The organism is Borborobacter xinjiangensis (genome assembly GCF_047739745.1).
Taxonomy (GTDB): domain Bacteria; phylum Pseudomonadota; class Alphaproteobacteria; order Rhizobiales; family Rhizobiaceae; genus Pseudaminobacter.
The window spans coordinates 1-48,308 of record NZ_JBLLVA010000030.1 but is presented as its reverse complement, the minus strand read 5'-3'; the positions used below and the strand labels follow the sequence as shown (position 1 = coordinate 48,308).

General features: G+C 58.8%; 48 protein-coding genes. 24 read left to right on the top strand and 24 right to left on the bottom strand.

Translation table 11 applies throughout. From position 1 onward, the window contains the following. Positions 1-97 (top strand): DUF736 family protein (locus ACLKMW_RS22395; RefSeq protein ID WP_415726751.1); only part of this gene is annotated, 97 nt, incomplete at its 5' end. A 302-nt stretch (positions 98-399) separates the two neighbouring features. After that, positions 400-564, top strand: coding sequence for a hypothetical protein (locus tag ACLKMW_RS22390; RefSeq protein WP_415726747.1), 165 nt, complete (start codon positions 400-402; stop codon positions 562-564). Positions 565-609: 45 nt separating this feature from the next. Here the strand turns inward: ACLKMW_RS22390 and ACLKMW_RS22385 are convergent, their stop codons facing one another. From ACLKMW_RS22385 to ACLKMW_RS22365, 5 genes are all read right to left on the bottom strand, one after another. Next, on the bottom strand, positions 610-894 hold the full coding sequence (locus ACLKMW_RS22385) for a WGR domain-containing protein (protein ID WP_415726750.1): 285 nt from the start codon (positions 892-894) through the stop codon (positions 610-612). A gap of 349 nt (positions 895-1,243) precedes the next feature. Then, on the bottom strand, positions 1,244-1,819 hold the full coding sequence (locus ACLKMW_RS22380) for a DUF1173 family protein (protein ID WP_415726746.1): 576 nt from the start codon (positions 1,817-1,819) through the stop codon (positions 1,244-1,246). Next, a complete protein-coding gene (traG, locus tag ACLKMW_RS22375) occupies positions 1,776-3,695 on the bottom strand; it encodes a Ti-type conjugative transfer system protein TraG (protein WP_415726745.1) in 1,920 nt (639 codons plus the stop codon). Before traG ends, ACLKMW_RS22380 begins: the two co-directional genes overlap by 44 nt. A gap of 23 nt (positions 3,696-3,718) precedes the next feature. After that, positions 3,719-3,982, bottom strand: coding sequence for a conjugal transfer protein TraD (locus ACLKMW_RS22370; RefSeq protein WP_415726744.1), 264 nt, complete (start codon positions 3,980-3,982; stop codon positions 3,719-3,721). Positions 3,983-4,031: 49 nt separating this feature from the next. Beyond that, complete coding sequence (locus ACLKMW_RS22365; RefSeq protein WP_415726743.1) at positions 4,032-4,256, bottom strand: TraC family protein; 225 nt, start codon at positions 4,254-4,256, stop codon at positions 4,032-4,034. A 223-nt stretch (positions 4,257-4,479) separates the two neighbouring features. Here ACLKMW_RS22365 and traA point away from each other — a divergent pair, with 223 nt between their 5' ends. Genes traA through ACLKMW_RS22350 form a run of 3 tightly spaced genes read left to right on the top strand, consistent with a single transcriptional unit; the run spans position 4,480 to position 11,197 of the window. Beyond that, entirely contained in the window at positions 4,480-9,144 is a 4,665-nt protein-coding gene (traA, locus tag ACLKMW_RS22360; RefSeq protein ID WP_415726742.1) for a Ti-type conjugative transfer relaxase TraA, read from the top strand. 16 nt (positions 9,145-9,160) lie between these two features. After that, positions 9,161-9,430: a hypothetical protein gene (locus tag ACLKMW_RS22355; protein WP_415726741.1), complete on the top strand. Its 270-nt coding sequence runs from the start codon at positions 9,161-9,163 to the stop codon at positions 9,428-9,430. Positions 9,431-9,433: 3 nt separating this feature from the next. Further along, positions 9,434-11,197: a zeta toxin family protein gene (locus ACLKMW_RS22350; RefSeq protein WP_415726740.1), complete on the top strand. Its 1,764-nt coding sequence runs from the start codon at positions 9,434-9,436 to the stop codon at positions 11,195-11,197. 281 nt (positions 11,198-11,478) lie between these two features. Here ACLKMW_RS22350 and ACLKMW_RS22345 read toward each other — a convergent pair whose 3' ends face one another. From ACLKMW_RS22345 to ACLKMW_RS22325, 5 genes are all read right to left on the bottom strand, one after another. Next, positions 11,479-13,908 carry an AAA family ATPase gene (locus ACLKMW_RS22345; RefSeq protein ID WP_415726739.1) on the bottom strand — a complete coding sequence of 810 codons (2,430 nt, stop codon included), beginning with the start codon at positions 13,906-13,908 and terminating at the stop codon, positions 11,479-11,481. Then, positions 13,905-14,345 carry a hypothetical protein gene (locus ACLKMW_RS22340; protein ID WP_415726738.1) on the bottom strand — a complete coding sequence of 147 codons (441 nt, stop codon included), beginning with the start codon at positions 14,343-14,345 and terminating at the stop codon, positions 13,905-13,907. The genes ACLKMW_RS22345 and ACLKMW_RS22340 overlap by 4 nt, the downstream gene beginning before the upstream one ends. Positions 14,346-14,391: 46 nt before the next feature. Continuing rightward, positions 14,392-16,203 (bottom strand): SIR2 family protein, encoded by a 1,812-nt coding sequence (locus ACLKMW_RS22335; RefSeq protein WP_415726737.1) that lies wholly within the window; start codon positions 16,201-16,203, stop codon positions 14,392-14,394. A 368-nt stretch (positions 16,204-16,571) separates the two neighbouring features. Then, positions 16,572-16,916, bottom strand: coding sequence for a hypothetical protein (locus ACLKMW_RS22330; RefSeq protein WP_415726736.1), 345 nt, complete (start codon positions 16,914-16,916; stop codon positions 16,572-16,574). A gap of 142 nt (positions 16,917-17,058) precedes the next feature. Further along, positions 17,059-17,373 carry a transposase gene (locus tag ACLKMW_RS22325; protein WP_415726735.1) on the bottom strand — a complete coding sequence of 105 codons (315 nt, stop codon included), beginning with the start codon at positions 17,371-17,373 and terminating at the stop codon, positions 17,059-17,061. A gap of 113 nt (positions 17,374-17,486) precedes the next feature. On the opposite strand from ACLKMW_RS22325, the gene ACLKMW_RS22320 reads away from it, so the two are divergent. The 3 genes from ACLKMW_RS22320 (at position 17,487) to ACLKMW_RS22310 (ending at position 21,361) form a co-directional block, all read left to right on the top strand. After that, a complete protein-coding gene (locus ACLKMW_RS22320; protein WP_415726734.1) occupies positions 17,487-19,097 on the top strand; it encodes an RcgA family putative transporter in 1,611 nt (536 codons plus the stop codon). Next, on the top strand, positions 19,087-20,094 hold the full coding sequence (locus ACLKMW_RS22315) for an RcgR family putative quorum lactone hydrolase (protein ID WP_415726733.1): 1,008 nt from the start codon (positions 19,087-19,089) through the stop codon (positions 20,092-20,094). Before ACLKMW_RS22320 ends, ACLKMW_RS22315 begins: the two co-directional genes overlap by 11 nt. Before the next feature lie 472 nt (positions 20,095-20,566). After that, positions 20,567-21,361 (top strand): transposase, encoded by a 795-nt coding sequence (locus ACLKMW_RS22310; protein ID WP_415726732.1) that lies wholly within the window; start codon positions 20,567-20,569, stop codon positions 21,359-21,361. Positions 21,362-21,407: 46 nt separating this feature from the next. Here ACLKMW_RS22310 and ACLKMW_RS22305 read toward each other — a convergent pair whose 3' ends face one another. From ACLKMW_RS22305 to ACLKMW_RS22250, 12 genes are read right to left on the bottom strand one after another with little or no spacing between them, the layout of a single operon-like run. After that, positions 21,408-21,671, bottom strand: a complete 264-nt coding sequence (locus tag ACLKMW_RS22305) for a hypothetical protein (protein WP_415726731.1) — start codon at positions 21,669-21,671, stop codon at positions 21,408-21,410. Next, on the bottom strand, positions 21,668-22,720 hold the full coding sequence (virB11, locus tag ACLKMW_RS22300; RefSeq protein ID WP_415726730.1) for a P-type DNA transfer ATPase VirB11: 1,053 nt from the start codon (positions 22,718-22,720) through the stop codon (positions 21,668-21,670). The genes ACLKMW_RS22305 and virB11 overlap by 4 nt, the downstream gene beginning before the upstream one ends. Positions 22,721-22,729: 9 nt before the next feature. After that, entirely contained in the window at positions 22,730-23,896 is a 1,167-nt protein-coding gene (gene virB10 / locus ACLKMW_RS22295) for a type IV secretion system protein VirB10 (RefSeq protein WP_415726729.1), read from the bottom strand. Between the two features lie 10 nt (positions 23,897-23,906). Then, positions 23,907-24,749 carry a P-type conjugative transfer protein VirB9 gene (virB9, locus tag ACLKMW_RS22290; protein ID WP_415726749.1) on the bottom strand — a complete coding sequence of 281 codons (843 nt, stop codon included), beginning with the start codon at positions 24,747-24,749 and terminating at the stop codon, positions 23,907-23,909. A gap of 11 nt (positions 24,750-24,760) precedes the next feature. After that, positions 24,761-25,432 carry a VirB8 family type IV secretion system protein gene (locus ACLKMW_RS22285; RefSeq protein ID WP_415726728.1) on the bottom strand — a complete coding sequence of 224 codons (672 nt, stop codon included), beginning with the start codon at positions 25,430-25,432 and terminating at the stop codon, positions 24,761-24,763. A gap of 5 nt (positions 25,433-25,437) precedes the next feature. Continuing rightward, complete coding sequence (locus ACLKMW_RS22280) at positions 25,438-25,707, bottom strand: type IV secretion system protein VirB7 (protein WP_415726727.1); 270 nt, start codon at positions 25,705-25,707, stop codon at positions 25,438-25,440. A gap of 51 nt (positions 25,708-25,758) precedes the next feature. After that, positions 25,759-26,655 carry a TrbL/VirB6 family protein gene (locus tag ACLKMW_RS22275; protein ID WP_415726726.1) on the bottom strand — a complete coding sequence of 299 codons (897 nt, stop codon included), beginning with the start codon at positions 26,653-26,655 and terminating at the stop codon, positions 25,759-25,761. Next, positions 26,562-29,096: a VirB4 family type IV secretion/conjugal transfer ATPase gene (locus ACLKMW_RS22270; RefSeq protein WP_458575178.1), complete on the bottom strand. Its 2,535-nt coding sequence runs from the start codon at positions 29,094-29,096 to the stop codon at positions 26,562-26,564. Before ACLKMW_RS22270 ends, ACLKMW_RS22275 begins: the two co-directional genes overlap by 94 nt. Then, positions 29,089-29,427, bottom strand: a complete 339-nt coding sequence (locus ACLKMW_RS22265) for a VirB3 family type IV secretion system protein (RefSeq protein WP_415726725.1) — start codon at positions 29,425-29,427, stop codon at positions 29,089-29,091. Before ACLKMW_RS22265 ends, ACLKMW_RS22270 begins: the two co-directional genes overlap by 8 nt. Before the next feature lie 3 nt (positions 29,428-29,430). After that, positions 29,431-29,730: a TrbC/VirB2 family protein gene (locus ACLKMW_RS22260; RefSeq protein WP_415726724.1), complete on the bottom strand. Its 300-nt coding sequence runs from the start codon at positions 29,728-29,730 to the stop codon at positions 29,431-29,433. Between the two features lie 7 nt (positions 29,731-29,737). Continuing rightward, positions 29,738-30,406, bottom strand: coding sequence for a lytic transglycosylase domain-containing protein (locus ACLKMW_RS22255; RefSeq protein WP_415726723.1), 669 nt, complete (start codon positions 30,404-30,406; stop codon positions 29,738-29,740). 3 nt (positions 30,407-30,409) lie between these two features. Next, the gene (locus ACLKMW_RS22250; protein WP_415726722.1) at positions 30,410-30,928 is read right to left on the bottom strand and encodes a hypothetical protein; all 519 of its coding nucleotides are present in this window, start codon (positions 30,926-30,928) and stop codon (positions 30,410-30,412) included. A 155-nt stretch (positions 30,929-31,083) separates the two neighbouring features. Here ACLKMW_RS22250 and ACLKMW_RS22245 point away from each other — a divergent pair, with 155 nt between their 5' ends. From ACLKMW_RS22245 to ACLKMW_RS22215, 7 genes are all read left to right on the top strand, one after another. After that, positions 31,084-31,371, top strand: coding sequence for a MarR family transcriptional regulator (locus ACLKMW_RS22245; protein ID WP_415726721.1), 288 nt, complete (start codon positions 31,084-31,086; stop codon positions 31,369-31,371). Between the two features lie 541 nt (positions 31,372-31,912). Then, positions 31,913-32,146 (top strand): hypothetical protein, encoded by a 234-nt coding sequence (locus ACLKMW_RS22240; protein WP_415726720.1) that lies wholly within the window; start codon positions 31,913-31,915, stop codon positions 32,144-32,146. Positions 32,147-32,302: 156 nt separating this feature from the next. Continuing rightward, positions 32,303-32,848, top strand: a complete 546-nt coding sequence (locus ACLKMW_RS22235) for a hypothetical protein (protein ID WP_415726719.1) — start codon at positions 32,303-32,305, stop codon at positions 32,846-32,848. A 363-nt stretch (positions 32,849-33,211) separates the two neighbouring features. After that, on the top strand, positions 33,212-34,402 hold the full coding sequence (repA, locus tag ACLKMW_RS22230; RefSeq protein WP_415726718.1) for a plasmid partitioning protein RepA: 1,191 nt from the start codon (positions 33,212-33,214) through the stop codon (positions 34,400-34,402). 84 nt (positions 34,403-34,486) lie between these two features. Continuing rightward, complete coding sequence (gene repB, locus ACLKMW_RS22225) at positions 34,487-35,482, top strand: plasmid partitioning protein RepB (protein WP_415726717.1); 996 nt, start codon at positions 34,487-34,489, stop codon at positions 35,480-35,482. A 163-nt stretch (positions 35,483-35,645) separates the two neighbouring features. Further along, entirely contained in the window at positions 35,646-36,950 is a 1,305-nt protein-coding gene (gene repC, locus ACLKMW_RS22220) for a plasmid replication protein RepC (protein WP_415726716.1), read from the top strand. Between the two features lie 115 nt (positions 36,951-37,065). Then, positions 37,066-38,118 (top strand): Fic family protein, encoded by a 1,053-nt coding sequence (locus tag ACLKMW_RS22215; RefSeq protein ID WP_415726715.1) that lies wholly within the window; start codon positions 37,066-37,068, stop codon positions 38,116-38,118. A 38-nt stretch (positions 38,119-38,156) separates the two neighbouring features. Here the strand turns inward: ACLKMW_RS22215 and ACLKMW_RS22210 are convergent, their stop codons facing one another. Next, entirely contained in the window at positions 38,157-39,089 is a 933-nt protein-coding gene (locus tag ACLKMW_RS22210; RefSeq protein ID WP_415726714.1) for a recombinase family protein, read from the bottom strand. 252 nt (positions 39,090-39,341) lie between these two features. On the opposite strand from ACLKMW_RS22210, the gene ACLKMW_RS22205 reads away from it, so the two are divergent. Next, positions 39,342-39,536, top strand: coding sequence for a hypothetical protein (locus ACLKMW_RS22205; protein ID WP_415726713.1), 195 nt, complete (start codon positions 39,342-39,344; stop codon positions 39,534-39,536). A gap of 3 nt (positions 39,537-39,539) precedes the next feature. Then, the gene (locus ACLKMW_RS22200) at positions 39,540-40,274 is read left to right on the top strand and encodes a hypothetical protein (RefSeq protein ID WP_415726712.1); all 735 of its coding nucleotides are present in this window, start codon (positions 39,540-39,542) and stop codon (positions 40,272-40,274) included. 48 nt (positions 40,275-40,322) lie between these two features. On the opposite strand, the gene ACLKMW_RS22195 is transcribed toward ACLKMW_RS22200, so the two are convergent. Continuing rightward, on the bottom strand, positions 40,323-41,492 hold the full coding sequence (locus ACLKMW_RS22195; RefSeq protein WP_415726711.1) for a site-specific integrase: 1,170 nt from the start codon (positions 41,490-41,492) through the stop codon (positions 40,323-40,325). A gap of 159 nt (positions 41,493-41,651) precedes the next feature. Here ACLKMW_RS22195 and ACLKMW_RS22190 point away from each other — a divergent pair, with 159 nt between their 5' ends. From ACLKMW_RS22190 to ACLKMW_RS22160, 7 genes are all read left to right on the top strand, one after another. Beyond that, on the top strand, positions 41,652-42,014 hold the full coding sequence (locus tag ACLKMW_RS22190; protein WP_415726710.1) for a type II toxin-antitoxin system RelE/ParE family toxin: 363 nt from the start codon (positions 41,652-41,654) through the stop codon (positions 42,012-42,014). Beyond that, complete coding sequence (locus ACLKMW_RS22185; protein ID WP_415726709.1) at positions 42,001-42,324, top strand: helix-turn-helix domain-containing protein; 324 nt, start codon at positions 42,001-42,003, stop codon at positions 42,322-42,324. Before ACLKMW_RS22190 ends, ACLKMW_RS22185 begins: the two co-directional genes overlap by 14 nt. Before the next feature lie 62 nt (positions 42,325-42,386). Beyond that, complete coding sequence (locus tag ACLKMW_RS22180) at positions 42,387-43,373, top strand: 3'-5' exonuclease (RefSeq protein ID WP_415726748.1); 987 nt, start codon at positions 42,387-42,389, stop codon at positions 43,371-43,373. A gap of 367 nt (positions 43,374-43,740) precedes the next feature. Continuing rightward, entirely contained in the window at positions 43,741-43,941 is a 201-nt protein-coding gene (locus ACLKMW_RS22175) for a hypothetical protein (RefSeq protein ID WP_415726708.1), read from the top strand. A gap of 320 nt (positions 43,942-44,261) precedes the next feature. Further along, positions 44,262-45,326, top strand: a complete 1,065-nt coding sequence (locus ACLKMW_RS22170; RefSeq protein WP_415726707.1) for a response regulator transcription factor — start codon at positions 44,262-44,264, stop codon at positions 45,324-45,326. A gap of 70 nt (positions 45,327-45,396) precedes the next feature. Further along, positions 45,397-45,795 carry a hypothetical protein gene (locus ACLKMW_RS22165; protein ID WP_238229130.1) on the top strand — a complete coding sequence of 133 codons (399 nt, stop codon included), beginning with the start codon at positions 45,397-45,399 and terminating at the stop codon, positions 45,793-45,795. A 24-nt stretch (positions 45,796-45,819) separates the two neighbouring features. After that, positions 45,820-48,108 carry a N,N-dimethylformamidase beta subunit family domain-containing protein gene (locus ACLKMW_RS22160; protein WP_238229129.1) on the top strand — a complete coding sequence of 763 codons (2,289 nt, stop codon included), beginning with the start codon at positions 45,820-45,822 and terminating at the stop codon, positions 48,106-48,108. The last annotated feature ends 200 nt before the right edge of the window (positions 48,109-48,308 follow it).

The following is a 48,308-nucleotide window of genomic DNA, read 5'->3' as shown; positions in this document are numbered from 1 at the left end:
CGACCCGAGCTTCCCCGCTCCGATCTACGCCACCCTGATCGAGGTGGAAGGCGAGGAAGGCCTGCAGCTGATCTGGTCCCGCCCTAACCGGGACTGATCGCCCCAGACAGAGGACCCAGCCGCACAGGCGGGGTTCCTCGTGTGCATGGAGAAGCCGTAACCAGGCATCGAGCCTGCTCCGGGCTTTCTGCCGCCAACCGAAGGGGCGGGAGTGTGCTCAGATCGTCCGAGCCTGCCATGGCGATCCGAAAGCCCCAAGGACTTCGCGGTTCCCCAAAATGCTGGCGCATTTCGGCTCCCCCACTCGCCGGCTCAGCCGGTCGCTTGCGCGATTCCTGGCGCGTCCGCTCTGCCATGACAGCCGACGTCGTCTTTCACCAACATCAGGGAGACGGCGACATGTCGATCGATCAACACATTGAGGAACTGCGTGCCGAGCTGCGCAACGCTGTCTACCGCGACGAGCGTCACGAAATCGAGGCCGCTCTGGAACTCGCTCTTGCCGAGCGTGAAGTCATCTGGGCCGAGCAAGAGGCGCTGATGAACGCCGAGCCTCCTTTCTAGGAGGCTTTCGCCTGACACGTAACCTCATAGGCCGGATCGACCGGCCTATGGGGTTCGCCGAGCCCGGCGACTATGCGGCTGGCCGCGCGTTTGCGGGCCGTAACCGCGCACGCGTTTGCTGCGCAGCAGCTCGAGGAAGAGCTGCACGGCGTCTTCCTCTTTGTTGAAATGATGTTGCATGGCCTGGCCACGCGCGCCGATGCGTCCCCATCTGCGGGTCAGACAGACGTCTCCGAACAAGGTCGCCTCGATCGACATGGCGTAAAACCGGGCCATGTTCTTCGCGGGATCCATCCGCTCCACGTAAAGCTGATAGGGTTGCATGATCATAGGGACAGGGTCGCGCTCTTCGCTTTCAAGGTCCAACGACTTCTTTGAATCGGGCGCGTGCAACCGATTCATTTGGTGATGGATCAGTTCACCAGTTCTGTCGTGTCCACGCCATGATGAGCAAGCCATTCCTCGACCAACGTCTTGCCCTGCGACTATGCGCGCGTAGTCCAAATCGGGCTGTATCAAGAACGAGGGAGAGTAGCCCCTCCGGCCAAGGGACCCAAGGCGCCGGGTTAGGACGATCTTGGGCGAGCCCATTCGGGGACGGCTCTACTCGCACCGTACGATCGGCGCTCCCGGAGCCCGCAAGCGGTCTCTGCGCAGACGCGTGACGATCCTCTCGCGACTACGAGGCCGTCCACTGCGGACGGCTTTCCAGGCACCGCTTACAGAGGAAGATCAAGCATTGGTCCCTCCGCAATGTCCCATATCCAGGGATCCATCCCGCTCTCCGAGACAAGCAGTTCGAGGGTCTCGCGATGGGCTGCCCCCCGTCACGGGTCAGCACGACGCTCGCCATCAGCTGTGTCGGCGGCAAATTGTAACGCAGTCCCTTCACGAATATGGAATCACGCTTCGTGAGCGCGTGAAGCAGCATGCCCTCGTCCTGGCTCTCAAACGGAATCCACCGTTCGCTGACCATCATCAGCGCGATCGCCTTGATCGCTGCGATGCCGGAGACCCCGACCCCGAATGTTGCCGCTGCGATGAGGTGCGCTTCCGGGCTCGCATCCCAAAGTGCAAATTCGCGAGCGAAGACTTGTTCATGCGGCGGGTGATGTCGTCGGCCAGCATGAACGGATAGCGCGGCGCGTGTTTGACGATCACGCGCGCCCGATCTGGCCGGCTGGATCCATTCGACCGGTACCGGCCAAAAACTAGCCGGCAGTCTTGACGAACCTGTTCGGACTGGCCTGCGCATCCATGTCCTTTCTCCGGAAGTAGATCGCTCGCCCGCAGCGGATCGGATCGTGGCCCTGCACAATGATGATCTGCTCGTCCTTGCGCATGTGCTGCGTGATTTCGTGCGGCATGATCAGAGGGCGGCGTTGCAGGTTGAGGCTTTCCGACCGCCGCGACCCGCTGTTGGAATTGCTCCACCCGACATTGCGGGATTTGCCCTGAACCTCGACGGTCATCTCGCCGCATTGCGCCGAGACGTTCCTTGCGGTTTCGAGCGCCTTGATCGCGGCATAGGAGGCGAAGGCGCAGCCATCGATCCAGGACGTCGCGCCGTCTTTCCCGAAATGCCGTTCGAGCTGTCCAACCGACTGATACATCAACATCAAGGTGATGCCGTATTTGCGGCCGCGATCGCGCGCCTCTTCGAGAACGCTCATATAGCCAAGCAAATCGACCTCATCGAGCATGAACAGGGCCCGGCGCTGAAAAGCGCCATCGGCCTGTGTCATCGCATTGATCAGCGAGCCGATGATCACCCGGCCAATGCCCGGATATGACCGCAGGATGGCGGCGGGGATGTTCAGAAACACGTCCCGCTTGCCGGCGACGAGATCGCTCGACTTGAACGATCGACCGCAGACGAGGGCGGCATAATCATCGAGCGACAGCCACTGCGTATCCTTCGATGCCGTGGAGTACACGCCGGAGAACGTCTGCTCGGTCATATTGGTGAAGACGCCGAGCGTTTCGCGGATGAACGCGGATGCCGATGTCTCCTGAATATCGCGCAGCATGGCGAGAACCGACGGCTCCGGCTCAGAAACGATCAGGCGCAAACTGCGTAAGTTTCGTCGGCAGGCATATTCCGGCGAGAGCACGACATGGGCGAGCAATCCGGTCAGAAGATTGTGCGCCTGGTTCTGGAAGTAGCTGCCGGTCGAGGATTCGAACCGCGCGCTTTCCGACAGCAGCATATGGGCGACGGCGACAATATCCTCCTCCTTGTGTTTTGAGGTTTCGATCCAGTCGAGGACGTTGAAACCCGTGACGGGGTTTGTCGGATCAAGGACCATGCACTCGCGGCCGAGCGTTTGCGTCCTGTGTTCGACCACCATCGGTGCGACCTCGGTCGATGGGTCGAGGCAGATCAATGGCCCGGTATAGCGCAGCGCCGTCGGCACGACATTGCTGGTCGTCTTGAAACCGCCGGATCCGGCGAAGAACAGCATATGGGTTGAATCAAAATCCTGCTTGTAGGTGAGCAGTGGTGCGGTCCCGCCGCTGCCCCATGTTTCGCGATCTGATGGATCGAACGGCACGTCACGGATCGTCTCCTTGTCGACGCGGTAGCGCTCGCCGACGACGATCTCGCCGTCTGGCGGAAACAGCTTTGCGGCCGCCGACATCGTGAGCCAATCCGCATCGCCGAAGGTTCCGGGCTTTGCACGCTTCACCGGATCGGACACCACGACCGATATCCGCGCCGAAATCGCCACGATGACGAAACCGACGGCCGCGGCGATGACGGCGAAGAAGTCGAAATAGGACAGCGCTTCGTCCCAGGTCACCGCACCGCTCTCGACAGATGGCGAGAGGCGCGCATATTCACGCAAAGCGTAGAAGCCGGCGACCCCGAGAAAGCAGATCAAGCTGACCATCGCCACCGGCCGGCGGCGATGCATCGGCAGCGCGAACACGGTGATCAGTCCCGCGATCGGACCGAAAAGCAGATTGGGAATGGGCGCGGAGCGCAGGAACCAGTAGGCGTGATCAGGCGAGAAGCTCGCAGCCATTCCCTGCCACCTGTACGATGTGATCATCAGCGTGATCGCTGTGACCGCCGCAGGCACGATTGCCCATAGCAACGCGGGCTTCAGTTTGGACTTGCCTGCCATCTCCGGCATCCTCTCGCTGGCGCTCAGTCACCGGTGGAGTTCTCAGAACCATCACTTGCGGCGGTTCCGGCCTTCGCCGTTTCCGCGCTATTCATCCGATCCCGCTGGAAGGCCATGCCGCCTTTTGCTTTCAGCCGATGATGCTCGGCTGACCCGACACGCACGGTCGAAGCTTCCAGCAGCACGCCGAGCAAAAATGCGCGGTCGGCCTGTCGCAGCCCGGCCTTCACGACCAAGCCGCCGAGCGTGATCTTCTCGCGCGCGTCCTTCTTGCGATCCTCTGTCATCGTCTGCCGCCGCCTTCGCTCCAGGGCCAGAATGCGCCGATCGAGGCGCTTAAGCTGATGCGCCTGAAGGCCTCTTGGCCCCCTTGCGAAATCGCGCGGCGATCTCCTCGAAGACGGCGTCGAGCTCGTTGTCGGGAATGTCCATCTCGGTTAGGCCCGCCTTGGCGGCCGCGCGCGCGAAGCGCTCATTGGCCTTTGCGAGAATTCCACGGCGTTTTTCGCGGAGTTTCTCAATTTGGGCGTCAATCTCTGAAATCGATGTTTTAGCACGCATTATCCGCCTTTTCCTTTCCGGAAGCCTTTCTTTGCGCGGCGATCATACAGTATGGAAACGCATAGTAAAAGGTGCTAGTTTCCATCAAGCTGTGAGGCTCATTTTTGGTCTGCGCCCGCAAGGGCGCATCCCGAGAAGCGGCATCGGTCTTGGCAGGCCGATCTGTTCGAGGGCGCAATATACGTCGCGGAACGCGACTTGGCTTGAAGAGGTTCTGGATCGCATGGCGATCATGTTCGTACGGGCACAGCTGATCAGTCGGGGAGCGGGACGCAGTGTCGTCTCGGCTGCCGCCTATCGCCATCGTACGAGGATGGAGGAAGAGCAGACCGGCATGAGCTTCCGCTATGAGGGCGGCAAGGCCGAGCTTGTGCATGAGGAGCTGGCGCTGCCGGACGAAACGCCGGCGTGGCTCCGCACCATCGACGGTCGAACGATTGCCGGCGTCAGCGAGGTGCTGTGGAATGCCGTCGATACGTTCGAGAAGCGGGCGGACGCGCAGCTTGCCCGCGAGATGATCTTCGCGCTGCCGGAGGAGCTGTCGAAGGCGGAGAACATTGCCCTGGTGCGTGAATTCGTGCGCGACAACCTCACGTCAGCTGGCATGGTTGCCGACTGGGTCTATCACGACAGGCAAGGCAATCCACATATCCACCTGATGACCACCTTGCGGCCTTTGACCGATGACGGTTTCGGCAAGAAGAAGGTCGCGGTTCTCGGCGATGACGGCAAGCCGCTGCGTGTCGTGACCCCTGATCGGCCGAAGGGCAAGATCGTCTACCGGCTGTGGGCCGGCGACAAGGACACGATGAAGGTCTGGAAGATTGGCTGGGCGGAGACGGCTAACAAGCATCTGGCGCTTGCCGGCCACGATATCCGTCTGGACGGTCGTGCCTATGCCGAGCAGGGGCTCGACGGCATCGCCCAAAGCCATCTCGGCCCGGCAAAGGCGGCATTGGCCCGAAAGGGCAGGGAGATGTATTTTGCTCCCGCCGCTCTGGCGCGTCGGCAGGAAATGGCCGACCGCCTTGCCGACGAACCGGGTCTTTTGTTGAAGCAGCTCAGTCGTGAACGCTCGACATTCGATGAGTGGGAAATCGCCAGGGCGCTGCATCGCTATGTCGACGATCCCACCGTCTTCGCCAACATCCGCGCGCAACTGATGGCGTCGTCGGATCTGGTGACGCTGAAGCCGCAGCAGATCGATCCGGACACCGGAAGGGTTTGCGACGTTGCGGTGTTCACCACGCGCGCTATGCTGCGCACCGAGTTCGATATGGCGCAGTCGGCGCAGGAGCTTTCGCGTCGATCTGGCTTCAAGGTTACGTCCGAAAAGGTCGATGACGCCATTCTCGTGGTCGAAAGCCGCGATCCGGAAAAGCCGTTCAGGCTCGACGCCGAACAGGTCGATGCGGTTCGGCATGTTACCGGTGACAGCGCCATATCCGCCGTGGTCGGGTTGGCCGGTGCGGGCAAATCGACCCTGTTCGATGCGGCGCGCATTGCCTGGGAGATAGACGGCCGTCGCGTCATCGGCGCAGCGCTCGCGGGCAAGGCGGCAGAAGGACTCGAAGAAAGTTCGGGGATCAGATCGCGCACGCTTGCTTCATGGGAGCTGGGGTGGGCGGACGGTCGCGACACGCTGCAAAAGGGCGATGTGCTGGTCATCGACGAGGCGGGCATGGTGTCGTCGGAACAATTGGCGCGCGTGCTCAAAATCGTGGAAGACGCCGGCGCAAAAGCGGTGCTGGTCGGCGATCCGATGCAGCTCCAGCCGATCCAGGCGGGCGCGGCATTCCGGGCGATTGTCGAACGCATCGGTTTTGCCGAATTGACCGGTGTGCGCCGCCAGCGCGAGCAGTGGGCGCGGGATGCCTCTCGCCTGTTCGCACGCGGAAAGATTGAAGAGGCGCTTGATGCCTATGCGCAGCACGACCGCATCGTCCAGCTCGAAACGCGCGATGCGGTGATCGAGCGGATCGTCGAGGATTGGGGGCAGGCGAGGGAGGATTACCGAAAGAAGGCCGAATCCGACAACCGCGCCTTGAACGGTTCGGAACTGCTGGTTCTGGCGCAAACCAATGACGATGTCGGAAAGCTGAACCATGCGATCCGCTCCGTGATGCGGAAGCAGGGTGCGCTTGGTGAGGAACGCCCATACCAGACCGACCGCGGTGTGCGGCAGTTCGCTGTTGGCGACCGACTGATCTTCCTCGAAAACGCGCGCTTCTTTGAGAAACGTGCCGAGCATCTTTCCGTGCAGCACGTCAAGAACGGCATGCTCGGCACCGTCGTTCGCACGACGAACGAGCGCGGCGAGACCCTGCTCACGGTGAAGCTGGATGCGGGCCGAGAGGTAACCTTCGGCCAGGAGACCTATCGCAATGTCGACCATGGCTATGCGGCGACCGTGCACAAATCTCAAGGGTCGACCGTCGACCGGACGCTCGTGCTCGCCACCGGCATGATGGATCAGCATCTCGCCTATGTGGCGATGTCGCGGCATCGCCATCGCGCCGATCTCTATTTGGCGCACGAGGATTTTGCGCCGCGCGACAAATGGGGCAGGACGCAGCGCGTCGATCACGCAGCGGGTGTCACCGGCGAACTGGTCGAAACCGGAGAAGCGAAATTCCGTCCGAATGACGAGGACGCAAAAGAGAGCCCCTATGCAGATGTGAGAACAGACGACGGGAGCGTACATCGCCTCTGGGGTGTAAGCCTGCCGAGGGCAATGGGACAAGGCGGCGTCGGGATCGGCGACACCGTCACGTTGCGCAAGGACGGTGTTGAGAAAGTCACGGTTAAGGTGCCCGTCGTAGATTCCGAAACCGGCAAGAAGACCTTTGAGGAACGTGAGGTCGAGCGCAGTGTCTGGACCGCAAAGCAGGTCGAGACGGCGGAAGCCCGACAGCAGCGGCTCGCGCAGGAAAGCCATCGCCCGGAGCTGTTCAGGCAGTTGGTCGAGCGGCTGTCTCGCTCCGGCGCCAAGTCGACCACGCTGGATTACGAATCCGAAGCGGGCTACCAGGCACAGATCGTCGACTTCGCCCGCCGTCGCAACATGGATCATGCCATCGAGCTTGCTGCCGGAATGGAGCAGGGGGTGGAACGGCACCTGTCGTGGATTGGCGCGCAGCGTGATCGCCTGGCCCGACTTTGGGAGCGCGCCAGCGTCGCGCTCGGTTTTGCGATCGAGAAGGAGCGCAGCGTCTCCTATGACGATCAGGCGGTTCGCGCGAAAACGGTGGATCCGGCATATGTCGGTGGAATTGCCCCCGCGCAGATTGGGGCGGCTGCCGAAGAGACGCGATATCTGCTCGCGCCGCAGGCAAATTTTGTCCGCTCGCTGGAAGAAGACGCGCGGATGGAACATCTGGCGTCGGCACGGTGGAAAGAGCGCGAGGCAATCTTGCTGCCCGTGCTCGAGCGCATTTATCGCGATCCTGCCGCTGCCCTCGCTCGGCTCAACGCCCAGGCATCGGCCTTCGATGTCGAGCCACGGCGGCTCGGTGAAGATCTTGCTCGCAGTCCCTCGATGCTCGGCGTCATGCGCGGCAGCGATATCCTGGTCGACGGCCAGATAGCGCGGAAGGAACGGGCAAAGGCCGTTGCCGCTGTCGCAGAGCTCGAGCCTCTGGCGCGCAGTCACGCCGACAACTTCAAGCGTGACCGGGTCACGTATGAGAACCGCGAACATGCGCGCCGCGCCGCCATGGCGCTTTCGGTTCCAGCGCTGTCGCCGCATGCCGTGGCGCGGCTCAATGAAATCGAGGCGGTGCGCGAGAAGAGCGGGGAGGGCGCCTACAAGACCGCCTTCGCCTATGCCTCGGACAAGCGTTCGCTGGTGCAGGAGATGAAGGCCGTCGGCGAAGCGCTGACCGCCCGTTTCGGCTGGAGCGCCTTTACCGAGAAGGCCGACCAGTATGCCCAAAAGCAGATGGTCGCGCGCATGCCCGAGGGGGTGTCAGAGGCGAAACGGCAAGAGCTGACGACGCTGTTTGCGGCCGTGCGCCGCTTCAACGAACTGCAATATCTGGCCGAGAGACGCGATCCGTCGCGGATTGCAGCACCGGTGGCCTACGATCCGGCCAAGGCTCCAGAGATGTCCAGGCCACCGGCCTTGCCGATGCTCGCAGCTGTCACCGAATTCGCGGCAACTGTCGCTGATGAGGCCAAGCCACGTGCGCTGGAGGTTCCCCGCTACAGGCAGCAGCGCGCAGCGCTTGCCGAGGCCGCCCAGCGCGTCTGGCGCGATCCTGCTGCGGCGCTCGCGATGATCGAGGATCTGGTCGCGAAAGGTATCGAGCCGCAGCGTATTGCGCGTGCCGTCGAAAATGATCCTGCTGCCTATGGTCCGTTGCGTGGTTCCGATCGCGTCATGGATCGGCTCATGGCCACCGGCCGGGAACGCAAGGCGGCGGTCGCCGCCGTGGGGAGCGTTACCGCCGGGGTCATTGCGGTAGGCAACGCCTGGCAGGACGCATTCGACGCTGAGAAGGCGGCCATTGCTGCCGATCGGGAACGGATGAGCGTGCCGGTGCCTGGCCTGTCGCCGCGGGCGGTATCCGAGCTGTCCCGTTTGACGGCCGCTGCCGAAAAGTCACCCAAGGACATAACGAAGCTTGTCCGTTCTCTGGACGCGACGGTCAGAGCGGAGTTCGAAGCCGTCAGTAAAGCGCTCGACAGGCGGTTCGGGCCGAACGCGATTGGCCGGGGACAGGCCAATGTCATCGATCGGGTGCCGGCGGCGCAGCGCAAGATCTTCGAGGCCATGCAGCCCCGCCTCAAGGTGCTGCAGAATGCCGTTCGCGCCGACAAGGCTCAGGACATCATTGCCGAGCGCCAGATGCGGGCGCTCAACCAGACCAAGGGCATCACGAGATAGCGGAAGGGACACGACAATGGCCGGACAGACAACAACGCTCGACGCGATCGTGCGTGCTGAGCTCGCCATCGAAATCATGAATCAGGCGCGTGGGCTGATATCGGAACGCGTCGCCGCCATCGAGGCGAACGATCCGGCCGGCGCCGAGGCGCTGCGCGCCAAGCGGCGGGAGTTCCTTGCGGTGCAGAACCGCATTCGGGTCGGCGATCCCGAGCAGATCGAAGCCGTGATCGCGGGATGGGGGCCGCGGGTCAAAAACGCGGCCTCGTTCTGGCGGGAGCTCTGATCCATGGCGGACGAAGCTACCCTCGGCCGGTTGTCGGAGGCCCAGAACGAACACATCTTTCGCACCGAGATCCTGCCCGACTATCTCCCCGACGATATCGGAAAGGCGGATCGGCCGACCCTCATCGTGCTCGGCGGCCAGCCTGGTTCCGGTAAAACGGTGCTACTGACCGCCAGTCATGCTGAGCTGGAGCAAACCGGTCCTGTCATCCGCGTCGTCGGAGACGATCTGCGGTCCTCTCATCCGGGATTTGTCGCTCACCAGAATGCCGATCCGATGACGGCATCGCGCTTCACGCAGGCCGATGCCGGCATCTGGAGCGAGAAGCTGCTCACTGCTGCCACCGGACGCGGTGTCCACGTCGTGTTCGAAACCACGATGCGGACGCCCGACAATGTCGAGAAGGTCATGGCGGCCGGACGATCGGCCGGCTATCGCATCGAGGCGCGCGTGCTGGCCGTCAGTCCGCGGGTCAGTTGGCAAGGTTGCCATTACCGCTTTGAGGAATTGCATCACGCCGGCGCTGCAGCGCGTATCCCGCCGCGCGCCGTCCATGATGCCGCCGTCACCGGCCTCGCCGAAAGCCTGGAGCGCATCGAGCGCCGCAAGCTCGCCGATCGTGTCGTGATCCAACGACCGAATGGCGAGGTGGTTTATGAGAATGCTCTATCCAATGGACAATGGCTGGCGGCCGCCACAGCGCGCCAGGTCCTGGAGGAAACACGCAGCCGTCCATTGTCCCGTGAGGAAATTGACAGCTTCGCAAATGTCTGGACCAGAGTGGTAGCCCGCATGGAGGCCCGAAGCGCCAACGCGGCGCTGATCGATGAAGTTAAGGCCCACTCACGCGATGATCTCGCCTGGTTCCTGGCGGCGCGCCGCCGGTCGGATGAGGACGATGCCATGAAGACGGCGAGGGAGGTCAAGCAGCGAATCGGCGTCGAGCAGAACACCATCGCTCTAACCGTTCCGGAAGAACCGTTGGGTGGCCCCGCCATCTGGGATAGGACTGGAGAAAGGCAGGATCGCCATGTTCGACCGGGAGAGGTCCTTATTCCCGGACGTGACTTGCCTGATCTGAGCGAAGCCGAGGTAGGGATCAAGCAGCGGCAATCCATACGGCTTGAGGAAAAGCGTTCGGAAATCGAACGGCTATCGCGACTCGTTTATGGAAATGCCGCAGCCACATCCGCGACGGTCGAGGGCATCGATGGAGCCATGGCGGGTTCCGTCGCCGGACAGGATATCCGGACCGGAAGGTTTGGGCCCATGGCTGGTGAGGGTAGCGGGTTCCTGCGCGCCGAAAGCCCTGAACACCAGACCGCGAAAGCGCATCTGCCACAGCTCGCCGCTGCCATGGAAGACTATGGCCGCACGGTCGATTTCGAGCGGCATCAGATCGAAACCGGGCATCGTGAGGAACAACATCGCCAACGACAGGAAATCCGAGCGCCTTCCGAGGGTTTGACCGCGATCCTGCAGGCGCCGACTCACGAACAGGCCGCGAGGCTGCACGCCGCCCCGCAGTTGCGACTGGAACTGGACGGCATCGCGACGTCGATCAATCGACGGCTGACGCCCGCGGACCGAAATGCATTGAAATCAGGAGATCTCGACCGGCTATCGCGAAACCTGGCCATCTCCCCCGAACGCGCGATCACGCTCGCGCGCGTCCAGTCTCAGATGCACGGGGTGCATGGCCTGACCCAGCTGCATCGACAGCAATTGGAACGCGGTCGTAATGCTGCGATCTCGATCAAAAGATAGCTCAGCTCTATGCCGTCAGCTGGATCGGTCGATTGATCTATACCCACGCAGCTAGCAACGATAGCGCCTGGTTGAATTTGCCTACTTATTCTCACGTGTCTCTAGCGGTGAAAATCTGACGCTTGGTACCCAACCGCAACAGCCGCTCAGGGATGGTTTCCGGGCTGACAGCTTTACACAGCAAAGTCGCGAAAACCGCCTTTAGCAATTTGGCAAGATCCGGCCCAAAGCGGACATTACAGCGGCCTGACGCTTCTCGATAAGCAGACTAATCCCGACATCTACGCGGCTACTGCGTCCTTCTGGTAGGGCAGGTAACGCGGGATCACCTGAGTATCGTCCTCGATGCCACGACGGATTTCCAAAGTCAGCAGTTTGTCTGTTTCAAAAGCGGGACTCAATTCGAGTGCCAGATAGTCGAACAACGGCTTCTCGTGGACCGCGATGATGATCTTGCGATGCTGGTTGCGCGATATCGTTCGCAGCAGCGCTGCGAATTGAGCGATGTGCAGCTCATCCATGCTCTGCACGGGGTCATCGAGAACCAGCCAGGGCAACCTAGGGGTGGCGACCGAGAAATGAAGGGCAAGGAAGAGCGTTAGCGCTGCCGTGTTGAGATTACCGGAACTCAACATCGAGCCCGGTGCGCCACCTGGCATTCCTTTTCGGTGAATAGTCTCCAGCGTGGCGCTGATCTCAGTGGAATCCTGCGGAATACGGAATGCCGGAATGAAGGGCTCGGTCGGGGCAAGACGCACAAACAGGTCTCGCCAAAGCGTGTTCAGCGAGTTGTTGAACACCTTGCGCACAGTGTCAGTTCTTGCCTTGCGCGCGATATCAGAAAGTTCTTTCGCGCGCTTGCGGTCGGCGTCTGCGACCCTGAAGGCAGTGTCCAGCTTCTCGATGTCTTCATCGAGCAGCGTTATGTCACCAGTGACAGTGTCGCGCTGCGAGCGCAGCCGCAGGACAGCCGTGCAACGATTTGTTGCGCCCTCAATACCTCGCTGGATGCGATGAAGGCTCTCCACACGCGCCGCAACTTCCTGCCGAAGCTCCGCAAGGAATTGCCCGAGCTGGTCGGATTGGCCTATCGGCTTTCCGCCGAAGGCCTCGCTGATCCGCGAAGCGCTGGCGCGCAGTTCATTCGAAAGCCGATCGTCTTCTCGGAAGCGACCGAGCTCGCGCGACGCCACCGCTTCCTGGGAGAGAAGTCTCGCTCCCACGGCCACTGCATCGGAAATTCGTGTGAGGGCGACCTGATGCTCTGTCAGGGACACAATCCTACGATTGGCCTGAAGCTTGGCATCATCGGAAAGTATTGCCGCGCGCAAGCGGTCAAGCTGCCGGGCGCTGGTGGTGATCCGTGTTGTAGCCGTAACCTGCTCGTTGGATAGTTGCCTCAGGCGCGTCGAATGAGCGGTGATCTGCGCGATATGCTGTTGCACATGGGCCGACAGCGGTTCCTTCGAGATTTCCCCAAAGTCGCGACCACACACCGGACACTCATTGTCATGAATGTGCGGGAGGATAGCCCCCAGCGCAGTCGCAATCTGACTGGATGTCTTGGAGATATCGGCAATCTGAGACGAAATGATTTTGAGCCGGGCCTCGTCCTGCGCCTGGGACTCGGCCGCCTTCGCTTGGAGCGCAAGGTTCTCTTGATCCATCGACAGTATGCCGTTCAATCTTGCGAGCTCCTCTTCGAGACGTTGGCGCGATGAGGCGTAGGCGACATCCGGACTGGTTGACGACCAAGAAGGAAGATCAGGAAAAATCTCGCGAAGCGCGGCGGTGATCGCTTCCAGTTCAACGCCAGTAGTCTCACGCCAACCGCCAGCGCTTGCCGCCGCCGTGGCGGCGCGATCTTCAACCTCTGTACGCTGTAGCGAGCCGGTATTCTTCGCAATGTCCGACCACTTCTCAACTGACTGCAGTTCAGTCAGGCGTCCGTGCTCGTCCAACAGCCGAGGGCTGGTATCCTGTTGCCGCAGGTCGTCTCGCAGGGCCTCCAGCGCTTGTAGATCGACCTTGCGCCCCGGCAAGGCCACATCGATGTCATCCTGAAGAAGCTTGAGTTCAGTTGCCAGCCGTTGCGCAACATCGGTACACTCACGCTGCAACCGTACACGCTCAGATTCCTTCGATTTTCGTAGGTCCTCCGCGTCCTTGTATGCTGGTGCGAGCTTTCGTACGTTGCGAACGTCACCTGCCGGTTGAAGCCCATCAATGACCGCGTCGAGTTGGTCTAGCCTCAAGAGGTCTTTCACGAAATGCGTAAGGGCCGACTCCTTGTTGGGATCGGCATCCTGATAGATTTTCAGCAAGCGACTAAGGACCGACTGCGCTAGCATGCAGCGGTTACTGAAGAACCGCGCATCGGCTCGATCGAGGAAAGCGTTTCCGCTGACAATGCCACCCGCAATCGTTACAGCACCCTGCTTGAGGGGAACACTGTTCTTGCCGACGAGCGAGACAGAAGCCTGCTTCTGTCCCTGATGCACAAGGAACCTCTCGAACGTCTCGTCATCCCGCTTCATCGCGGGGATCTCTCTGGTAAGGGCCAGCTCAAGAGCGGATAAGATGCTTGTTTTACCGGCACCATTGGCGCCGTGAATCAGGACAATGGGAGCGTCAAGTGGCACGGGTACCGTGCCACGAATGCTGCGGAAGTTCTGGATGACCAACCCTTCAATCGGATCAAGCATGGTCATAGCAAGTCCTCGCCGCTATCCGACATCGTCGACATCGCCATTGTAAGAGGTTTTTCTAGACGTCTGCGCAGAGCCTCCTGAACGGCAGGCGTCCCACGTGGTGCGGCAGCCAGAATGAGTGCGCTGAGATCGTCCGTTTGATTGCGCAGGGTGACCAGTGGGTCAGCTGCAATTGTCGACGTATCCGGGACCACCAGCGGCAACAACACTGCCAGCCAATCACGAAGCAGGCTGTCGTCCGATGGTCCTGTTGGTGTTCCGACCGGCAGAACGCGACATACCTTCGCGATGGACTCGAGCGTCTGCTTGCCGGGCGTCGGGCCAGTGATGACGGCAGTGACCGGTCGCCTTGACTGCACCGCGTCAAGCGCACGACCTAGTCCGCCAATCTTCTGCCGCGCGCGCTCCTCCTTTTCGGTCACGGTGTCGATGATCACGACTAGGTCAGGAGACCTGTCCGTGCCAACCAACATGGCCGCAAACTCAAATGGAATACTGCCCACCTTGAACGGCGTCGGCAGCGTCTTGAACCCGACGCCAACCAGGATGTCTACAATGCGGGCTACAGACGGGCTCAAGGTCATAGTCCGGCTTGTTCCCTGAATAACTGAACGGCTTCTTCTGCGTTTGCTGCTGACTGAAGGATCGATCGCAGGGCGACATCCGTTGCCGCGTCCGGATCGAGAACTCTTCCGGGTGCTGCCGATGGTTCCGCTTCATACGGGGCGCCGCTGCAGTGCAGATGACGACAACGGTATCAGGGTCCTCCTCGTCGATCGTCCCGTCAAGCACCAGACTGGCCGCCGCGTCGCTTGTCGCAACGACGAATACCTTGCGCTTGGCTCCAGCGTTGTCGATTTCGACGGCGCCGCCGTCTCCGACGGTCATGGTCCAGTTATCGTTCGCGACCTGGCCCAGTATCCCGGCAACGTTCGCCAGCTCAGGCAAACCGGTCGTTCCGAGATTGGGGTCGCTCGCGATCTGCGAAACGGGTTGAATGCCAAGCCCAGCAAAGGCACCGTTGCCAGCATAGGAAGTACCTCTGAACGAACTAAGCAATTGCGAGCCTCGCTGCACAATGGCTTTCACGAAGGCGAGGCGGTCCACATCGCCTCCCTTGGCGATGCGATCGCGCAATGCGAGCACGCCCGTTGCCATCGCCTCGCGATCCGCTGAGCCAAATCCGGGCGCGCTTGCGCGGCTGGAATACGCCGCGAGCTTCTTAGTAAGAGTGCTCAGGACTAGCGCCGTCAATAGAGGCTTGGAGTAGGCAGGCAGCTTAGCCGACTCTTCGATATCAGCCTGATGCTGGGCGTACTGAGCGCCGTAGACGTACTGAAGCAACTGCTCCTGATCGATCCCCAGCTCCTGCTGCGCGAACACGTAGGCTGGCGGATGTGATGGAAAGGCGTGCGGCTTGAGGTTGTTACCCTTTGCGAACACCGTCTTGATGTTGAAATCCTGGATCGAGAGCCCAACAACGAGCGACGGAAATTTGCTCGCAAGGCCCTCAAGTTCGTGACGCATCATGTTGTAGTTGTTGTCAGCGGTCCATCCGATAATCTGAGGCTCGCGCCCGACCAGATAACTGCGATAGACTCCGGAGTTTTCCTTCGCCCGTACAGCGCAACCATGGAACTTGATTAGCCGCGTCCGAGAGGCTGCTCCGTTGAAGTCGTCTGCGGTAACACACACCGCGAGCAAGCCCGCGCCGCCACCGGACAACTGCTCGATCGCCTTCTCTACAAGACCATCCCAGTTGGCTGTCGCAACATTCGCCAGCATTCCTTCGAGAGCGAGTAACGCTACGCAGATGTGCTCACAGTCAGGCTCAAGGCCCTCGGCCGCGTAGGTGCCAGGGACGTCGACAACGTCCCAAAGCAGGTAGTCGATATCCTTGCCAGCAACGGCAATCGCCAATAGGTCGGAATATCGTCTGATGAAGCGGTCGACGACGTCGTCAATCATCGCCCATGTCTCGGGGGAGGTAGCGAAATCAATGCTGGCCTTCTCCGCGGCGCTTAACCCGGCCAGCCCGATCGCCTTGTCGAATGCGGCTGTGAAAGCTCCCGCGCCACCTTCTGCGGCTCGCTCGTCCCACAGGTGCTTGAGAATTCTGCGGCAAATCTTGCCGAGGTCGTCGACCTTCTCTTTCGAGATCGCAGACCCCAGCCAAAACACATACTCGCCGTTGGCAATGCCCTCGGCGGTCTCCTTGAAGGGACCATCAAGCAGTTCGAGCACCGTCGAAATTGATATGTTCGCGGCAGTAACGCCTGCGGGCAGCGCAGCCAAAATACCCATCCCCCAAAGTATGATTTATCATCAACAATACGGGCGGTATTGCAAGGTGATTGCACTCGTAGGCACGGCGGATTTTCTTAATGGTGCGCGCAGCCGAAGAAAGCGACGCTACTCTTGGGAGGTGGCGCACCGCCTCGATATTAACAAAGCCTGACCACAGCGTGCGAAGTATCAGTTCCGGTGGTGATTGGTGGTCGCTGTGAGCAATCAGTCCTCCACGCAGATTAGGCGACCGTCAGCTTTTGGCGCAATGCTACCTGCGAACGATCCCGGCGAACGACTGGTTTAAGGAAAGCCGGAATCGACCACAATCGTCCGCGATGCGGTCGGTTCCCGCCATTTCCAGTGGGTACCAAGTGTTAAATTTTCGCCACTAGCCTTTCAGGAGCTAAGATAGTTGCGAACGGCTCATCTGATGCATCAACCCACAAGACATTCGCAGGCATATTAATCGCATAGGAGCCAATCTGGCTTGCAATCAGCATTTTTGTGCCATGAGCAATGAGGGTCTCCGTTGCCTTGACACGGATCAACAAACCTTCCTCATGAGTACGAATTTCTGCCGTTGCTGCCTCGAAGTCGAGGTGATATTGCCCATTATTTTGGGAGATGGACCGACAATGGATCGTCAGGTCTCTAATCGCGTGTTCAATTGCGTAGGGAGCGTTTGCCAGGCTTAATTTTGCTTCGCATACGAGCAGCATGCTATACTTCCTTCTATTGGTAGCATCGGTGTCTGTCTGCCAATCCCGACGCGGGTCTTCCGGCGAAGGCATGGCCCACACGGGCGAGGGTTCTGGACCGCCTCATGGCGTCTTGCGATGCACGCGGCTGATGAAGCTTGGTCTATTCGACCGATATGCCGTGTCGGGTCACACTTCCGATCCGATGTTTCTGGTGGCCAGCGACCCCCGTCGACCTGTCGCCGTCATGCAGAAGACCAAGGAAACGGCCGAAGGCGCGACGGTCCATGATCTGAAACTCGGTCTGCTCATCCGACAGCACGGAAAGTGCCTGTAACACCAGGATCTTTATCACCGCGACGTAAGGTGGTCGCCCGCCCTCCGACTGATCCGGGCAGTTCAGTGCCTTGGCCAGCGGTTTGCGAAACATCTCTCCCGCAACAACCGTGTTCAGCCTCTCCAGCGGCTCGCCGGTCATTCGATCCCTCCCGTGCCGGCAAAAATCGAGTTGATACAAACATTGATTGGGAACGAGGGCACGATAGGATACGAAGACTAGCGAAACGGAACGAAATCATCGCCGGTAGCCAATTGATAAAGAACGGAAAATTGTTTCTCCCGCCGCCGCGAGATGGGGGCGATTTCAAAGAATTGTTCAAGCAATTAGCAGCGGCGGGTGCAGGACGACCATTGGACGAAGATGGGTTTCCAGCAGGCCCATGGACGCCCGAGCTTCTTGAAGAGGCGATTTCACAGATTGATTCCAACCGGGTTGGGATCGATCTGCGAACGGTGCAGCTTTGGTTTCAAGAGAACGAGAAGGGAATCAGCACTGCCAACATTCGTTGGTTGGCGAGGATTTTTGGATGCGATGATCCCGTCGCAACGAGCGAATGGCAGATGGAGCTTAGTGCGGCGCAATCGCGGTTATCGGCCAAGAGACGAGAATGGAAGCGAGCCGGAAGCAGCGTTGCACCGGAGATTCCAGATACGGCACTGACTGCGACCTTCGATGACGAGACAGACCCCCCGGCTGAGCTGACACGGGATACTGACGCCAAGGGGCCGAGGCGGCGTTTCAGTCTGGCGAGGAAATCGGAGGCATTATTTAGTCACGGTTTTCCCCTGAATCTACCGGCTTCGGTGTTCGCGGGCATCTCCGCTCTTGGATTTTTGTCGTTCATTATCGGCATTCATAACGTGAAATATGGCCGCGTGGATGGCGTCGTTAAGCAAGTCGGATTTCTTTGGGCCGCGAATTGGACATTCGTGTTCATGGTGTTCCTGCCTCTGTTTTTGGCCTTCGTCTCTGAGTTGGTGACCTCGTGGAAATATGAAGAACGATCAAAGCTTGTAAGCGACTGCTCAGATGAAGGTGACCACGCCTGGGAGCACATCATAGACGCCTCTTCCTATTCACTCTGGGCGGTTTTTTTGATTTGTGTGTTGTTCGCCGGCCTCTTCCAGTGGATCGGCGTGTGTTTGATCCCTTTAATCAAAGGCGGTGGCAACTACGCGACAGATTGGGGCTCGATCGCGATTGTACGGCCTGAAATCGTATCGGTACCGGTAGCAATCGTGTTCACAGGGCTCGCTTACTTATATATGTGCCTGTGTTTTTATCTTTTCTTCGCCGGCCTCATTTTTCTTTACACGGTCGTCGATGACCTCTGGAAAATTGGCGAGGCATCAAAAAATCAGACGGAAATGGGTCTCCAACATGATTTAAAGGAAGCCAGATTCAAGGTGATGCGGTGGGTTTTCCGGTGCACGCTTTTGGGCATCTTGATCGCCACTATCATGAAGCTCCAAAGCTCTTACCTGACATCCAATGGACAGAATATTGTGACCTGGTTGGTCAGCGATCTGTCTTCCGCCTTGTACGAACGGGCCGATGTGGGCAATCGTTTCAGCTACAGAATGCCGACGCATTACAGCAGTCTGCTTATCGCCATGTCGAGCTGTTTTGTGTTTCTGTATGGTGCCATCCGTTTAGGCATCGGAAGTCAGTTTAAGGCCCGTTTGTGGGGGATGTCTGCTGCTGTTGCGCTGCTCCTCGCCAGCTATTTGCTGATCGATGCGTTTTCAGGATTCTCGATCCTTCTGGGCGTTGGAGTGCTGCTCGCGATGTATGGTCTCATTGACCCAGGATTTGGCCGAGGGCGTGCGAGCGAATTGGGAAACGATCAGAGTGTATCATAGTTGGCTTGATTGTTGGGATGAGCAGCGGGGACGACGCGGTGAGGCAGGGAAGCAGACAACTGATTTCATCCTTGACGCCGACCGTGCCTTTCCAGGCGCGAAGACGGTGGAAACGACCGAGGAGTTCTGTGTCCTAGCGGATCAAGCAGTAGCGGATCCAACCTTTTTCGATGTGCCGAGTGTGGGCGATCAGGTTTTTAAAAGGCTAGATGGCTGGCTCAAATTTCCATCGGACATTTCCACTGATATCGAAGAAAACAATGTTGTCTGGGCAAAAATCACAGAAAGCGGGTCGTTCGATCAGGCATTGGTGATTTTTCACCATTGGAATGCAAGCTCCCGGAATCGCCAGATTGCCAGCTTTTTTGTGAAGCGCGGCATCACGGTTGTCGAGGTTGCCATGCCCTATCACTTCGAGCGCAGCCGTCCCGGATCTCTGCACGCCGATTATATGCTTAGCGCCAACCTGGGTCGAACGATCCAATCCGTAAGGCAGGCAGTTTTGGACGGTCGAAAGCTCATTCGTTGGTTGAAGCGCGAAGGCTATCGTAACATTTCGGTTCTCGGTATGAGCTTAGGCTCCTGGGCCGCTGGATTGATCGCGGCGCATGACCCGGCTGTGTCGAAAGCCTCGTTGTTTCTGTCGGCGGGGAGTCTGGCCGATATGGTTTGGACGGGTCGCGCGACACGCGCGATACGCGATAGCCTTGAGCCTGAGATTGAGCTGACCGATCTCAGAAGGGCTTGGGGTCCACTTAACTTGGAGAATTACGCACATCGTCTGGCGCGGCCGGACCTCGCTCTACACGTCGTGTTGGCCAAGAGAGACAAGGTAGTTTTGCCAGAGTTGTCGGCGAGGTTCATGGAAAAGCTGAAGGACACCGGCGCTCGGCCCAACGTTCTTGAATTAAACTGTGGCCACTATTCGCTCGCCATGCCGCCTTACATTTTGTTGGCCGGTTTGAGCTTGAAGCGGTTCCTAAGGCACGGCCGTTGAGCGGTTTCTGTCGTCAGCTGAATCGGCACCTGAGAAGTGACGGGTCGCCGACTCTCCACTACGCAGCACTTTGCTGAGCCTGCCGAGTGCGTGGGCCACTTGGGGCAACTGGAGGCCTCTAAATACCTCGCTCTCGGACGTCGGCTGTAACCGCGCGATTTCATGTGAGCGACAAAGACTTGGACAACATCGGCCTATCGGAGCCCTATTGATCGTTCGAGCCAGTTTTTGGAGAGATGGTCTGGGAGGAAAGTATCCGTTGGGCGCACGGTTTCTACGACAGTCACAGCGGACCTGGAGTTCCTTTATCGAAAAGCCTACGTCCGTCTCACCGTCCGTAGAGCCCTTACATTGATCCGGCTTGCCGGCCTTGGTCTTGCCCACCTTGGAGCACTGACTAAGATCAGGCATAGCGGCCTACCCTATAATGTCCTGGTTCTGGCGTGGCTTACTAACGTGTCGGGCTGGTCCTTTGAATCTGGGGACGGCCAAGCCCAGCTTTGGCGGCAAGAAGCATATCGGGCTTATAGATGGCCAACGATTTGTCGCGCAAATCGTATTGATTGAGAAAGAAGAAGACATGAGACGACAGACGCGTCCCTTCATCGTAGAAGTCAAGCAAAGGCGCAGCCCGACGAAGAAGCAATCGATCTGGGGTAATTTGAATGTTGCAGCCGTGGCCGCCGAAACAATGCGCGACCTGGAACGGGATGAGCCGACTTCACCTTCTTTGATTGACTCCGGCGCGCCATCGATTGATGTTGCGGGCGAAGATAATCCGCTAATGGAGCACAATATGCCGGATCCGCAGGAAGCTGAGACCGCCGAGGCCGTTGCCGAAGCGCCCGCGAGCGTAGACGTGCCCGAACCGAAGAAAAGGGCGCCGCGGCCGAAGAAGGCGAAGTCGGCACCCAAATCGCGGATCGCAAAGGAAGCTGTAATACCGGCGTCCAAAGCCGTGGACACTCAGCGCGCGCCGGCTCGTGCTAAGCGCAAAACCTATTCCGAAAATGAGCGTGCCCGGCTACTCGCGAAGATCCAGAAAGCAATCGGCGGCGGCGTGTCTATCAAGGCCGCCGTCGGCGAGGCGGGCATTTCGGAACAAACCTACTATCAGTGGAAAAGGGCCACGGAAACTGTCGCGCCGACTGCCGATCTGAATGACCTCCTTGCGCTGGAGGAAGAGAACAAGCAGCTGAAGAAGCAGCTTGCAGAACGCCTGCGGCAGGAGAATGCTGAGCTCAAGAAGAAACTCGGACTGAAATAGCCTCCTGACGGTCTCCGCAACAGAGGGACAGAAAGACGGCGAGCCTCTATTGCTGCAGGAGCGGCAACACGACAGAGGCGCCGTCCATCAACCAATGCACGATTGCCAGCGGCAGCAGGTGCCGCAGCCGCAGATAGACAACGATCATGAACACTGAGTTCGGGATCGATGACAATAAGAGAAGCAGCATGGATCCCGGGTCAAACGTCAGCGGCATGAAGGAATGCTGAAGCGACCAGTAGAACTCCGCCATCCCGATGGCGAGGACTGTGCATTCCGAGAAGACCTGCAAAGGATTGAGCGGACTCATAGAGTGGCTGCAGGCGCTTTCTTGCGAAGCGCCTCTACCTGACGGGTGGGTACGGTATGCGCATGATCTGCGTAGTAGACTTCCGTCACGCGGAACCGGCCGTCCACTCTTTTACACTGGACGATCACATCGATTGAAATCTTAAGCAGGTTACGAATATCGTGGCGATCGAGGTCCTGACCGCCTTCGGACTCCTTGACCAGAAGCGTCAACTGCTCGAACGCCAGGGTTGGTGAATCCGCATGCACAGTGGTGATCGAGCCGGGATGGCCGGAGTTGATGTTGCGGATATAATAGAATGCAGTGCCGTCACGCAGCTCCTGCAACAGTACCCGGTCCGGCCGCATACGCAGGCACGATTCAAGCAGGTCCTTGGCGCCGAGCTTTGCCAGCCCCTGCCCGCCCTTCGAATAGAACAGCCGGACATGGTTCGGCTGCGGGATCGTGAGCTCGGGCGTGTCCTCGATGCTGATAAGCCGTTCGTCCTGCGGAATGTGCTGGATCAGGGCCTTCGAGATCGTGGTCTTGCCGGAGCCCGTGGCGCCGGAGATGATGATGTTCTTGCGCGCCAGTACCGCTCCTTCGAGAAAGGAGCGGTACTGGCCGCTGCGGTAGGTCGTCAGCAGCGGATCGTCGCGAGAGTTTTGATCGGTGCTCGCAACGACATTCTCAAACAAACCACCCGCCTCCAGGTCCGTCATCGACAACGCAACGGACGATGGCTTGCGGATAGTTATGGAAACGGTGTCTCGTGTCGTCGCTGGCGGGATGACGATCTGAATGCGTTCGTCGTCCGGAAGCGTAGCGGAGAGAAGCGGTCGGGTCTCATCGATGCCCTGATTGGAGAAGCTTGCCACAGCCCTTGCCAGCCGCATCAATTTGTCAAACGACAGGTCCGGTAGTTCGTGGCGTTGCCAGCCCGCCGTTCCTTCCGTCAGCACTTCCCTTGGACGATTGATGACAACCTCATAGAGGCTCTTGTCCTTCAGGAACTGATCGAGCGGGAGAAGCAATTGGCGGACGACGCCGGCATCGGAATTTTCCGTCATCCCCCTGCCCTATTTCGTCGCCAGGTCGGATTTTGGATAGAAGTCCCCCATCACGGCGCGGTCGTAGATCGTGTTGCGGGGCTCGGTTACCTGCAGGCCGTAAATGCTGGAGAAATCGAGATCGCGCGCGACGAAGATCGAAACCAGCGAGCCCTGATGCTTGGTGAGCGTTGGTGGAATGTTGATCGACTGCTCGACCGCGATGGCGGCCGCTTCCTTACCCGAACTTGCCGTGCCCTGCGCCTGCACATCGCTGCGCTGCAGCTCCTGCCCTGCCCACGTCGCGACATCGCCGACCACGGACAGCAGCAGAGCGCTCCCGAAGCGCTCCCACCAGTGCGTATTGACATAGCCATCGAAGCCGGCGCGGCCGATCGCGTCGGTTGCCGGCGACGCCAATGTGATGATGACGCCCGTGGGTGTCTTGGCGCGGTTCCACAACACGAACAGCCGGTTTTGGCCGCGGCGCAGTCCGCCGCGATATTCGCCAACGACCTGGGTACCTTTCTCCATCAACACAACGCGGCCATTGTCGGAAAGAACGTCGCGGGTAATGACGCAGCTGGTGAATCCCGGTTGATCCGACGACAGCGCGGTTTCAAGCGCGCAGGGGATCGAGGTTCCCATCGCGACAATAAAGTTGCGGTTGCCGAGGTGTCCGGCCTTCGATCCTTCCAGGACGGTCGGCTTCAGCATCCGGTTGAAGCGCTGATCCTCGTTCTCTTGTCCCCCTCCCCCCAGAAGGCCGTCGACCGGAAGGAAGCTCGAATCCGTCGCGGCGGTCGTGTCGGAGGTCCTGGCATTGTTGCCAGATTGTCCGCCGCCAAAAGCCATCACCGGCGCTCTTCTTGCCGCGTCGAGGAGTTCGTCAACGGCAGGCGTCTCCGCCGTCTCGACGGCCGGCGTCGGTAGTTTGATCTCCGGAACAGGCAGGACCACGGGCTCGGGTTCGGCTCTCGCCGGTTCGAACTCCGTCGTCTGGCGGATCACCCCTGATCCCGACTGCTCGACATCCTCCTTCGGCCCCTGGCGCATCGACCACATAGCAAAGCCCATGAAGGCGACGACCGCCAGCACGACGGCGCCGCGCTTCAGTAAGGGATTGCTGTCGACCTTGCGCGCCGCCGAGGTCTGACCGCGTTCGCCGGGGATCGTTGTTTCTGACGTGTCTGTCATGGCGGCTCCCTTACTGTCCGGCGGCCGGAACCTTGACCACGCGTTCGACCGAGGGCGAGGTGGTATTGGTTCCCGGGTCGACGCCTACCGGCGAATAGGCCTCGTTGAAGATGCAGAGCGTGTCCGATCCACGCCGCAGGATGAACTTGCGGCTGATCGCATGGACGAGAACGAGATCGCCCTGAACTGTCTTCGGCACCATGCTTTCCGTGCCGTCGGAGTTCTCGATGTAGATCGCGGGCATTTCCTGATTGCCGCTGAAGGCAAAGGTCGTCACCTTGCCGTTGTCGTAGACCGCCTGCGGTTCGATTGCGGCAGAGCCTTGCGCGGAATAGCGCCAATTGCGTGGGCCGTATCGCTCATGGATGCCGAGGACCTGGTCGGCATAGCCTGCCTCGGCCGCACGCTTGCGCGTTTCCTCCTCGAGGCGGCGTCGCTCGGCTTCATCGGCCGGATAGCGGTACTTCACATAGAAATAGGTGTTCTGCCCCGCATCGACCGAGCCGTCGCGCACCACCAATTCCATCTGATAGCTGCGCTTGGAGCCGTCCCGCCGTGTCGTCACCACCGAGATGTTGGTGGCCGGCTGGTTCTCGCGGGGTTTGAGGAACAAGATATGGCCGGCCGGGGCGACCTCCCAGGCAACGGTATTGCCGAGAGCCACATGGGCGATTTCTTCGTCAGGTGCGAACTCAACCTGGACCGACGAGCGGATCGTGCCGACGATCCGCGTAATATTATAGGGCTGGTAGTTGACGAAGCGCACGCGATTGTCTTGCTGTGCACTGGCCGGTATCTCGAGCGCCTGAACAGGGTGTGGTGCCAGCAGCGCGATGACGACAGCGGCAAGCAGAGATCGTTTCTTCAATTCAAGGCCTCCGGATCGGCCCGGTACTCGCTCACCACGAACCCAAGCGGGTTTACCAACCGGTCGCTGGAGGACATTGGGGCATTGGCATAGAAATAGGTGATCGTTGCCACCCAATGGGTTGTGCGGACGTCTTCGCCGCGTGTGATTGTCCGCGTGTAGCGGACTGAAACGACATTGCTGTTAATGAGCGAGATCGACTTGATCCCGATGCGGGACGTCGCGGAGCGGCCATAGACGTTCTGCGGCGATTCCGGATTGCCGCCGCGATACGCGGCTGCGAAGCGCTGCTGCTCGGCCGCGTTCGACATCAGCGAGGCGGTCCGGAAATTCTCCTCTGCTTCTGACCAGACATAGCCTTCGCGTGCCCGGACGTAGCGGGCGGCGAAATATTTGGTGACTTCCTCATCATAACTGCCGGCAACCGACGACATCGCCGACACCACGTCGACGATGCCGGTGGAATTGTCGACGCGGATGACGAACGGTTCGACCGTCTTGAGCGGTGTCAGCGCGACCACGGCGGCGACCGACATGCAGGCCAGCGCGCTGGCAACGATGGCGACAAACCAGGCGAGTCGCTTTGAGCGTTCGGCCGAGGCCACCCGGTCCTGGTCGAAGCGGCGCGCCTTGTCGAAATATTCCTTGAGACTGTCTGTCGTCACCATGCCGCCTACCCTGCCCGGCAGGCGGTGTGAGAACCGGCTTCGTCGAACCCGGCGAAAGCTACGGTCTTGGCAGTTGCCTCGTCCGACTGATTGGCGAATGCCAAGGCGCTTCCGTTGTTACCAGCGAGCGACGACTGCTGTTGGTCCCCTTGTGCTTTCGCGGCATCCCACTCCCACATCGAACGATTGAGCGGCCGCTTCGCATAACCGTCGCATTTGGGCAGCGGATAGCTCAGCGACGCGCAGCCGGTGACGGCGGCCAGCAGCCCCATCATTGTTACAACTCGAACTATATGCACGCTGCAATACTCCTCATGGTGATGGCGTCAGGCTCCTCTGCCGGTCAGCCTGCGCCACCCCCAACCGATCGTTCTCGTGACGGTGCTTTGATGGGCATCCCGACCCGCGGCAAAGCCATAGGTCAGCGAGGCGCCTCCGCTCGCCAGCGCCGAGGCAATGCCCGGCAGCTGATAAAAGACATAGAGGGAAGCAAGGCCGATGGCGCCGACCGCGATCGGTCGCATCAGGACGTCGCTGTAAGCCTCGACGGTGGTGAACATCGTCGCGAAGCTGGTGACCAGCAGGGAGCCAACCGCAACGACGAGAACCTGGAGGATGACGAAATTGGCGAGCTGTCCGATCCATGCCTCGGTGAAGCGGCGGGTCGACTGGAACATGGCCAGTGCGATGAAGATCGGCCCGATCGCGAGAACGATTGCGAGCGCAACGCGTGCGTAAAGCGACACGACGTATCCGATCGAGGCGACGATGAACGTCACCACGATCACCACGAGACCGGCAAAACCGGTCAGCGGATCGACCGGCCAGGACGCCTGTGCCCAGATATCGTTGGCGGACTTCTGACCCTTATCGAGCAGACTGTCGAAGGTCGTGGCGCTTGGAGCACCGCCGGTGTTCAGAGCTTCGGAAACTTCCCTGGGCAGAGTTTCGAAAAAGACGTTGATCACGTAGGTCTGGTATTCGCCCGCGTTCCTGACCAGCATTAGGATGATGGCGAGCTTTATCGCCCGGAAGGCAAACTCCATGATCGGTTCCTGCACCGATCCGCGCAGGATCAGAAATCCGTACAGGATCACGTAGAGGGTCAGCGCCGCCGTCAACGGCCCCGTCACCCACGCGCTGATCCCGCTCGTACCGGAACTGATGAAGTTCTGGAGCGGCGTCGTGAACTGGCGATCGAGAAAGTCGAAGACGGTGTACATGAGGCTATCCCCCCAGGGCCCTGTTCATGCGCTCGAGCCGGGCCTTGCCCTCCGCCTCTTCGGCATTGCGGCAGTTGGGCGTCTGCCCCAGGAAGCCAAACTTCCGGATCGTCACCGGTCTGCGAGCGGATGGTGTCGGCAAGCTCAACATTGGCGGTGCGGCCGGACAGCACAGCGAGTTCGTCATCGAAGCCGCCGAGATTGAGCTCGGCGACGACGCTGTTGTGGCCCTGCTTGACGATGAAGCGGCGGCTCTCGTTGGAAAGCTCACGCGCAATCAGCTCATATTCCCGTTCGGTGAGTTTGAAGCCGTCGACATAGTCGGCCCTGCTGCCACGCGAGTTCGGCATGAATACCTGTGTCGGGCACTGCTCGATGATGGTGTGCGCAATCGGCGAATTGATCGCGTCACGCGGACTTTGCGTGGCGAACAACATGAGCCCGTTCTGCTTGCGGATGGTCTTGAGCTTGTTTTGGGCCAGATCGCGAAAGCCCTCGTCGGCAAGTGCTTTCCAGAACTCATCGATGACAATGATGATGCGGCGCCCATCGATCAGTTGTTCGACCCGATGGAACAGGTAGGCCATCAGCGGGGTGCGGATTTCCTCGTTATCGAGGAAGTCGGTCATGTCAAAGCCGACAAACTTGCCACCCACGCCAAAGTCGCCGAGGCCAATGTCCTCGATGACGTTGTCGAACACCCATCCCAGCGGCCCTCCCCTCTCCCAGCGTCGGAGCCGCGATGCGATGCCTTCGGGATCGGTATTGTTGAGGAAGGTGCGCAGCGCGCCGATCGTGCGCCGCTCTACCGGGAGATCGGCGAGCCCGTCGATGGCATTGGCGATGTCGCGGGTCTCCGCGACGGAGAGTTCGCGCGTTTTCGAGCCGACGAGCTTTGTCACCCATTGCGCCAGAAACACCTTGTTCTCCGGCGTCAGTTCCATGCCCTTCAGAGGGGCGCAGCCGGTCGGCCGGCCATTTTTCAGTGGCAAATATGTGCCGCCCGCCGCGCGCACGAAGAGATCGGCGCCGCGGTCCTTGTCAAAGAAGACGATACGCGCGTCGAACTTCTCGCCCTGCGACAGGATGAAGTTGAGCAGCACCGTCTTGCCCGAGCCCGACGGCCCGCCGATGAAGGTGTTGCCGAGATCGCCATGGTGCAGATTGAAGTAGAGCGGCGATCCTGACGCTGTCTTCAGCATGGCAACCGCCGGTCCCCATTCGTTGCCGTCGCGCTGACCGATCGGATAGGAATGGAAGGGCGAAAAGGCCGCGAAATTCTTTGAGGTGATGGCGCCGGAGCGGACGCGATAGCCGAAATTGCCGGGAAGCTGCGCCCACCAGGCCGCTTCCAGCCCAAGATCTTCGCGGGCGACGACCGCTCCGCCATTGGTCAGATGCGTCCGGCTCTTGGCCAGATTGTCCGTGAGTTCCTTTACAGAGTCGGCGAAGACGGTCAGGGTCAGGTGATGGTCGCCTAACACGAAGCGGTTTGATTCCAGATCGTCCAGCGCATCGTCGAGCTCCTCGAGTTGCGACCCGGCCTTGTCGCCGGCGCTGACCATCTGGTTCTGTTTGCGGCCCATCACCGTCTTGGCGTCAGACTTCGACAGGAAGGAGAAGCTCTGGGTCAGGATCAGTTCGTAGGGAACGGTCAACAAGCCATCGAACATGCCGGGCCGCGTGCGGGCCGGATATTCCTTGAAGCCGAACATGCCGGCATAACGGCTCGATCCTTCATGACGGATTTCGACGGTTTCGCGTCCGACGATGACCCGGTCGGAATAGATTGCGGATGAAACACGCCCCTCGGTGAGCGGCACTGCTTCACGGCGCCCACCCACCAGTTGATGCAGCACTTCGCTCGGCTCAGAGAAGAGCAGGCCCTCGCGTTCCTGAAGGGTGAGAACGCGCGGACCGAAACGCTTCAGGCCAGCTGTAACATCGACGATCGTGTCGTTGAGGTGCTTGAGTGCATCCTCATCAAGCTCAACCCTACATCGCCGCGCCTTTCGCAGTTGCGACAGGAACGCGGCTACCCGCTCGGCGGGATCCTTGCCAGGGTGCCAGACGAGGCTGAGATAGAGATCGTTGCGGAACAAGTCCTCACCGATCATGCGGGCGCGGTACTTATCGTTCAGAGTCCGCGAGAAGGCGTTGGAAAATTCGCCGTCGGGGTACTCGTTGTCACGACGCCGGATGACATGCGTCCACAGCGCCAGCCGCTCATCGGCGATATTCCGGTAAAGCGTGTTGAGGTCGCGGTGCAGCGCGTTGAGGTCGAGCGTGTCGGCCGTCTCGAAAGACACCCCTTCAAGCGCGATGATCACCATCAGGGCACGTGAATCGAGCGCGATCACCCGTTCGTGGACGTGGCGGACGTATGGGATGAAGGTCTCGGGTTCGCGCTCACGGCTTCTGACGGTTGCGGTACTAGGCAAAGCCGAGGTCCCTCTCGTCATAGCGCCGAACGAGCCTCATCGGGGTGAGGCTCGATCCGCCCCAGAACCCGCTGTTGCGGGTTCGACCCCGCGTCTCGATCCAGCCGAGCAGCACGCGGAACATATTGTGGTCGTGCTTGACGATGGCCTTGAAGATGACGTGGAACACCAGGCCGACGAGCGCATAGGCCACGGATCCCGCGACGATAAAGAGGATGGTCGTGAAGATCATATTGATCCCCATCGCCTCCATCGTCACGCCGCCGATCATCGCAGGCCTGGTGCAGGCGAGAAACAGCGTGTCTTCCTCAAGGGCAATCCGCTCGGACACGCACTAGCCTCCTGCGATCATGTTGACGATCTCGGTCGCGCCGAAGATGATGCCGATGCCAAGCACGACAAAGGCCGCCTTGCGGAGGTCGAGATAACCGAACATCCATGCGATGCCGACGATGATCACGGCGATGATGGCCAGCAGTCTCGCGACATTGCCGGTGAGCATGTCGACGATATTCTGCAGCACGCTTTCGATGCCTCCCGCCTGGGCGAAGCTCGGCTCGACCAAGGTCAGAGAAAATATCGCGGCCATCGTCGCGGTCGCCGCGAACGGCCTGATGCGAGCCGATAGGTTCATGGGCTCATCACTCCTTTTGCTCGTTGGAAAAGACGAGGACGGAGGATTGCCGCCCCAAATTGTAGACATCCCATCGCGGCACTGAAGCCTGGGACCGCTGCTGGCTCTTCTCGGCCGGATCGCTTTCGACCATGGCGGCAGACGACTCCCCTGCCCTTTCGCGCGCCGGCAACGCCTGCGCCTCAACGATCTCGATGCTGTCGAGTTGGCCGGACAGTCGCTCGCGCTCGGCCAGCACCTTTTTGTCGTAGCCCACCATTTCGCCGATGGACGCGTCACCATTGCCGAAATAGCTCCGCAGCATGACGGCTTCGGCCTGTGCCGTCGTCGCCCCGCCCCGGAGAGCGATTTGGTAGTATCCCCCAAGGAGCGACGCGCTCGCCTTGATGTTCAGGCAGAGGTCAAATGTGTCGCTGACGGACAGTCCCAGCCGACCGAGATTGCTGGAATTGATCCCACCAAGTCCCAGGTCGATATCGTGGCCCTCGGCGATCAGGGTCGTCGCGGTTTCGATTGCCTCGGCTCTGGTTTTGGGCTGCTCGGCGAGCGGATGATCTGTGTTGATGCGGATCGCAAAGGGCTGGAATCCGCTCTCGACGCTCACGACAGCGGCGATTGTTTCCATGGCGACCTGCGGCGCGCAGTTTTGAGCGAGATCGAGAAAGGCGACCGGCATGGGCTAGAACCACACGCGCTGGCGGCCAGCGTCATCGATGGTAACGTCGACATATCTGGGCTGCGCCCGCACATGAGGGCGTTGGGTGACCAGAGCCTTGCAGACCCGCTTGCCGTCTTCGAAATGCCAGGAGCCCGTCGCTCCTCCATTGTCCCGATAGCCGCACATGGCGCTGCTAACGACTTTGGGTTCGGTGGAGACGCAGCCGACTTCATTCCGACGATCTCCTGAGCGCGTGACCAGCCGGAACCCTGCGTCGCAATAGTACGGTTCGTAGCGGGGCTTCGACGCTATGAAGCCAACGCCACTGCAAATCGGGAAAGATCGGCCTTTCGCCAGATGCGACCACAGCCGCTCAATCGGCGGGCGGCACTCGGCATACTGCGTTGCGCCACCCGGATTTGAAAGGCAGAGGAGAACCTGGCAACCCCAGTCATCCGCCCGCGCAATAGAGGACGAAAAGGTGTACAATGAAACGCTCAATATAAAGGCAGAAAGTGCCCGAATGACCACATTTTTCATGCCGTTACTCCCGTTTTCCTGCCCACTGGCTAGCCGTCCATGAGGCTTCACCACCTTTCCATACTGCACGATAACGAATAGATAAGAAGATGCCAAGCCCATTAAACCAACGCTGGCACAACACGGTTTTCGCGACCCTGGCCACGCACGAGATCATGTCAAAGCCGCTGCCCGGCGAGACGCCCAATTTGCGTCTGCGTCAACTCGGCATGATGAATCTTCTCTACACCCTGCATAAGGCAGACACGGCGCTGACCATCACCAACGTCACGGAAATCACTGGAATGACAAGGAAAGCGGCGCAGGAAGCGATTGATCCGCTGGTCGTGCGCGGGCTTTTGAAAGAGTCCTGGGGCCGCACGTCGATCGGCCGAGGCAAGGCCCGCCAATACGAGATCGCGCCGGAAATCTTCGAGAAGCTTCAGGGCGTTTACGGCGCCTGATCTGCGCGGCGCGGCCGATGGCTACCCCAAACGTCTTTCATTACATGGCATAAACGCACAGTATTGCGTGCACTCAACGGCGCAAGCATACTTGACGGTGCGACTCGCCTGCCCTCGCGGGCAGACTGATTCGTTTCGCGTAGACAAACCGTGTGATGGAGAAGCTATACGGCAAAAACGGAACGGCCCCGGAAGTTGGCGCTTCCAAGGCCGGTTCACTGAAGATCGAAATTCTTTGATGGGCTCTTTGGCAAGAACTGCAACCACTAACGGGTCGGATAGCCGTAAAAGTCCAAATTCGTGTCAAGGCAAAACGCCACTTCGACGAACGGACCTTGCATTGCCGTTTCGAAGTAAACTGAAATGAGCACAGAGGATTTTAGATCGGCGGCTTTGGAGGGAAACCAGTGGTCGGTGTTCGACGGGTACGGAACGAACGAGGCAATATCGTCACCCTCCCAACTTCCGAAAGAAAATGGCGGAGGCACCATCGGCGGCTCTGATCGAAGGCCGAAGTTGAGCCAGGCCGTCGACATCGGCAATGTATCGCTCGGGCTGGTTCGAGTCGCCTGCCCTGCCCTTCAAGACATATCCCGAGGTCTTCGGCAGATCCTTGTTTGCGCTTGCCGGCACCGAGGACGCCAGCGTCCCGAAGCAATCCTCGCGTACTACGGCGCCCTATCGAGGTTTTCCTCTGGAGCGGATCAACTGGTTCGGCTGGGCGGACTTGGTGCGGGAGTACGCTCCCAAACCGATACCTGATGTCGAGACGTAGCGGATGCCTTCAGGTCATGGTGCCGCAAGGGGAATATCGATCTTGCCCAACCGAGCATCGAGAAGGCGCTTATTGGATTCTGCAAGAAATGGTGGCAGCGCTGATATGGAAGCACGGGCCAAATGTATGGGAAGGCGCCCCCTCCAGCTGCGCCAGATGATCTTTGCGATTGGCTTTGCCGTGAGCTTGTTCCCTGGGAGCGGCGAGGCCACTGCGCAGAGCCTGCCGGAAACCGTTACAGGCAAAGCTCAACTTTACGACGGCGTCACGTTCGATTTGATGCACGACGGTGGGCGCTATCGCGCGGCAACCCGGGTTCGCCTCGAAGCGGTCGACGCCTGCGAACTCCGGCAAAAGGCCCGGCATGCCGATGTAGACTGGCCATGCGGCGCAGTGGCAACCGCGTGGCTGGCATCTCGCACGTTGGTCAAGGAGGTCGAGTGTCGGCCGACGCGTGTCCTCTCAGGGGGAGGGTATCGAGCGCTGTGCTACGTCGATGGAACGGACATAGCAGCTGCGGGTCTCGGGCAGGGGATGTATGTCCTGGCGGCACCAGAACAAGAATATACACCGCCCGGCTATGCCGAGATCGAGGCGAGGGCCAAGGCCACGAGCGCTGGAATCTGGTCGAGTGAATTCATGATGCCAGCCCAGTGGCGCCGCGCCCATGGCACGTACAACCCCTTAGCGCCTCAACGATGATGGAATAGCTCTCGAGAGCTTGGTATCCGACTTTTCGATAGCTCACACTGCGAATCGGCGGGTCCGATAGTCCAGGGATTGATCACAGTATACGTGGAGAGGCGCCCCGGTGTTGCCTGACGACCCCATTCTCGATCCGATGCTCTTGTCAGCCGTTTTTTGTTGGAAAAATACGATCAAAAACAAGTAGATACGGGATCTGAGGACTGCTTTCGACACGCTATGCGCGGGGGCTGAAGACGTTAACTTTTCATTAACTTTAAATTCGTTGCGTCAGCTCCAGAATCGGCCATATACTTGCGCAAGTATCGCCCCAATGGGCTTGTTTGCGAAAGTATCGCTGTTGAGGAAAAAGTTCTCCAAATGAACGCCGAGGCTGCCCATCGTTTTGACTATGAAATCGCGCAGCAGGGGACCAAGATCTCCAATGCGCTGAACCTGTTGCGTACGCAGCAGTATCCGCCTGATGCACGTAAGGGGCTGCGCAAATTTCAGATCGCAGAGGTGGCTGATTTCATGGGTGTCACCCAAAGCCATCTTCGTCAGCTGCATACGGAAGGCAAGGGGCCAGAAGTTGAAACTGTTTCTGGTCGTCGATACTACACCGCCAGTCAAATGCTGGAATTGAGGGATTTTCTCGAAGCCAATAAGAAGTCTGACAGGCGAATCTACGTCCCGCACCGGCGGGACGGAGAGGCGTTGCAAGTGCTTTCGGTTGTGAACTTCAAGGGCGGCAGCGGGAAGACGACGACCGCGGCCCACCTGTCACAGTACCTCGCGCTGACCGGTCATCGCGTTCTCGCGATCGACTTAGATCCGCAGGCGTCGTTGACCTCGCTCTTTGGTATTCAACCGGAACTCGATGAGACCGTATCCCTTTATGAAACGCTGCGCTTCGACGAGGAACGTAAGCCTCTTGGGGAGATCATCCAACGAACGAACATTCCAGGGCTCGACGTCGTTCCGGCGAACCTGCTCCTGCAGGAATATGAGTATGATGTCCCGTTGGCCATCTCTGGCAAGAAAGGCCAGGAGGGGCGTTTATTTCACACACGCATTCTCAACGCGGTGAAAGATGTCGACGCGGATTACGATCTGGTGATTATCGACTGCCCGCCGCAGCTTGGTTACCTGACGATAACGGCGTTGATGGCCTCGACGGGGATATTGATCACTATCCACCCTCAGATGCTCGACATTATGTCGATGAGCCAATTTCTGATGATGCTTGGCGGCATCATGACGTCAGTGGCAGATGCAGGGGCGGAAATAAGGGTCAAATGGTTCAGGTATCTCGTAACACGTTTTGAACCCACGGACATTCCTCAGGCGCAAATGGTCGGCTTCATGCAGTCAATGTTTGCGCAAAATATGCTCAACAATCATGTTCTGAAATCCACTGCGATTTCCGACGCGTCAATCAAGAAGCAGAGTCTCTATGAGGTTGAACGGAGCGAGTTTGTTCGTGCGACATACGACCGGGCTATAGAAAGTCTCAACGCGGTGAACGGAGAGGTTGCCGACCTAATTCATAAGACTTGGGGACGGAAATGAAGATTTTGTCAGCCGTTTTTTGTTCAGGTTTATCCCGGAAATCCAACAGGTTACCGGAGTTGACAGGTCGGAAGGACACGCCCCATGTCTCGTAAAAATCCTTTTGCAGCCTTGGATATAGCCTCGGTCTCCAGTGACAAGCCGGCTTCAAAGCCAGGCTACGGAATGACCGGCGCCGCCAAGAACGTTGTTCGTTCCATTGAAGAGATGGCGGAAAATACCAAGAGGCTGATGGAAGGCGAAACTATCATCGATTTGGACCCCGAGTCTTTGGAAGTTTCTTTTGTGCCAGATCGCCTGTCCAGCGATGATGACGAGTACCAAGAGCTGAAGCAGGCAATTGGTGAACAGGGGCAGTCGACGCCGATCCTCGTGCGCCCTCATCCGGACGACCGCGATCGCTATATGGTGGTATTCGGACATCGGCGCGCGCGAGTGGCGCAAGAGCTCGGAATAAAGGTCAAGGCCGTCGTCAAGGACTTTGATGACATCACATCTGCGATAGTCCAGGGCCAGGAAAATTCGGCCCGTTCGAACCTATCGTTTATTGAGCGTGCGTATTTTGCTCAAAACTTGCTTTCCCGGGGCCTGACTAAGGACGTGGTGAAATCTTCGCTGGGTATCGATGATGCCATGCTTTCAAAAATGTTGAGCGTCATCGAGACGGTTCCTTCGTCGATGCTGAGAACTATCGGCGCTTCGAAAAGGATCGGAAGAGACAGATGGCTCGATCTTCGCCAGATGCTGCTGAATCCGGCACATCTAAGCGTCGCGACTGAGTATGTCAGCGGGCAAGAATTCCTCGACACGCCGGAGGATCGTCGCTTCGAAAACCTGCATGTGTTCCTGAAGCGCTATCGAACGAAATCCACGGCTAAGAACCCCAAGAAAGAGGGTAGCGCCTTGTCGTGGGCGTCCCACGATAAGTCACTCAAGCTCGCAATGCATTCAAAGACCAAGAGGGTCGCGATCGAACTGTCGAGCACAGAAGCCCGACCTTTCGGCGATTGGCTCTCCACCCGGCTGGATCGTCTTTACGACGAGTACAGGCAATCGAAATCGGAAAATAAGGAAGACTGAACCGCAAAAGAAAAAGGCCCCCGAAACGAATTCCGGAAGACCTTCTCTTGGGTTTGGCGACTTAGAGAATCCCACTTCCGCGAATCAGTGTCAAGAGTCCCGAGAGGGAAAACGCGCCGTTTCGGCGAGCAGATTTCTTTTGCCTAGCGATAGGTGAAGGACAATGCAGACGCATATCACAACGACGCCCTTCGGGCGGCGAGCGATGACGCTTGGCCAAATTGCAAACCAGGCGGCAGCCAAGACGATGCCGAAAGAGGCGATCGCCAACAAATGGCAGGTTTTCCAGCACATTCGTGAAGCCCGCGAATTGCTCGGCGCGACGGATCGCGCGTTGGCGATCCTTAACGCCTTGCTTTCGTTCCATAGAGAAACGGAACTCTCGGCCGAAGGCGAACTCATCGTCTGGCCATCGAACGAGCAACTTATTGCCCGCGCCAATGGAATTTCGCCGGCAACGCTTCGGCGGCATCTCTCCGTTCTGGTCGAATGCGGATTGATCATCCGGAGAGACAGCCCGAACGGCAAGCGCTTCGCGCGCCGGAGCAGGGCAGGGGAAATTGAGCAGGCGTATGGCTTCGACCTGTCGCCGATCGTCGCCCGCGCCGAGGAGCTCAGGGACTTGGCGGAGGTGGTGCAAGCCGAGAAGAAGGCATTCCGTGTAGCCCGGGAGCGCTTGACGCTGCTACGGCGCGATATCGTCAAGATGATTGACGCCGGGATCGAGGAAGGGGTGCCGGGGAACTGGGGCAGGGTACTTCAGACCTATCAGGCTGTCATCTCCAAGCTTCCTCGAACAGCATCGAGGCAACTCGTAGAGGACATCTGCGCCGAGCTTCAGGATTTGCACGCGGAAACTCGTGACGTATTGGAATCTTTCATAAAAACACAGAATCCGAACGCCAATGAGTCTCATTCTGAACGCCACATACAGAATTCAAATCCAGACTCCATTTCTGAATCTGAACAAGGCTTTCGAAAAGAAAATGAAGCGAGCGGCAGCCCTGCGGAAAGCAACAACGTACGGAGCTTGCCAAAACGGGATTTGCCATTGAGCATCGTGCTGGATGCCTGCCCGAACTTGCGGGAAACAGCCCCGTCGGGCGAAATCCGCCACTGGCGCGATTTTCTGGCTGCTGCGGAGTTGGTCCGAACGATGCTTGGCGTCAGTCCAAGCGCCTGGCAGGAGGCCCGCGAGGTCATGGGCGAGATTCAGGCGGCAATTGCGCTTGCTGCGATCTATCAGCGGTCCGACCAGATCAACAGCGCCGGCGGTTATCTACGCAGCCTGACCGACAAGGCGCGAGACGGGAAATTCTCGACCTGGCCGATGGTGATGGCTCTGTTGCGTGCACGGCTGGACGAGGGGAAGCATCACCAAACCTTGGAAAATGAGCTTTCTGAGCCCGCTCCACGGCTTGAGGTGTCGGATTCGCTCCTGAAAAGCCTGCGAAAGATGAATCGGTGATCAGTAGGACGGCTATCAGCTGTCATCAAGCTCTGGATGGAAACGGGTGGAAATGGGTGGACAAACGGAGCCTAGCATACCATAGAGAATGGGTGGAATTGGATGAAATAATAGCATGCCGCTGAATGCTTCAACGCTTCATATCACGCCCGAGATCCTGTCTCTGATCGCGGAAATCGACGAATTCAAAGGTGCGTGGCGTGCAATCGGACGGATTGCGCCGGAACGCTTGTCCAGCTTGCGCCGTGTAGCCACGATCGAAAGCATCGGTTCCTCAACCCGGATCGAGGGCGCGCGGCTCAGCGACAGAGACGTTGAAAACCTGCTGGCGAATATCCAGATCGGCTCATTTGCAACACGCGATGAGCAGGAGGTTGCCGGTTACGCTGATGTTATGGAGACGATTTTCGGCGCCTATGATGCGATTTTGCTGACGGAGAGCCATATTCAGCAGCTCCATCGCGATCTCCTGGCTTATTCCAGCAAGGACGAACGCCATCGCGGCTCCTACAAGACCCTGGCCAATCATGTCGAAGCCTTCAATGAAGAGGGCAAGAGCCTGGGTGTGGTGATTGAGACCGCTACGCCGTTCGACACGCCACAACGCATGGCCGAACTGGTCGCATGGGTGGCGGCGGAAGAGGAGGACGGAAAACTCCATCCTTTGCTGGTGATCGCGATCTTCGTCGTGGCGTTTCTCGAGATCCATCCCTTTCAGGATGGTAACGGCCGGTTGTCACGCGTCCTGACGACGCTTCTCTTGTTGCGGGCGGGCTACGCATATGTTCCCTACAGCTCTCTGGAAAGCGTCATTGAGCAGAGCAAGGACAGTTACTATCTGGCCCTGCGCCGCACGCAAAGGACGATCCGCTCTGATACGCCCGACTGGAATTCGTGGCTGGAATTCTTTCTGCATGCGATGCAGCGGCAGAAGGAGCGGCTCGAGAAGAAGATGGAGCGCGAGCGGGTGATGGTCGCAGCACTTCCCGAACTGTCCGTCCTGATCCTCGAACTGGTTCGCGAACACGGCAGGGTGACGATTTCCGAGGTCGTGAGAGTAAGTGGGGTCAGCCGCAACACGGTCAAGGATCATCTCAAGTCGCTTGCCGAGCAAGGCCATCTGCAATTGCACGGTGCAGGCCGCGGCGCCTGGTATGGTCTTCCTTGACCGAAGGCGACATTCCGTGGGCTTGGCTTAGCCGCGGATCACGCCGTTTCGCTAACCAGAAGTCCAGATCGCTTTGCACGATCCAACAGGTTCTTGACCGATGACGGAGCCCATTTGGTTCCGCCGCGCGGTGTGCGCTCATGCAATCGTTCAAGCTGGCTCGCGACTTCGCGCAATGTCAGGCCGGGATTGGATGAATGGATTCCGGCCACCAGTGTCATCAGACGATCTTCCGGAAGCCGGGGCGGGGATTTGCGAAGCAGCGCTGCATCTGCCATGCCTTCGGAAACCACCCATTTGACCGCTCGTCGGAGACGTTCCGGCGTCCAGTCGAGACCGCGCTGTTTCAGCACGCGGGCGATGTCGTCCCAGGTGTGGTCGGGTCGCATGCGGCGCACGGTCGGACGCCATTGACTGGCCGTAGCCTGGACGCGTGTTCCGTAAGCGGCCTTCTGTGCGGCAGTCATCTTGGCAAGTGCGTCCGGCCGGCGTTCACGGATGCCAGGATTGCCCGGCAATCGCCCTTTAGCCGTGGCGGCCTTTATCCCGGCCTTGGTGCGTTCGGAAATCAGCGAGCGCTCCAGCTGCGCCACGGCGCCGAGGACCTGCAGCGAAAACATGCCCTGCGGCGTCATGGTGTCGATCGGATCGCGCAACGACCGGAAATGCACGCCTTTCTCTGTCAGCCCCTCGATCACCTCGAGGAGATGGCTCACGGAGCGTGCCAGGCGGTCGATCCGGACGACGACAAGGGTGTCGCCGGCACCGATGTCACGCAGAAGCTTAGACAGCGCAGGGCGGGCGCGGGATGTGCCTGAACCATGTTCCTGGACGATCTGATCGCAGCCGGCCGCGCGCAACTCCATCTCCTGCGCTTCTGTCGCCTGTTCGTCCGTGGAGACGCGTGCGTAGCCGATCAGGCGGCGGCCCTGTGGTCGACGGGATGCTCGATTTCGTGTGTCAGCGGCCATTTGAAGTGCCTGAGAGTGTGTTAATCGATGGAATTCCAAACACAGAGGATACGGATAACCGATCGTTTGTGAACGTCTTTTGACTTCGAGTAGAGGCCGAGCTCCCTTCTGTATCTAGTACTTAGTCAGTGCGGCTAGCGCGCTTTACAGGAGTTCATTGTAAGCGATACATTGGAATTCGACGAATTTCTTTTCCGGTTTTTTGGCGGGTTCCCGGTAGACAGATCAAAGATCAAATAGCTGAGTATTTTGATGTTCATCACCAACGCATTATCGCCTGCGGAAACATTGGCGGAAATTCTTCAGAAAAACTCTTCGACGATTGCTGATACCGATTGGTTCAAAAATATGAAGCATGACGCGGACTTATGTCCGATGTTTGAGTCCCTCGGCATGGAGATTCTCCGATCCTACAAGGCGTATCGTACCGGCTGCCACGACATCTAGGGCATGCGCGACAACGGTGCCGACGTCTTGCTGAAATACGATTCCGAGGACGGAGCCACAAAGGTTGGACTCCAGATTAAGAGCTACCCTGAATTTCAGGACTGGGTGTCGAAGAAGGACAAAACCTTCATGAAGACGCTGAAATCGCAATATACCGAAGCGAAGCAGGATGTCGGTGTCGAGCACTATTTCCTGATTCTCTGCACCGATGCCCACGAACATCGGAAACAGATTCGGATGATCTCTTCGGAAATGAAGAACTACACCGACCTCACGATCGTGAAGCCGGAGCAGGTTCGAGGTTTCACGTATCTTTCCCATTGGGAACTGCAGGCGGCTGTCACCCGCCTTCTTTGCCGCGACGACCCGGTGCTCAGTGCGGCACGGGCATGTTTTTCAGATACTGCCACGCTTAGCGACTACATGACGCTCGACCTTCTTTGCAGGACGTTTGGTGGCAGGAATGAACCACTTTCTAGTGGCGATCTCGCAGATATAGCAGATCATTGGACCGAACTTGTGGGCGGGGGCCGCGACATGGACAAGGTCGCCGACGCGCTGAGTTTCATGGAAAGCTCAGGTTACCTCCAGTGGGTAGGGGAGAAGTATCAGATCGTCTTAGAGGAATTTCCTAATGCACTTTGTGCCGTCTACTTTGATCTGAGGGCACGTAACAGAGTGGCCGCGGACGATGCGCTTGCATATCTCGTTCCTCTGCTGCTCGACATCCCACGATAGAGACGTCGACAGACGGGGGTCGAATGGACGCGGGACGACAGCCTCGCGCTACAGCCCCGACGCCTTTGTAAGATTGACGCGGAAGCGGTCCCTTCGGCGCTGGTATTTGCGGGTCATTTCGGCGGAGGCATGGCCGAGCTGCTTTTGCACATAGCGCTCGTCGACCTCGGCCGAGGAGGCCAGTCCGGCCCGCAGGGAATGGCCGGAGAATTTTTGCGCCCGCTCGCCTTCGGAAAGATCGCCGCGCACGCCGGCGGCCAGGGCTGAGCGCTTGACCAGGCGCGCGACCTCCTGGTCGTTGAGGCGCTCGACGCCAACGGCCTTGCCTTTCCCGGTGACGCGGCGAAACAGCGGGCCGTGGGCAATGCGTGCGAACTTCAGCCAGGTTTCGAGCGCCACAACCGGGCAGGTGGCGTCGGCCGAGCCGCGGCCGATCTCGACCTCGCGCCAGCCGGTCTTGCCACGCAAGGTCACCAGAATGCCTTTTTCCAAAATCTCGATCCAGCCCGAAGAATCCTCGGTCTGGTCGCGGCCGCAATCCAGGCCCGTGATTTCGGAGCGGCGCAACCCGCCGGCAAAGCCGAGCAGCAGCATGGCGCGGTCGCGCATGCCGCGTAAGGTTCCGCGGTCGAGCGTTTCCAGCATGGCGATTAGATCCTCGGGCAGGATCGCTTCCTTCTGCCGGGGAGGGGAGGCGTGTTTGTTGCGGATGCCGGCCATGACGGTGGCGATGTGCCGATCTTTCCGGTCAAGCGGTTGGCCACGCTGCGTATAGTTCCAGGAGAGCGAGGAAAGCCGCCGCTCGATGGTGGACACCGTCTTTTTGTCTCTGCCGGTCGCGGCCGCGAGTGCGGTGATGTAGAGCCCGACGGTCTGCGGATCGGGCGGCAGCGCCTCAAAGCCTTGGCGGCGGCACCAGCCGGCAAAATGCTTCCAGTCCGAGGCATAGGCGCGGCGCGTGTTGGCCGAGCTCGCCGCCTCGACGTAATCGCGCGCGCGGCCCGCGAGTTTTTCCAGATGCGCCGGTAGGGGAGGGTGTGAGGAGTTGCCGGCATCGCCGACGGAAAGCCAATGATTTGGCTTTTCGAACGACGAACGCGCGGAACCATGGTGGAGGGCCTGGGTGTTGGTTTGCACAACACCCATCTCCATCACGACATCAACAATGTCGGGCAGATCGCCAGCATCGGTGTCAGATGGATTTTCAAACGGGTTCATAATCACAGGAGCGGGACCGTCGCCTCAAGATTCTCTCGGAAAGCGATTTCCGACGTCCCAGTGTATGACACCGCGCACGGAATGTGAATCGCCATCGGAAATCAGGGTCACCGCCCGCATTGACGTTGATTTCTATAGCACGTGGTGCTACATGACAGCATGAAGGAACGAGCATTCAAGACGGCCTGGTTTGCCAAGGCGGCACGCAAGGCGCGCATCAGCGACGCCGCCTTATGCAAGGCTATCGCGCAGGTGGCGCAGGGGCAGGCGGACGATCTCGGTGGTGGCGTGTTCAAGAAGCGGTTGAACGACAACCGGCACCGCTCGATCATTCTGGCCAGGTCAGGTGAGTTCTGGGTCTATGAGTATCTGTTCGCCAAGCAGGACAGGGCCAACATCGACGACAATGAACTCGTCGCGTTCCGCAAGCTGGCCAAAGCCTATGCCGGATTGACGGACCGGCAGATCGCCGCGTTGCTCGCAGACGGGGATTTTTTGGAGATATGCCATGAACAAGGCTAGAAAATACAAATCCGACGCCTTCGAGGCGATCCACAGCTCGGCCAGCGCGCTTTACAAGGTTGGGGCGATCGACAAGACGACGATGCGCAGTTTTGACGACAACTGCCTGACGATGCCGGCAGAGTTCGACGCGGCGGACATCAAGGCGCTGCGCGAGAGGAACCATGTCAGCCAGCCGGTGTTCGCGCGCTATCTGAACACGTCGGAATCGACGGTGCAGAAGTGGGAGACCGGCGCCAAACGGCCGAGCGGGTTGGCGCTGAAACTGCTGTCGGTGGTACAAAAGCACGGTTTGCGTGTGCTCAGCTAGCGTTTTGCAATTGTGACCAATAAAGCCGGACGCCGGAGTGGAAAGAGGCTGACAGCATGAAGATGGCAGCCGCCCAGTTTGACCTGTTCGATGACGCCCCTGGCTATCGGCAAGTTCCGCGCTCCGCGCCAAGGACGCGTGCGGCGCCACGCGGCCTGGTCTCTCCGAACTGGAACGCGGAAGAGGCAGCCCGACGCTTGGAAGCGGGCGGTGAGTACAGGGTGTTGCGCAAGCTGGTGCCGCGAACGATCATGGCGCGGAGCGAAAGCCGATACCCCAACCTGGCAATTTTGGTCGATACCGAGACGACAGGCCTTTCTTATGCAAGGGACGAGGTCATCGAAATCGGCGCGGTCGCCTTCACCTATGACGATGGCGGCAACATCGGTGACGTGGTCGGCGTCTACTGTGGTCTGCGCCAACCCTCGGCGCCCATACCCCCAGAAATTACCCGGCTGACCGGCATCACCGACGCGATGGTCGCCGGGCAGGCAATCGATATTACGGCTCTCGAGGCGCTGATCGAGCCGGCCGATCTGATCATTGCCCACAATGCCGGCTTCGATCGGCCGTTTTGCGAAAAGCTTTCGCCGGCCTTCGTTGCCAAAGCGTGGGCCTGCTCGGTCACCGAGGTGCGATGGGCGGATCTGGGTTTTGAGGGCAACAAGCTCGGCTATCTCGTTGGCCAGTCCGGCCTGTTCCACGAGGGCCATCGCGCCGCCGACGATTGCCATGCGCTGCTTGAAGTGTTGGCGCGGCCGGTGGGCGAGGGCGGTGCGCTTCCCTTTGCCCAGCTGCTGCAATCGAGCGCCCGGTGCCGGATCCGCATTTTTGCCGAGAACGCGCCGTTCGATATGAAGGATCACCTGAAGGCGAGGGGCTATCGCTGGTCTGACGGCAGCGACGGTCGGCCAAGGGCCTGGTGGATCGACGTCGATGAAGACCTTTACGATGACGAACTCCGTTATCTGCGCGCCGAGATCTATCGCTGGGACGAGGCGGAGCCGCCGACCGTGTGGCTGACGGCCCACGATCGGTTCAAAGCGTGACGCGTTTGCATCCCGCGCGAATGTGAGGATGCAGCCAAGGGGCCATTTCTGCTTGGGAAGCTCACAATCGTGCGCGTGATTTCGTTCACAGGGAGGATTGCAGTGCATTTTGGCATTCTGCTCGACGAGGGAGGCCATCCCCGGCCGACGGCTGCGTATCCGATCCGCTCGATGAACGCGAATTCTCGTCGATCTGACGCATAAAGAAGGCTGTCCGCCGGTGAAAAACGAGCGAGAGAGGCCCTTTCTTCTATAAAGAGCAAAACGAGCGATAAGCCGGCATTATCGGTCATTGTCGGTGGCCGACAGGCTGTGCGCTTTTAGCGCGATTCCATCGCGCAAAGCGCCGGCTCCTTCGGTCCTGCCGATGGCTACGGCACCGACCTGGCTGCGCCGCGACGTTCCCGACGCGCAAAGCCTTGCGGAAGAAGAGATCGGGGACATTGCCATTACTGTCGGCGCCGCCATCGGGATACTCGATGCGGTGGTCGGCCGAAGGAGCGGTGGGCCGGCGCCTGGCGCCAGCTGGCAGCGCGGCCGCCGCGTCGCCAGAGCGACCATGCGATGACATGTGCGGGCTCGATACGTGGTTGGGTGAGGCGCGAGGCAATGCGGCGGATTTCCTAGATTGACCACAACGGATCAATTGCCGGTCCTGCGCCTTGTTGCTCTTTGCCGGAATGGCAGCCTCGATGTCTGGGTTGGCAATCCCGGCGCAGTTCAGAAGGTTGAAACGGCAGCAAACGCAGCCGCCACTTCACAATCGATTCATCGTGCGAAACGCTTCAGACAGTGGGTGGATTTACACACGCGACAACGTTCAACATATGGCAGGCTGTGATCAGCGGCCACCTGAGCAGTTGATCAATAACGATCTGGGAGCAACCGATGGGGATCGACAACGCGCACTATTCAACTGTTTTACAGCGCCGCATTCTTTCCAACATCATATCAATTGCAGCCGAGGAACCTTCCCGCGAGCAGGCACTGTCGCTAATTCTGGACGAACTGCATTCTCTCGCTCCGTGGGCAGCAATGTCCCTTTCGGTCTATGACCCACTGACACGGAAGCATCGTTCAGCCGTCTCTTCGGGGTACTCGGAGGAGATCGTCGCCTATCTCGACAATTCCTATATGTCAATCGATCCTGCCTATCGCTGGATCGTGCGTACCGGAAAATCATACTTCAGTTGGGAAACTACCGAGTTCGACTATTCAAAAAGCGTATCTGCACGAAATTGGTGGCTCCCCGGAGGTTACAAGGGAGGCTCCACAAGTTATCTGACGACTCGCAGCAACAGGTACGTTGGAAACCTTCACACTAGCACAGACAATTTCAACCAGCCGTCGCTTGAGATCCTGCAACTCATCGACGACATTTCGCCGATCCTCGCGACCCTGATCGATGTATGGCACGGGCCGCGCTCTCTGCTTCGCAACTTGAAGCCCGATGAATTCCCCTTATTCGTCGACTTCAGCGGGAACATCCATGATATTCCGGGCTACAAATCGTGCGACTGGAATGGATTCGGCGAGTTAGCTCGTCTCGCCGTCAAGAGAGGCGGAAACGGGAATAGTCTTGATGTTCTCGGCCAACGCTTGCCTTCGGTTTGCTGGTGTATTTGTGATGAAAATATTCATCAAGTTCAATTCAAGAGATGCGACCGAGGGTGGCTTGTGGTCCGCAAGGCTTCCCAACTGCCTTTCGGCCTGACTGTCAGGCAGGCTGAAGTCTGTTCCTTGTCGGCCATGGGTTTGACGAGTTGCCAGATCGCAAATGTTCTCAAGCTATCAGCTAGAACAATAGAACGGCACTTCGAAAATATATTCGAAAAAACCTCAATAAACAACAGAATAGAATTAGCCTGCTTCGCGGCCAGCGCGGGCCTGATCAGGCTAAGCGACTTAGTTTCATACATCGACGCCAAAACAACCCGTAAAAGCCTTGTTTAAGTTGCGGCCAGCCAACCCGTCAACACATCACCAAAACCCAAAAGCCAAAAGCCAAACCGAGGAGGAGTAAATGTCTCAATCCGAAAAGAATTACGTTTTCGACCCATCGAATTATCGAGATAAGAGCAGCGACTGGTACGATTACTTCGACAAAAAAAGACGCAAGGAAATATTTGACATAATCAATACTCATCCTGATATAATTGAAGAACATAAGAAAAATCCAGTCGGATACAGAGACCACCCAAGCCCACAACTTCAACGTGTGCACAATTACTTTCGAATGCAGCCAACGTTCGAAAAATATTACATATACGCAGAGAAAGAGTGGAACACGTACCGGATCGCGGAAGTGCGTGAGTTCGGAGAGTTACCAGTCTTGCTTGATGGTGAATTCGACACGGAAGAAGAGGCGATGCACGCCGTGTTTTTGCAGCGCATCCAGGATATTCGCGACGAACTGAAATAAACCGTACCGGGAGGAGGAAAAACAATGAAGAATATCAGCATTCGCGGATATTGCGACAGACCCAGTGTTGCTACAGGCGAAACCATTCGTTTTTACGTCAGCGCAGACAAGTCCGAGGGATCATATGATGCCGAACTCGTTCGGCTGATCCATGGAGACAGTAACCCTGCGGGACCGGGGTACAAGGAAGAGCCGGTTAAATCTGCCTTAGAAGGGCGATATCCCGCTCGTTTTCAACGCACCCAATTCGGCAGTTTTGTCGAGGTCCCAGATTCCGAAGGAGCCCTTCAGCCGAGCGGCGCGTTCTCTGTGCACACCTTCCTTTGGCCCACAACGCCGGGACGAGGCCGTCAGGGAATTATCTCTCGATGGGATGACGAGCGCCAATGCGGGTGGTGTCTCACGATCGAAAAAGGTCGGCTTGTGTTCACGGTTGGCGACGGCAGCGGGGCGACCAGCCAGGTCGTCAGTGACCGCGCTTTGTTCCAAGAAGTATGGTACTCGGTGACGGCTGTTTTCGATCCGGTAGAAAAGGTGATCATACTTCACCAGAAATCTGTGGTGAATAGGACCAACAGCCGGTTTGGACTTGTGGTGCCGCTCGACTCCGACACGGTCGTTTCCGCTGCTGCCGATGTAACCCCGTCCGACTCCGGAACGTCCTTGCTGATCGCCGGCTTGGGAGAGGCGGCTGCCAGAAACGGGCGGACCTGGTGCATCGCAAACTTTAACGGCAAGATCGATGCACCAAAGATGTACGGGCGCGCGCTTCGCGACGATGACGCACAGAGACTATCGCAGGGGAAGGTATTCGAACCGATGGCCCGTCTGGCACACTGGGACTTTGCCGCGGGAATCGGACCGAATGGAATTCCGACCGATCATGTCGTCGATGTTTCCGGCAATGGCCATCACGGCCGATGTGTCAATCAACCGGATCGCGGATCGACAGGCTGGAACTGGGACGGACATGAAGAAAACTTCATACACCGTCCGGAACAGTATGGCGCACTCTGGTTTCATGAGGACTGTCTGGATGACTGTCGATGGGATAAGGATTTTGAGTTTACAATTCCGGAAGGCTTGAAAAGCGACTTCTACGCAGTCCGAATCCGTTTCGGGGATACAGAAGACTATATACCATTCTTCGTCCTCCCCCCGCGCGGAACGGCCACCGCCAGAATCCTCGTGCTTGCTAGTACACTCAGCTACTTGGCCTATGCCAACGAACAGATCATGCACAAAGCGGATATTGGTCAGGCAGTCGCCGGACACACACCCGTTCTCAATGAAAATGACGTCGAGCTTCATCGAAATCTCGAATATTATGGGCTCTCGACATATGATGGTCATATCGACGGACGCGGGGTCCAGTACACGTCTTGGCGCCGTCCAATATTGAACCTTCGTCCCAAGCATCGTCAGGGGTTTGGCTCTCTGTGGGAGCTTCCCGCTGACCTGCACTTGATCGACTGGCTCAATCATAACGGCTTCGAATACGACGTTGCGACGGAGCACGACCTTCATGAGCAAGGTGTGGATCTGCTTCGCCGCTACAAGGTGGTGCTTACCGGCTCCCATCCAGAATACCAAACCTGGGCCAATGCGGATGCCTGGGAAGACTATCTCGCCGACGGAGGTCGAGGAATGTATCTCGCGGCAAACGGGATGTATTGGATCGTCTCGATCCATCCGGAGAAGCCTTGGGTCATGGAGGTTCGCAAGGAACTCGGCGTGACGGCTTGGGAAGCCCGCCCAGGTGAATATCACTACAGCACGAATGGCAGGCGCGGCGGCCGGTTCCGCGGGCGCGCCCGGGCAACCCAGAAAATCTGGGGTACCGGGATGAGCAGCTTTGGGTTCGATCATTCAGGCTACTTCGTTCAGATGCCTGATAGTCAGGACAAACGCGCTGCTTGGATCATGGATGGGATCGATCCTGATGAAAGGATCGGGGATGGCGGTCTTGTGGGCGGAGGCGCCGGTGGATACGAACTGGATCGCTATGATTTGTCCCTTGGTACGCCGCCAAATACGCTCCTGCTAGCGAGTTCGGTCGAGCACAGCGTCGTCTATACCGTCATTCCCGATGACAAGTCTTTCCCGCATCCGGGTATGAATGGCGGCGAACATCCGTTCGTAAGAGCAGACATAACCTATTTCTCAACCGCCAATGGAGGGGGTATGTTCAGCACTTCGTCGATATCTTGGCTGGGTAGCCTGTCCTGGAACAATTACGAGAACAATGTCTCCAGGATGACCAAAAACGTCCTTACACAGTTCATGAAGGATGAACCTGCCCCGCCGGTTTAGCCATCGGACATAGACTCCCGCCACAGCTCGTCGCAGTGGCGGGGGTTGAATCGATATATTCAGGACCGTAGTCCACATTTATCGCCAAGGGCTTGCCAGAAGGCGACGAATAGATGTTGCTGCCGCCCAGCATCGGCGTGTGAGTTCTCGTCGAAGTGCGACTTTGCAGCCGGAGCAGGCTAGCCGGTTCATCGACGGAG

Bases quoted from the DNA above. Each gene is read 5' to 3' on its own strand.
- ACLKMW_RS22390 (WP_415726747.1), top strand. From the start codon at position 400: ATGTCGATCGATCAACACATTGAGGAACTGCGTGCCGAGCTGCGCAAC.
- ACLKMW_RS22385 (WP_415726750.1), bottom strand. From the start codon at position 894: ATGATCATGCAACCCTATCAGCTTTACGTGGAGCGGATGGATCCCGCG.
- ACLKMW_RS22380 (WP_415726746.1), bottom strand. From the start codon at position 1,819: ATGCGCAGGCCAGTCCGAACAGGTTCGTCAAGACTGCCGGCTAGTTTT.
- traG (WP_415726745.1), bottom strand. From the start codon at position 3,695: ATGGCAGGCAAGTCCAAACTGAAGCCCGCGTTGCTATGGGCAATCGTG.
- ACLKMW_RS22370 (WP_415726744.1), bottom strand. From the start codon at position 3,982: ATGACAGAGGATCGCAAGAAGGACGCGCGCGAGAAGATCACGCTCGGC.
- ACLKMW_RS22365 (WP_415726743.1), bottom strand. From the start codon at position 4,256: ATGCGTGCTAAAACATCGATTTCAGAGATTGACGCCCAAATTGAGAAA.
- traA (WP_415726742.1), top strand. From the start codon at position 4,480: ATGGCGATCATGTTCGTACGGGCACAGCTGATCAGTCGGGGAGCGGGA.
- ACLKMW_RS22355 (WP_415726741.1), top strand. From the start codon at position 9,161: ATGGCCGGACAGACAACAACGCTCGACGCGATCGTGCGTGCTGAGCTC.
- ACLKMW_RS22350 (WP_415726740.1), top strand. From the start codon at position 9,434: ATGGCGGACGAAGCTACCCTCGGCCGGTTGTCGGAGGCCCAGAACGAA.
- ACLKMW_RS22345 (WP_415726739.1), bottom strand. From the start codon at position 13,908: ATGACCATGCTTGATCCGATTGAAGGGTTGGTCATCCAGAACTTCCGC.
- ACLKMW_RS22330 (WP_415726736.1), bottom strand. From the start codon at position 16,916: ATGCTGCTCGTATGCGAAGCAAAATTAAGCCTGGCAAACGCTCCCTAC.
- ACLKMW_RS22325 (WP_415726735.1), bottom strand. From the start codon at position 17,373: ATGACCGGCGAGCCGCTGGAGAGGCTGAACACGGTTGTTGCGGGAGAG.
- ACLKMW_RS22305 (WP_415726731.1), bottom strand. From the start codon at position 21,671: ATGAGTCCGCTCAATCCTTTGCAGGTCTTCTCGGAATGCACAGTCCTC.
- virB11 (WP_415726730.1), bottom strand. From the start codon at position 22,720: ATGACGGAAAATTCCGATGCCGGCGTCGTCCGCCAATTGCTTCTCCCG.
- virB10 (WP_415726729.1), bottom strand. From the start codon at position 23,896: ATGACAGACACGTCAGAAACAACGATCCCCGGCGAACGCGGTCAGACC.
- ACLKMW_RS22285 (WP_415726728.1), bottom strand. From the start codon at position 25,432: ATGGTGACGACAGACAGTCTCAAGGAATATTTCGACAAGGCGCGCCGC.
- ACLKMW_RS22280 (WP_415726727.1), bottom strand. From the start codon at position 25,707: ATGATGGGGCTGCTGGCCGCCGTCACCGGCTGCGCGTCGCTGAGCTAT.
- ACLKMW_RS22275 (WP_415726726.1), bottom strand. From the start codon at position 26,655: ATGTACACCGTCTTCGACTTTCTCGATCGCCAGTTCACGACGCCGCTC.
- ACLKMW_RS22260 (WP_415726724.1), bottom strand. From the start codon at position 29,730: ATGAACCTATCGGCTCGCATCAGGCCGTTCGCGGCGACCGCGACGATG.
- ACLKMW_RS22255 (WP_415726723.1), bottom strand. From the start codon at position 30,406: ATGCCGGTCGCCTTTCTCGATCTCGCTCAAAACTGCGCGCCGCAGGTC.
- ACLKMW_RS22250 (WP_415726722.1), bottom strand. From the start codon at position 30,928: ATGAAAAATGTGGTCATTCGGGCACTTTCTGCCTTTATATTGAGCGTT.
- ACLKMW_RS22245 (WP_415726721.1), top strand. From the start codon at position 31,084: ATGTCAAAGCCGCTGCCCGGCGAGACGCCCAATTTGCGTCTGCGTCAA.
- ACLKMW_RS22240 (WP_415726720.1), top strand. From the start codon at position 31,913: ATGTATCGCTCGGGCTGGTTCGAGTCGCCTGCCCTGCCCTTCAAGACA.
- ACLKMW_RS22235 (WP_415726719.1), top strand. From the start codon at position 32,303: ATGATCTTTGCGATTGGCTTTGCCGTGAGCTTGTTCCCTGGGAGCGGC.
- repA (WP_415726718.1), top strand. From the start codon at position 33,212: ATGAACGCCGAGGCTGCCCATCGTTTTGACTATGAAATCGCGCAGCAG.
- repB (WP_415726717.1), top strand. From the start codon at position 34,487: ATGTCTCGTAAAAATCCTTTTGCAGCCTTGGATATAGCCTCGGTCTCC.
- repC (WP_415726716.1), top strand. From the start codon at position 35,646: ATGCAGACGCATATCACAACGACGCCCTTCGGGCGGCGAGCGATGACG.
- ACLKMW_RS22215 (WP_415726715.1), top strand. From the start codon at position 37,066: ATGCCGCTGAATGCTTCAACGCTTCATATCACGCCCGAGATCCTGTCT.
- ACLKMW_RS22210 (WP_415726714.1), bottom strand. From the start codon at position 39,089: ATGGCCGCTGACACACGAAATCGAGCATCCCGTCGACCACAGGGCCGC.
- ACLKMW_RS22205 (WP_415726713.1), top strand. From the start codon at position 39,342: ATGTTCATCACCAACGCATTATCGCCTGCGGAAACATTGGCGGAAATT.
- ACLKMW_RS22200 (WP_415726712.1), top strand. From the start codon at position 39,540: ATGCGCGACAACGGTGCCGACGTCTTGCTGAAATACGATTCCGAGGAC.
- ACLKMW_RS22195 (WP_415726711.1), bottom strand. From the start codon at position 41,492: ATGAACCCGTTTGAAAATCCATCTGACACCGATGCTGGCGATCTGCCC.
- ACLKMW_RS22190 (WP_415726710.1), top strand. From the start codon at position 41,652: ATGAAGGAACGAGCATTCAAGACGGCCTGGTTTGCCAAGGCGGCACGC.
- ACLKMW_RS22185 (WP_415726709.1), top strand. From the start codon at position 42,001: ATGAACAAGGCTAGAAAATACAAATCCGACGCCTTCGAGGCGATCCAC.
- ACLKMW_RS22180 (WP_415726748.1), top strand. From the start codon at position 42,387: ATGGCAGCCGCCCAGTTTGACCTGTTCGATGACGCCCCTGGCTATCGG.
- ACLKMW_RS22175 (WP_415726708.1), top strand. From the start codon at position 43,741: ATGGCTACGGCACCGACCTGGCTGCGCCGCGACGTTCCCGACGCGCAA.
- ACLKMW_RS22170 (WP_415726707.1), top strand. From the start codon at position 44,262: ATGGGGATCGACAACGCGCACTATTCAACTGTTTTACAGCGCCGCATT.
- ACLKMW_RS22165 (WP_238229130.1), top strand. From the start codon at position 45,397: ATGTCTCAATCCGAAAAGAATTACGTTTTCGACCCATCGAATTATCGA.
- ACLKMW_RS22160 (WP_238229129.1), top strand. From the start codon at position 45,820: ATGAAGAATATCAGCATTCGCGGATATTGCGACAGACCCAGTGTTGCT.